A 57,671-nucleotide genomic window follows, 5' to 3' on the forward strand; every position below is an offset into this window, starting at 1 on the left:
TTTTGGCACGCTGTTGAGTTCTCAAGGAACGGACGCTTCCTTTGTACTCACCCGAGAGACTCTCTCAGGCTTTCCTCCGGGCGCTTCCCTTCGGTGTTTCAAACTCTATCAGTGTTTTTCCGTCTCTCTGACCAACGTCCTGCGGACATGCAGAACGAGACCCCGAGATAGGATCTGACAAGTTGAGTGCTGCCAGGCAAGGACGCTTGGTCGCGTCGCTCAGCCTCAAGCAGGAGTACGACTCTACATGGGGCCCGGGAGCGGGCGCAAATCGTTAGCCCTGTGCTCTACGGCCGCCAACCCGGACGTCCCATGCGGAACCGGCAGTTCATATGACATACCCTGCTCAGCAGTGCGCCGTCCGGGACAGGCAGTGACGGCCCATATAAATCTCCACCCCTGGGAGGCTTCCCATGACCACCGTGACGTCCCCTATTGCAGGACGCGCCATCGGACTCGCCGCAGTACCTGATCCCGTGTTCTCCGGGGCGATGGTGGGCCCTGGCACGGCGATCGACCCGGTGCGCGAGCCCTCGGAGGCTGTCGCCCCCGTGGACGGAGTGATCGTCTCGCTTCACCCCCACGCTTTCGTCGTCGTCGACGGCGAGGGGCACGGTGTGCTCACGCACCTGGGCATCGACACCGTACAGCTCAACGGTGAGGGCTTCGAGCTGCTCGTCAACAAGGGTGACACCGTCACGCGGGGCCAGAGCATCGTGCGTTGGAACCCAGTCGTCGTCGAGGAGGCCGGCAAGTCCCCGGTGTGCCCGATCGTGGCACTTGAGGCCACCGCCGACTCCCTCTCCGACCTCCAGGAGGACGGCGACTCGAAGGCCGGCGACGTCCTCTTCACCTGGCGCTGACATCAGGGCCGTCACAGACGGCGACTTGGACAACCACCACCGCGGCGGCGGGACCCGCCGCACTATCGGAGACGGGTGAGATGGAGACAACGCTGCGAGGCGTCGGCGTGAGCCACGGTGTGGCGATCGGCGAGGTTCGGCACATGGGAACGGCGGTTCTTGAGCCGCCTGCCAAGCAGATCCCTGCGGAGGACGCGGAGCGCGAACAGGGGCGTGCCCGCCAGGCCGTGGAGGCAGTGGCAGCCGACCTGATTGCGCGCGGCAATCTGGCGGGGGGCGAAGCCCAGGCGGTGCTCGAGGCCCAGGCCATGATGGCCCAGGACCCCGAGTTGATGGCGGATGTGGAACGGCGCATCGCTGTCGGCAGCACAGCCGAGCGCGCCGTCTACGACGCGTTCGCCGCGTATCGCGCTCTGCTGGCGGGCGCCGGTGAGTACCTCGCCGGCCGCGTGGCCGACCTCGACGACGTGCGGAACCGTATCGTCGCGCGGCTGCTCGGGGTGCCCATGCCGGGCGTCCCGGACAGCGACGAGCCATACGTTCTTATTGCTCGTGACCTCGCGCCTGCGGACACGGCGCTGCTCGACCCGACTCTGGTGCTCGGTTTTGTCACCGAGGAGGGCGGGCCGACCAGCCACAGCGCGATCCTGGCGCGTGCGCTCGGCGTCCCCGCCGTGGTCGCGCTCCCCGGTGCCGGTGAGCTCGCCGAAGGCACGGTGATCGCCGTGGACGGCAGCACCGGCGAGATCTTCGTGGAGCCGAGCGCGGAGAAGAAGGCGCAGATGGAGGCCGCGGCGGCGGAGCGCAGGGCGGCGCTGTCCGCGTCGACGGGTCCGGGTGCCACCTCCGATGGTCACAAGGTGCCGCTGCTGGCGAACGTCGGCGGTCCGGCGGATGTCCCAGCCGCTGTCGAGGCCGGTGCCGAGGGTGTCGGTCTTTTCCGTACCGAGTTTCTCTTCCTGGACGACAGCAAGAACGCGCCGTCCGAGGAGAAGCAGGTCGAGGCGTACCGTCGGGTCCTTGAGGCCTTCCCCGAGGGGCGCGTCGTGGTGCGTGTGCTCGACGCGGGCGCGGACAAGCCGCTCGAATTCCTGACTCCGGCCGACGAGCCGAACCCGGCGCTGGGTGTGCGGGGTCTTCGGTCGCTGCTCGACCACCCCGAGGTGCTGCGTACGCAGCTGGCCGCTCTTGCGAAGGCTTCGGAGGGGCTGCCGGTCTACCTCGAAGTGATGGCTCCGATGGTCGCTGACCGCACCGACGCCAAGGCGTTCGCGGACGCGTGCCGGGCGGCCGGACTGCAGGCAAAATTCGGCGCGATGGTGGAGATCCCGTCGGCCGCGCTGCGGGCGCGGTCGATTCTGCAGGAGGTCGAGTTCCTGTCCCTGGGGACCAACGACCTCGCGCAGTACACCTTCGCCGCCGACCGCCAGGTGGGTGCGGTGTCCCGTCTGCAGGACCCGTGGCAGCCCGCGCTGCTCGACCTGGTCGCGCTGTCCGCCGAGGCGGCGAAGGCCGAGGGCAAGAGCTGTGGTGTCTGCGGTGAGGCCGCATCGGACCCGCTGCTCGCGTGTGTGCTGACCGGTCTGGGCGTCACCTCTCTTTCCATGGGTGCCGCGTCCATTCCCTATGTTCGGGCGACGCTGGCCAAGTACACGCTGGCCCAGTGTGAGCGTGCGGCCGCGGCCGCACGTGCCGCGGACACCGCAGAAGAGGCGCGTACGGCGGCGCAGGCGGTGCTGTCCGGCGAGTAAGCCGGGCCGCGTCGTCACTCGACCGGTGTCCAGGGGCGCTCCACCCGCGGGTGGGGCGCCCCTGCGCGTTCAGTGCGTGTGCCCGGTCCCTTGGCCTTCGTCTCCGAGGTCGGGTGGCACGCAGTAGTCGACTCCCGATTCCGGGGAGACGAGGTCACCGGAATCGGCGTCGGTGCAGTAGGCGTCGAAGACTTCCGCGGCGGTCAGGGGTTCCAGGTCTTCGCCACGCAGGCGCCAGCCATGGACACGGTCGGTGGTGTCGGGGGCGGTGGTACGCATGACGAGTCCGCCGGCACTCCGTGTCGCGATGCCGAGGGCCAGCACGGTGGTGAATTCGAGGGCTTCTGTCTCATCGAGGCGGGTACCGCCCTCTCGGCCACCTTCCGCTCGGAGTACTGCGACGAGTGTCTCTGGGGCTGCCGAGACGCTGCAGACGAGGTGCAGGTCGCCGCGGCCCGCGGTGTCGATGATGCGGGCGAGCAGGTGCGAGGCGCGGGCGAAGGAGGCTCGGCCGATGTCCTCACCGCAGGAAGCGCAGTTGCCGATGCGGGCCAGGAGAGTGGTCGCGTACTCCCAGGTGGCCTTGCGGACGGCCTCGTCGACGAGGTCCGGGACGAGTTCGTCGAGGGGCTGTCCGTCGTACGGAACGGTGGGGCCCGTAGCGGCCAGCTCGGCGGTGAAGCGTGTGCGGCTGGCCGGGGCGTCGGGTTCCAGGCCGCTTTCGGCGCAGAATTCGGCGTACTCCTCGGGGTCGAAGAGTGCCACCGTGGTGTGGCTGCCCTGGGCGGCGAGGGTCCTGAGCAGGGCTTCCACCTGCTGGAGGTAGGTGGTGTGGTCGTCGAAGGCGAAGGTGCGGTAGCGCCGCATCGCCGTGAAGTCCTGTTCGTCGGTCAACAGGCCGATGGTGCCGGCGATTTCGCGACGCAGAACGCGTCGCATGGTCTGGTGCTGGGTGTGCGCCATGTTTCCCCCTGTGCGCAGTCGATCAATGCTCACTCACAGTAACTGGGGGCACTGACAATGCCGGGCGGGCAAGGTGGTCGCGTACCAGACGGTGTTGAAACAGGCAGGTTACGGCTATGGTCCCGCCGAATGCGGTCCAGCCGAGCGGGCCCATGGCGATGGCCGCGGTGACGGCCAGTGGTCCGACGCTGCGTTGGGCGGACTGCGCCAGTCCGTGGACGCCGAGATAGGCGCCTTGGGCCGGATCGGGGGCGAGGACGACGGAGAGTTCCCAGGAGACGGTGGCGTGGAGCATCTCAGCGACGGTGAAGGCGATGGCCGCAGCCGTGAGGAGCAGGGTCTCCGCGACGGCCCCTCCCGTGCCGGAGAGCGCCATGGCGACGCCCCCCAGGGCGAAGACGGCGGAGAGCGGGAGCAGCAAGGCGCGTGCCGCGGCTGCGGTGGCGCCGAACCGGGCGAGGGGCACTTGGAGGGCCACCACCATCACGTTGTTGAGGACCATGAGCAGGGGGGCGAGGCCGTGCGGTGCGTGGTCGGAGTGGGCGATCCACAGCGGCAGTCCGACCTTGAACACGGCGTCGTCGAGGAAAAGGACGGTCTCGGTGGCGACGTATGCGAGGTAGGTGCGGTCGCGCCAGGGGCTGGCCGGCCGCGTAGCGGGGACGGGGTCCGTCGACCTGATGATCGTGCGGGTGGCCGAAGGCGGTTCGCCGCAGCGCGTGGTGACCAGGGCGACGGCTACGAAGGAAAGTGCGTCGCCCACCAGGAGCCACTGGTATGCCGCGGTGGTGCCGATGGCGAGGGCCCCGGCGGCGGCGAGACCGCCCAGGGCCCAGCCGGCGTTGGCGACGGTGCGGTTGACCGCTTGGTAGCGGACTCGGTCCGGTCCGGCGACGCGGGTGGCGTACAGCTTGGTGAGGACGTTGGCGGCGCGGTCGCCGAGGCTGCCGACGGCGGAGAAGGCCAATAGCAAGGTGTAGCTGTCGGTGGTCAGCAGTGCGAAGGCGGCCAGGGCCCGCAGGAGTTGCAGGGTGATCAGGACGTGGGTGAGCGGCAGGCGGTCGGCGATACGTCCGCCGAGCGGTGCGCCGGCGATACCTACGGCTCCGGACACGGCGACAAGGGCCCCGACCTCCGCGACGGAGAGACCGGTGACGTAAGTGAAGTACAGGACGGACACGGATGCCCACAGGCCGCTGCCGATCCGGTCGACGAGGGCGATCCAGAGCATTCTGCGGCCGTCGCGGCCTCCTGGAATGCGTGTCGACCATGCGACTGCGCGGCGCATCGGACTCACTGATCCCCCTTGCCGGAAATTATGTATTGATACATACTTAGCAACGTGGCAACACAATATGGGATCAGTGGCACGACGGCCAAGGGAATTGCCGCGTCCGTCGAACGAGGCGTGTCCGAAGGCGGGTTGGAGCCGGGGACGACACTGCCTCCGGTGCGCGGACTTGCCGATGAGCTCGGCGTGAGTCCGGGGACGGTCGCAACGGCCTACAAGGAGCTGCGGCGGCGCGGGATCGTGGTGACTCGGGGGCGCGGCGGGACCGTGGTCGCCGCCGCGCCCTCGGTCGCGTCGCGGCGGCCGCCGAAAGTGCCGGAAGGGCTGCGCGACTTGGCGGGCGGGCATCCGGACCCAGAGTTGCTGCCCCATCTGGTGCCGCCTTCGCGGCTCTCCCCAGGTGCGCGGTCGCACCGCAGCACGCCACGACTGGCGCGGCTGGAGGACGCGGTGCGGGACTGGCTCGGGCCCGACGGGGTGCCGACGGACCATGTGACGTTCGCGCACGGTGCGCTGGATCTGATCGGGCGGCTGCTCTCAGTGGAGTTGCGTCCGGGAGACGGCGTTGCCATGGAGGACCCCGGATATCACCATCTGCTTGACCTGGTCACGGCATTGGGGCTGCGTACCGTTCCGGTCGCGGTGGACGACGAGGGGATGCTCCCCGAGGCGCTGCGCGGTGCCCTGCGGACGGGTGTACGCGCGGTGGTGTGCAGTCCGCGGGCGCAGAATCCGTACGGCGGCGGTTTCTCGGCGGAGCGCCGGGACGCGCTTGTCGAGGTGCTTCGCGAGGAGCCCGATGTGCTGGTCGTCGAGAACGACCACGCGTCCGCCGTCGCGGATGCGCCTCTCCGCACGTTGACCACGGGCTGTCTGGGTCGCTGGGTACACGTGCGGACCGTGAGCAAGTTCCTGGGGACCGATCTGAGGTGGGCCGCGGCGGCCTGCGATCCGACGACGCTGGCTCGGCACGACGGTCGGCTGCTGTTGACGTCGGGCTGGGTCAGTCATCTGTTGCAGGAGACGGTGTACGGGCTCATGACGGACGACGGCACGCGCGCGTTGGTGGCACGTGCCCAGGAGACGTATCGGCTGCGGCGCCGCGCTCTCGTCCGGGAGCTCGCCGGGCGCGGAATCGAGGCCCACGGTGTCAGTGGGATGAACCTCTGGGTGCCCGTGCGGGACGAGTCGGCCGTCGTGAACGGGCTGAGGTCGTACAGGTGGTGGGTGGCGGCGGGTGCACGCTTCCGGCTCGCGTCCGGACCCGGTGTACGGATCTCGGTCGCTGACCTCGAACCCGCCGACGCGGTGCGGCTGGCCTCGGACTTCGCTGCCGTGCTCGACGAGTCCGAGGCCACCTACGGGGGATGATCAGGCGCGCTTGCGGGCCAGGTCTTCGTAGAAGCGCAGTAGTTCGACGTTGTCCACGGAACCGACGTTGACCGCCTTCTCCAAGGAAGCGCCTTGGAGAAGACGTTTGACCGGGACCTCGATCCGCTTGCCCGTGAGGGTATGGGGCACACCCGGTACCTCGATGACCTCGTCGGGGACGTGGCGCGGGGAGAGCTGTTCGCGGATGGTCTGCTTGATGCGCTTCAGGAGGGCCTCGTCGAGTACAGCCCCGGGAGCGAGGTGCACGAAGAGGGGCATCCAGTAGCCGCCGTCGGGCTGTTCGATGCCGATGACGAGCGACTCCTTGATCTCGGGGAGGCGTTCGACCGCTTCGTAGATGTCGGCCGACCCCATGCGTACGCCCTGACGGTTGAGCGTGGAGTCGGAGCGGCCGTGGATGACGACGGAGCCGCGCGAGGTGACGGTGATCCAGTCGCCGTGACGCCACACTCCGGGATACGTGTCGAAGTAGCTGTCGTGGTAGCGGCTGCCGTCGGGGTCGTTCCAGAAGCGGATGGGCATGGACGGCATCGCTTTGGTGACCACCAGTTCACCGACTTCGTCGGTGAGGGGCTTTCCACTGGGGTCCCAGGACTGGAGGTCGGTGCCGAGGCCGGGGGCCTGGAGTTCGCCGATGTGCACCGGGAGGGTCGGTACGGCTCCTGCGAAGCAGGAGCACACGTCGGTGCCGCCGCTGACGGAGGCGATCCACAGATCCTCCCGTACCTCGTCGTGCAGCCAGCGGAAGCCGTCGGGCGGCAGAGGCGAGCCGGTGGTGGCGACGCACTGCACGCGCGCGAGGTCGAAGTCGCGGGACGGGTGGACGCCCGCCTTGCGGCACGCCATGACGTACGCCGCGGAGGTGCCGAACAGGGTCGCCCCCGTGCGTTCGGCGATGCGCCACTGGGCGCCCGTGTCCGGATAGCCCGGGCTGCCGTCGTACAGGACGATCGTGGTGCCCGTGAGCAGGCCGGAGACGAGGAAGTTCCACATCATCCAGCCCGTGGACGTGTACCAGAAGAAGCGGTCCTCGGGGCCCAGGTCGCAGTGCAGGCCGAGTTGCTTGAGGTGCTCGACGAGGATGCCGCCCTGGGACTGGACGATGGCCTTGGGGAGGCCGGTCGTGCCGGAGGAGTAGAGCACCCACAAGGGGTGGTCGAAGGGCACCTCCTCGAAGACCGGCTGCACGTCGGCTGAGGTCAGGGCGGACCATTCCAGGGCGCCCTCGGGCGCCTGGGCGCCGAGCAGCGGGATGTGCACGACGGCGCGCAGGGTGGGCAGTTCCCGGCGAAGTTCGGCGACGGTGTCGCGGCGGTCGTGCTCCTTGCCGCCGTAGCGGTAGCCGTCGACCGTGAACAGCACGACGGGTTCGACCTGCTGGAAGCGGTCGAGGACGCTGCGGGCCCCGAAGTCGGGGGCACAGGACGTCCAGACGCCCCCCACAGCGGCTGTCGCGAGCAGGGCGACCACGGCCTGCGGAATGTTCGGGAGATAGCCGCTGACACGGTCTCCGGGGCGTACGCCGAGGGCGCGCAGCTCGGCGGACAGGGAGCCGACCTGGCGACGCAGCTCGGACCAGGTCACCGGGGTCGGCTCATGGGTCTCGTCGACATGGAGGAGGGCCGGCTCGTCCGCGCGAGAGTCCGCCGCGCGGAGGGCGTGCTCCGCGTAGTTGAGGGTCGCCCCGGGGAACCATGCGGCGCCGGGCATGGAGCGGTCGCCGAGCACGCGCGCGTAAGGCGTCGAAAACCGTACGTCGAACCACTCGGTCACGGCCTGCCAGAACGTGTCCAGCTCGTCCACCGACCAGCGGTGCAGCGCCGCGTAGCCGCCGTCCGACGGGGCTCCGTGGTGCTCGGCCGCCCAGGCCTGGAACTTGGTGATCTGCGCCTGGGCGATGCGTTCCTCGGTCGGCTGCCAGAGCGGTGAGGGGTTCGCGGTGGACATGGGGCGGCTCCCGGACTGTGCGCGTCGTGTGCGTCTGTCGCGCACGAGCAGGGGTGTGCGCGTCACGCGGCTGACACGGACGATGCCATGTGATCGACTTCTGCACCAGGGTGCGCCACACATAGTCGGCAGAGTGAAGATGTGGCGTCGCCACGGGTGAACGGAAGTTGAACGACTCACCCATTTGGCGCCGGCAATGGCAGGGTGAGCAGCATGGACGGTCGTGACCTGGTGCGTTCGGTGAAGTCGGTCGGTTCGGGGGGTGCCGCTCAAGGGTTGCGCACCATGCGGGCCGCGTGGCGCAGGAGGCGTGCTGACGCCGCTGGGTTGCCGCGGCGGGGCGCCGAGCGCGCGCGGGTGCCGGGGCCGGTACGCGGTGTGGAGCCGGGACCGGGCGGCGGTGTCATCCGGTTCACGCGGTCCGAACTGCGGATCATGGTCGCGGTGAACGGAGCGGTGTTCTGGGGCTGGGACGGGGTCGGCCCCGAGCCGTCGTACGCGCTCGCCGGCCGCTGCCCGGAGCCGGACCCGCGCGCCGTCCTGGAGCCGGACAAGGACGGCGGCTGGCGGGTCGTGGCCGAACGGGCGACCGTCGTCGTGTCGCGGCACGGAGCGGTCGAGGTGCGTACCCCCGGTGGTGTGATCCTGCGCCGCGATCTGCCGCCTCGCTGGTGGGAGCCGGTCGACGGCGGCGGGGCCCGCTGGATGCAACGTTCCGAAGTGGCCGCCGACGCGAGGTTCTTCGGTCTGGGCGGGCGCGCGGCGGGTCCCCGGCTGCGTGACGGGCGGTACCGGCTGTGGAACACGGACCCCGGCCGGCCCTTCGTGCCCGGCGACGATCCGCTGTACATCACCATGCCCGTGCAGATGGTGGTCGCGGACGCTGCCACGCACCTCGTGTTCCACGACACGTCGTGGGACGGCACGGTGACGCTGCGTGAGGGCGAGGAAGGGGCCGGCTCGGGGCACGACCGAGCCGGTACGTGTGAGGTCCGGATGGACGGCGGCCCGCTGCGCTGCTGGGTGATGGTGGGCACCCCCGCGCGCGTGCTGCACGCGTGGGTCTCGCTCACCGGAGCGCCCGTGCTGCCGCCCGCGTGGGCGCTGGGGCACCATCACGCGCGGTGGGGTTTCGGCAGCGAGCAGGAGGTGCGGCGGATCGTCGCGGGTTACCAGGAGCGCGGACTTCCGCTCGACGCGGTCCACCTGGACATCGACCATTACGACGCGCACCAGGTGTTCACGGTCGACCGGGAGCACTTCCCGAAGCTACCCGTGCTCGCCGAGGAGCTGGGCCGCGACGGTATCCGCCTGGTGTCGATCATCGACCCGGCGGTCAAGGCCGAGCCCGGCAACACCGTGTACGACAGTGGGCTCGCCGAGGACGCTTTCGTACGGGATGCCTCGGGGCGGCCCGTGCGGGGTGTCGTATGGCCTGGAGAGTCGGTCTACCCGGACTTCACGCACGCGCGCGTGCGTGATTGGTGGGGTGGGCTGTACGAGGAGCGGCTCGCGCAGGGGTTCGCCGGGTTCTGGCACGACATGAACGAGCCGACATCCTTCACGGCGTTCGGGGAGTCGACGCTGCCCCGCTCGGCCCGGCACTCCCTGGAGGGGCGCGGCGGAGACCATCGCGAGGCGCACAACGTGTACGCGCTGGGGATGGCCCGGGCAGCGTACGAGGGTCTGCGTGAACGGGCACCCCAGGAGCGGCCGTTTCTCTTCTCTCGGTCCGGGTGGGCCGGAATGCAGCGCTACGGGGGGAGCTGGTCCGGGGATGTGGCCACGGGCTGGCCCGGGTTGCGGGCGTCGCTGTCGCTGGTGATGGGGCTCGGGCTGTGCGGGGTGCCCTACTCGGGACCCGATGTGGGCGGCTTCGACGGGAGCCCGTCACCCGAACTGTATCTGCGGTGGTTCCAGCTCGGCGCGTACCTCCCGCTGTTCCGTACGCACTCAAGTCTGCGCGCGGGGCGCAGGGAGCCCTGGGAGTTCGGTGACGAAGTCCTGGAGCACGCGCGCGTGGCGCTCGTCGAACGGCGGCGGCTGCTCCCGTACTTCATGACACTGGCGCATCTGGCACGCCGAACCGGTACGCCGTATGTGCGACCGGTGTGGTGGGGTGCGCCCGAGGACCGGGCGCTGCGCGACTGCGAGGATGCCTTCCTGCTCGGCGACTGTCTCCTGGTGGCGCCGGTACTGGACCACGGGGCGGACCGGCGGGCGGTGCAACTGCCGCGGGGACGCTGGTACGACACCGTCACCGAGGATGCCTACGAGGGACCGGCCCAGGTGCTGATCGACGCACCCTTGTCGCGGATTCCGGTGCTGGCGCGGGCCGGCGCCGTCGTGCCCGTACGGGGATCCGACGGCGGTCTGGAGCTCGAGGCATGGGCTCCCGCGCGCGGACGCAGCGGGGGCGGGCTCGTCGTGCCGGACGTGGGCGACGGGTGGGAGGAGCCCGAGGTCGAGCGTTATGTGACGCGCTGGGAGGGTCGGCATGTGGTCGTGCTGCGGGAGGGTGAGGGCGGCATGAGCGAGCCGCCGTATCCCGTTCGGGTGCGCGGGCTCGGGGCACCCTTGAGGGATCACTGAGCATCCCGAGCGCGCCGTGAGACATGCGGACGCGGCGGGGCTACATCTGGGCGGGGGCCGAGCCTGTCCATGGGTGCGCGGGCCCCTCAGACGTACCGCCCTTCGAACCACGCTCGCACCGCCAAGGTGTGCAGCGGGAAGGCGAGTTCTGCGGGTCTGCGCAGCAGGTGCCAGCCCTCCGTCTCGTCGGTGGCGGCGGATGGCGGCAGTTCGGCGGCCGGGCGCTCCGGGAGGAGCCCGAAGAGGAGCAGATGCCCGGCGGGAGAACTCATCGCGTCGGCGAGCCGCACTTCCCGGCTCGCCGCGTCGATGCCCGTCTCCTCCTTGAGTTCGCGCACGATGGCGTGCCGCCAGTCCTCCCGGTGGTCGATGAACCCTCCGGGCAGGGCGATACCCCCGCGCGCGGGGGCGACGGTCCGGGTGATGACGACCAGGGACGTTCCCCTTGCGTCGTACACGGGCTGCAGGGCCACCGCGACCGGCAGCGGATTGCGGTAGGCCACGGTGCCGCAGGCGGCGCAGGTGCGGGGCCAGCCGGAGACGCCCTCTCCGTAGGGTGCGCCACAGCTCGAACAGTGCGAGTCCGGTGCGAAGTCGGCGGGCGGGTGCGGGGTTGCGGACACGCCGCGGACTGTATCCGATCACCGGACGGACGTCTTTACCAGAGTGCGCCCTGCTGGGTACGGCGGAACGGACGGAACCACCCCCGTGGGCCCCGGCCGTCCCTCCGGTACTCCGACGCCCGAGCGGCGCCTGTGGTTCGTCCCGACGCCCTGCCCAATTCCCGTTGCCCGTGGCACACTTCTGACGTTCCGTCAGATCTACTGCCATGGAGGGGACTTGTCGCGTACACGCACGCCTGTTGTCGCCGGGTGGTTCGCCGGGGAAGGGGCGGACTTCCGCCTCCTCGGTACGCGCTGCTCGGCGTGCTCCTCGGTGTTCTTCCCCCGCGAGGACACCTTCTGCCGCAATCCGGGCTGCCCTGGCGGAGAACTGGCCGAGGTGCCGCTGTCCCGACGCGGCCGCGTCTGGTCGTACACCGACAGCCGGTATCGGCCACCGTCACCCTACGTGACCGATCCGGAACTCTCCTGGGAGCCCTACGCGTTGATCGCCGTGGAGCTGGAATCCGAGCGCATCGTGATACTCGGCCAGGCGGTTCCCGGGATCACCGTCTCAGACCTGACGGTGGGCATGGAGGTGGAGGTCGTCCCCGGCGTGCTGAACGAGGACGCGGAGACGACCTGGACGACGTGGCACTGGCGACCGACAGGGGCGACGGCATGAAGGGCACGGGGCGTACGGGGGTGACGGCATGACCGGCGACGTGGCGGTGCTCGGCGCGGGCATGCATCCGTGGGGCAAGTGGGGGCGCGGGTTCGTCGAGTACGGGGTCGTGGCGGCGCGCGCGGCGCTGACCGACGCGGGAGTCGACTGGCGGGACATCGGCTCGATCGTGGGCGCGGACACCGTGCGTGGCGGCTATCCGGGGTACGTGGCCGGGGCGACCTTCGCCAAGGCACTGGGCTGGCAGGGGGCGCGGGTCGCGAGCGTGTACGCGGCGTGCGCATCGGGGGCGCAGGCACTCAACACGGCTCGGGCGCAGATCCTTTCGGGCCTCGCCGACGTCGTGCTCGTGGTGGGCGCCGACGCGGCGCCCAAGGGGTTCTTCCGACCGGCGGGCGGGGACAGACAGGACGATCCGGACTGGCTGCGGTTCCGCGTTCTGGGGGCGACGAATCCGACCTACTTCGGGCTGTACGCACGGCGGCGGATGGCCCTCCACGGGGACACGCTGGAGGACTTCGCGCAGGTCAAGGTGAAAAACGCCGCCCTAGGGGCACTGAATCCCCATGCGCGCTTCCGAAAGAGGGTCACCGCCGAGGAGGTCGCCGGGTCCGCGGTCGTCTCCGATCCGCTCCGACTGCTCGACATCTGCGCGACCTCGGACGGCGGCGCGGCCCTGGTGCTGTCCAGCATGGAGTTCGCGCGCCGGCACGGGGCGGCCGATCCCGTGCGGATCCGCGGGGTGTCCACGGTGACTCCGCGCTATCCCAACACGGTCCTCGATCTGCCCGACATCGCCACGGACTCCGCCGTCGCGGTGGAGCCTGCGGCCGACACCTTCCGGGCGTCGATCGCGCGCGCGGCGTACGAGGAGGCGGGCATCGGCCCCGAGGATCTCTCGCTGGCCGAGGTGTACGACCTCTCCACGGCCCTGGAGTTGCAGTGGTACGAGGACCTGGGGCTGTGCGGGGAGGGAGAGGCAGCCAAGCTGCTGCGAGAGGGCGCGACGGCACTCGGCGGACGCATACCGGTGAACGTGAGCGGCGGGCTCGCCTCCTTCGGGGAGGCCGTCCCGGCGCAAGCCATCGCCCAGGTGTGCGAGCTGACATGGCAGTTGCGGGGCAGTGCGGGTGACCGGCAGGTCGCCGGGGCACGCGTGGGGGTCACCGCGAACCAGGGGCTCTTCGGACATGGGTCGTCGGTCGTCGCCGTACGCTGAATCGGCAGGCGTTGGCGGGCAGTCGCCCCAGCGCGCGTCATCGTACGCTCGCTCCGGCAACCGTCCTCATACGCTTGCTCCAGCACCTGTCCTCGCGCGCTCGTCGCCGTCTCGGCGACCGGCCGCGTGTGCCCGTCGTGGGCTCGGTGACCCGCCGCACGCCCTCATCCCGGCAGCCGCCGCCACCCAGTGTGACGAGCTCGGAATCCTGCGTGAACAGCTCATGAATCGGGCCCGGACCTGCGCGGGCGGCGCCAAAATGCTGCCGTGCCCTCCTGGACGGATACTGTCCGCTTCGCCTTCCAACCGGTCGTCAATCTGACGACCGGCGGGGTTGCGGCGCTGGAGATACTCGCCCGTCCTGAGGCCGGCGACATCCTGGCACAGGCCCGCCGTGACCCCGAACTCGACGGCCGACTCGCCGCGTTGGCGATCCGTGCTGCGGCACGCCAGGAGACGCTGCTGCCGCTGCACGTCAACGTGTTCGCCGGGACCTTGGCCGATCTCGGCGGCCTCGCGGCGATGCGCGATGCGGTGCGCGAGGCCGGGCGGCTGCCGTGGGAGGTGACCGTCGACGTCGGGCCGCCGTACACCCACGTGCCGCAACACGCCCTGCTGGAGGCGGTGGCCGCACTGCGGGGCGAGGGCTTCCGGATCTGCGCGGACGGGGTGGGCGACGGCGACGTACCCCTGCGGCTGCTCACGGACCTCGCGCCCGACCTGATGAAGCTCGACGTGTCCCTGCTGACGCGGCCGGCGGCGGTGCGGGCGATGCGGACGCTGTGCGAGCAGTTGGGCGCGCTGCTGTCCGTCGAGGGGGTCGAGACCGAGCTGCAGTGCGCGGCCGCGGTGTCGGCGGGCGCGCAGCTGGCACAGGGCGAGCTGTTCGCGCCGCCCGCTCGGCTGCCTGCAGCGGACGTATACGTTCCGGCCCTCTCCCCCGGCGTCGCGTCGACGCCGCGGTCGGGGCCGTCCGTACGGCAGTTCGTGCGGCCGGCGGCGCTGCTGCCCACCACCGCCTCCGCAGGGCAGGTGCGGGCGCTGCTCACCGGCTCGACCGACGTGTCCGGGGTACTGCTCGTGGATTCCTCCGGGATCCCGGTCCGGTCGGTGCACCGGTCGCGGTTCCTGCTGTCGATGTCGGCGCGCTACGGGCATGCGTTGTACGCCGACCGGCCGGCCGCCAAGCTCGGCGATCCGCCGCGCACGGTCGGTGTCGACGCCACCGCGTGGGAGGTACTCGACGTGGTCGCGGACGGGGCACGGGACCGCACATCCGACGACGTGGCGGTCGTCGACCGGTACGGGCGGTGCGTGGGTGTCGTACGGCTGGCCGATCTCGTCCGTGCGCTGGCCGAGAGCCGGGTCGAGGAGGCGGCGGGGCTCAACCCGCTGACGCGGCTGCCCGGTTCGGACGCGATCACGGGCGAGGTGGACCGGCGGATCGCGGACGGCCGGACATTCGCACTGAGCTGGCTGGACGTCGATCACTTCAAGCAGGTCAACGACGGGGCGGGGTTCGCGGCGGGTGACGAGCTGATCCGGGCGGTCGGGCGGGCGTTGCAGTACGCGGCATCCGAGGCGACGCGGGTGGGGCACATCGGCGGGGACGACTTCCTGGTCCTCGCGGACCCGGACAGCCTGGATCCGCTGGCCAACTCGGTGCTCGACACGCCCTGGTCGGCAGGCGGACGCATCGTCACACTGTCGCTGGCCACGGTGCTGTGCGCGCCGGGCAGCGTGACCGATCACCGGCAGGCGGCCGCCTGCCTGGCGCCTCTCAAGCAGGCCGCGAAGGCACTGAACGGGGCAAGTTGGGTGCTGGGGCGCGCGGGTCTGCCTGGCCACGAGATCCGCCGCGGCTCGGGGGCGGCACCGACCCAGCCGTCCGGGCATACGCTGACGGGCTGACGGGCCGACGGGCCGACGGGCCGACGGGCTGTTGGGCCGAGGAGCTGACCGCTCGGCCCAGGGCCCGGCTGACCACCCACCTGCCACCCCGCCGCCCCAGAGGACCGCCGAACCTGCCGACCCCGGGGCCCGCGGAGGCGCCGGCCCGGCCCTTCGCCCCTCCACCCCTCCACCCCTCCACCCCTCCACCCCTCCACCAGCGTTGATGCACGAGCCGGTCGGCCACCGTGCCTCGGCCGTCATCGCCGATCGGGCTCGGCGATTGACGTCGCGGAGTCGAGGCGCCCAGCCGCTTGCCCGTGCCCGGCCCCGGGCCGGCGCTCGGCGGGCCCTCGCCCCACGTCCCCTTTGCGGCCTTCGAACCGTTGCGGTCCGCGACCTTGACGCCTCCTGGGCACCGGTGAACACTTCCGGGTGTCAGTCGGCATCGCCGCATTCGGGCGTCTACAGGCACCGCACCGCTCGGGTTCCCGACCTGTACCCACGGGCCGTCCCCACGGGCGATTCCGCTGCGACGGCACGCTCGTCACGGACGCCGGGCGGGGCGCGGGACCTCCCTGCCTTCGGCTGAAGTAGCCATGGGAAACGCACCCTGCACGGTGGCCCGGGGCCGATCGCCCCGGGCAAGGGCCTAGGAGCCGCCATGAGCAACGGAGACATTTTTGTCGGCGAGTTGATCGGCACAGCAATTCTGATCCTGTTCGGCGCGGGAGTGTGCGCCGCTGTCACGCTCAACAAGTCCAAGGCGCAGGGAGCGGGCTGGGTGGTCATCGCCTTCGGGTGGGGCTTCGGCGTGCTCGCCGGTGCGTACACCTCGGCACCGCTGTCCGGGGGACAGATCAACCCGGCGGTGACCATCGGCTTCGCGATCGAGGGCTCCACGAAGTGGGAGGACGTGCCCTTCTACATTCTCGGGCAGTTCGCCGGAGCCATCATCGGAGCCACCCTCTGCTGGCTGCTCTACCTCGGCCAGTTCAACCTCAACGCCGAAGAGGACAAGGCCATCGAGACGCTGGGGATCTTCTCGACGCGGCCGGAGATCAACAACCCCGTGCAGAACCTGATCACCGAGATCATCGCCACCGCCGCCCTGATGCTGCCCATCCTCGGGCTGGTCGGCGGGAGCAAGCACGTCGCGGGCATCGGCGACGCGGGCCTGCCCGTCCTGCTCATCTCCCTCCTCGTCGTCGGCATCGGCCTCTCACTGGGCGGCCCCACCGGGTACGCCATCAATCCGGCCCGCGACCTGGGGCCGCGCCTCACCCACGCGCTGCTGCCGATTCCCAACAAGGGCACCTCGGAGTGGAGTTACTCCTGGATCCCGGTGGTCGGCCCGATCGCAGGTGCCGCCCTCGGGGCCGCGATCTACAACGCAGCCTTCTGACGAAGGGGACGTCATGACGGACCATGCCGAGAAGTACGTCGCCGCAATCGACCAGGGCACCACCTCAAGCCGCTGCATCATCTTCAACCAGGACGGCGCGATCGTCGCCGTCGACCAGCGCGAGCACCGCCAGATCTTCCCGAAGCCGGGCTGGGTCGAGCACGACGCCACCGAGATCTGGTCCAAGGTGCAGGCGGTGGTCGCCGGGGCGATCGCCAAGGCCGGTCTGCGCGCCGACCAGATCAGCGCGCTCGGCATCACCAACCAGCGCGAGACGACCGTCCTGTGGGACCGCGCCACCGGCAAGCCCGTCCACAACGCGATCGTCTGGCAGGACACCCGTACCTCCGCCCTCTGCAACGAACTGGGCGGCTCGGACGGACAGGACCGTTTCCGCGAGCAGACCGGACTGCCGCTGGCCAGCTACTTCTCCGGGCCCAAGGCGGCCTGGCTGCTCGACAACGTGCCGGGGCTGCGCGCGCGTGCCGAGCGCGGCGAGATCGCCTTCGGCACCATCGACTCCTGGCTGATCTGGAACCTGACCGGCGGCACGGACGGCGGTCGGCACGTCACCGACGTGACCAACGCCGGGCGCACCATGCTGATGAACCTGGAGACGCTCCAGTGGGACCAGTCCATCCTCTCCGCGATGAACGTCCCCGAAGCGGTCCTCCCCGAGATCAGGTCCTCCTCCGAGGTGTACGGCACCGCAGTGGGCCAACTCTCGGGCGTTCCCGTCGCTTCGGCGCTCGGTGACCAGCAGGCGGCGGTGTTCGGGCAGGCCTGCTACGACGTGGGCACGGCGAAGAACACGTACGGCACGGGCAGCTTCCTGCTGCTCAACACCGGTAACCGGCCCGTTCCTTCGAAGAACGGTCTGCTGACGACCATGGGGTACAAGATCGGCACCGAGGCGCCGGTCTACTGTCTCGAAGGGTCGATCGCGATCACCGGGGCGCTGGTGCAGTGGTTCCGCGACCAGCTCGGCATCATCCGCAGCGCCGACGAGATCGAGACACTGGCGGCGAGCGTCGAGGACAACGGCGGCGCGTACATCGTGCCCGCGTTCTCGGGCCTGTTCGCCCCGTACTGGCGCTCCGACGCGCGCGGTGTCGTCACCGGACTCACCCGGTACGTCACGAAGGCGCACCTGGCCCGTGCGGTCCTGGAGGCGACGAGCTGGCAGACACGTGAGGTCGTCGACGCCATGTTCCAGGACTCCGGAGTGCAGATCACCACCCTGAAGGTGGACGGCGGCATGACCAAGAACAATCTGCTGATGCAGCACCAGGCGGATGTCCTCGGGGTGCCGGTGATCCGTCCGAAGGTCTCCGAGACGACCTGCCTGGGCGCCGCATACGCGGCCGGGCTCGCGACCGGTGTGTGGAACGACCTCGACGAGCTGAAGTCGCACTGGCAGAAGGACGTCGAGTGGACACCGGCCATGGAGGCCTCCGTGCGCGACCACGAGTACCACAACTGGCGCAAGGCGGTGGAGAAGAGCTTCGGCTGGCACGAGGACGAGGTCGGCTGAAACAGGGGTCTACGCGTGCGTGCGTCTCGCGTGAGCCACGCGCGCGTGCATGACTACGGCCCGTACCCCGGTCGGCGGGGGTACGGGCCGTACCTGTGCATCGGCGGGCCGTACGGTGCGTCAGGTCATGACATTTGCGGGGCTGAAAAGCCGTGCGTCAGGTCGTGACCGTCTGGCGGCGGTCGGCGGCGTACGCCATCGCGTGCTGGACGACTCCGATGAGGACCTCCTTGACGGATTCCCGGTCCCGCGCGTCACAGAGGACGACCGGCACTCCGGGATCGAGGTCCAGGGCCTGGCGGACGGCATCGGCGGGGTAACGGGCAGCGCCCTCGAAGCAGTTGACGCCGACCACGAAGGGTATGGAACGGCGCTCGAAGTAGTCGACGGCGGCGAAGCAGTCCTCCAGACGGCGGGTGTCGGCGAGTACGACGGCGCCCAGCGAACCGGTGGCGAGCTCGTCCCAGAGGAACCAGAAGCGATCCTGCCCGGGAGTCCCGAAGAGGTAGAGCACCAGGTCCTCGCGGAGCGTGATGCGGCCGAAGTCCATGGCGACGGTGGTGGTGTGCTTGCCCTCCACGCCACTGGTGTCGTCGATCGGCCGGCCCGCCTCGGTGAGCACCTCCTCGGTGCGCAGCGGCTTGATCTCGCTGACCGCGCCGACGAGGGTCGTCTTGCCCACGCCGAAGCCGCCGGCCACGAGGATCTTGAGCGTGACGGGCTCGACCGGGGGCTTGCCGCGCTCAGAACGCCCGAAGATCATCGATCTCTTCTCCTGCTTGATGGGGGTCGTGCGACGGTGGGCCGTAGCCCCCGCCGCCGGGGGTTTCGATGACGAGTACGTCGCCGGGGCCGGCGTCCGTCGAATCACTTCCGCCGAGTTCGGTGACCGTGCCGTCCGCGCGCTCGACACGGTTGGCGCCGAGCGCTCCGGGCGCGCCGCCCGCCATGCCGTAGGGCGGCACCCGGCGGTGCTGGGACAGCGTGGAGACGGTCATCGGCTCGAGGAACCGGACGCGGCGGACCGCACCGTCACCGCCACGCCAGCGCCCGGCGCCACCGCTGCCGCGCCTGACCGCGAACTCCTCGAGCCGGACGGGCAGTCGCCACTCCAGGACCTCGGGGTCGGTGAGCCGCGAGTTGGTCATGTGGGTCTGCACGACGGGCGCGCCGGAAAAGCCGTCGCCCGCGCCAGATCCGGAGGCCACAGTCTCGTAGTACTGGTACCGCTCGTTTCCGAAGGTGACGTTGTTCATGGTGCCCGAGCCCTCGGCCTGCACTCTCAGTGCCGCGTACAGGGCGCCGGTGATCGCCTGTGACGTCTCCACGTTGCCCGCGACCACGGCGGCCGGGGGCTCGGGGGCAAGCATCGAACCCGGCGGCACCACGATGTCGAGAGGCCGCAGACACCCGTCGTTGAGCGGAATGTCGTCGGCGACCAGGGTGCGGAAGACGTACAGGACCGCGGCATTGACCACCGCGAAGGGCGCGTTGAAATTGGTGGTGAGCTGCGGGGACGTACCGGTGAAGTCGATGGTCGCGGAGCGTTGTTCCCGGTCTACGCGGACGCGGACTCGGATGACGGCCCCGGAGTCGGTCTCATAGGCGAACTCACCGTCTTCAAGAGCGTCGATGACGCGGCGCACCGCTTCTTCGGCGTTGTCCTGGACGTGCCTCATGTACGCCTGGACCACGTCGAGCCCGAAGTCCTCGATCATGCGGCCGACTTCGTCCACGCCCTTCTGGTTGGCGGCGATCTGGGCGCGCAGGTCGGCGACGTTGGTCTTCGGGTTGCGCGAGGGGTGAGGCGCCTCGGTGAGCAGGGTCAGGGTCTCGGCCTCGCGGAAGCGGCCGTTTTCGGCGAGCAGCCAGTTGTCGAAGAGGATGCCCTCCTCGTCGATGGTGCGGCTGTTCGCGGGCATGGAGCCCGGTGAGATGCCGCCGATCTCGGCGTGGTGACCGCGCGAGGCCACATAGAAGAGGATCCGGTCACCGTCCGTGTTCTCCGCGCTCCCGGTGTCGAAGACCGGGGTGATCACGGTGACGTCCGGGAGGTGGGTGCCGCCGTGGTAGGGATCGTTGACCGCATACGTGTCACCCGGGCGCATACTGCCGCCGCGGCGACGGATGACTTCCTTCACGCTCGTGCCCATCGAGCCCAGATGGACCGGGATATGAGGGGCGTTGGCGACGAGGTTGCCGTCAGGATCGAAGAGGGCGCAGGAGAAGTCCAATCGCTCCTTGATGTTGACCGACTGGGCGGTGGACTCCAGGCGGGCACCCATCTGTTCGGCGATGGACATGAAGAGGTTGTTGAAGACCTCCAGGAGAACGGGGTCGGCTTCCGTGCCGAGTTCGGAACTCTCCGTGACCGCGACGCGTTCCATGACCAGATGCCCGTCGTCTGTCGCCGCGGCCCGCCAGCCGTCGTCGACGACGGTCGTCGCGCTGGCCTCGGTGATGATCGCGGGGCCGGTGACCGCCTCGCCCGGGGGCAGTTCCTCGCGGCGGTGCAGGGGGACGTCGCGCCAGGCACCGCCGGTGTGCAGGCTGACCGTCTCCGCGGCGGCGGAGCGGCCTTCGAGGGCCGTTTCGTAGGGAGCGAGTGCGGAGAGATCGGGGGGTTCGGTGAGACCGGTGGCTTCTACGGAGAGGGCTTCCACGACGACCGGACGATCGAGGGTGAAGGAGTAGGTGGCTCGATGACGTTCTTCGAAGGCGCGGGTCATGGTGTCGGGCTCTGTGAGCTCGACCGTGAGCGCTGTGTCCGTGCCGTCATAGCGGAGTTGGGCGCGGCGGGTGACCTGAATGCGGCCCTCGGGCACGTCCTCGGCAAGGAGTTCGGCGCGGGCGGCGCTCTCCAAGTCGTCGGACGTCTTGTGGATGCCGGGCATCGAGGAGGCTTCCAGGGGCGCCTCCACGGACTGCTCGCGCATGGCCGTCGTATCGGCGAGTCCGATGCCGAGGGCGGACAGGACGCCGGCCATGGGCGGGACGAGGACGGTACGGATGCCCAGCGAATCGGCGACCATGCACGCGTGCTGGCCGCCCGCGCCCCCGAAGGTGGTCAGCGCGTACCGGGTGACGTCGTGGCCCTTCTGTACCGAGATCCGCTTGACGGCGTTGGCGATGTTGGCCACCGCGATCTGCAGGTAGCCCTCGGCGACCTGCTCCGGGGTGCGGTCGTCGCCGGTCCGCTCACGGATCTCGCGCGCGAGGGCGGCGAACCGGTCGCGGACCAGCGCGTCGTCGAGGGGCTGGTCGCCGTCGGGGCCGAACACCCGTGGGAAGTGGGCGGGTTGGATGCGGCCGAGAGCGACGTTGGCGTCGGTCACGGTGAGTGGGCCGCCGCCGCGGTAGCAGGCGGGCCCGGGGGCGGCGCCCGCCGAGTCGGGGCCCACGCGATAGCGGGAGCCGTCGAAGTGGAGCACCGAGCCGCCGCCCGCGGCGACGGTGTGGATGTCGAGCATCGGCGCGCGCAGCCGGACTCCGGCGATCTGGGTGGTGAAGACCCGCTCGTACTCGCCCGCGAAGTGCGAGACGTCCGTGGACGTACCGCCCATGTCGAAGCCGATGACGCGGTCGAAGCCGGCGAGCTGCGACATCCGGGCCATACCGACGATCCCGCCGGCGGGTCCCGACAGGATGGCGTCCTTGCCGCGGAACTGGCCCGCTTCGGCGAGACCTCCGTTGGACTGCATGAACATCAGCCGCACGCCCTGGAGTTCGTCGGCGACATGCTGGATGTAGCGGCGCAGTACGGGCGACAGATAGGCGTCGACGACGGCCGTGTCACCGCGTGGGACGAGCTTCATCAGCGGGCTGACCTCGCTGGAGAGCGAAATCTGCGGGAAGCCGATGCGGGCTGCCAGCTCGCCGACGGCTTGTTCGTGGGCGGGGTGGAGGTGGCTGTGCATGCAGACGACGGCGACCGCGCGGATCCCGGAGTCGTACGCCTCCTGGAGGGGCCCGGCGAGGGTGTCCAGGTCGGGGGCGCGCAGGACCGTGCCGTCGGCGGCGATCCGTTCGTCGACCTCGATGACACTCTCGTACAGCAGCTCGGGCAGTTCGATCGCGCGGGCGAAGATGCGGGGGCGGTTCTGATAGGCGATGCGCAGGGCGTCGCGGAAGCCGCGGGTGACGACGAGGAGGGAGCGCTCGCCCTTGCGTTCCAGGAGGGCGTTGGTGGCGACGGTGGTGCCCATACGGACGGCTTCGATCTCCCCGCCCTCGTCGAAGAGCTCACGCACACCCGCGACCGCCGCGTCTGCATACCTGGCGGGGTTCTCGGACAGCAGCTTGTGCGTGAGCAGGCGGCCGTCCGGGCGCCGCGCGACGATGTCGGTGAAGGTGCCGCCTCGGTCGACCCAGAACTGCCAGCCTGTCACGTCTGTTCCCCGCTTCCGCCCTGCTCAGAGCGCCCGGAGGCCGTTGATCACGTCGCGCAGAATACTCTCGTCCGGTAGTTCGGCAGGGGGTACGGGGCGTGTCACATGGACCATTTCCTCGTCGACCAGGTCGCCGATGAGGACCCGTACCACTCCGATGGGCAGATCGAGTTCGGTGGCGAGTTCGGCGACCGACTGGGGGGCGTCGCGGCAGAGTCCGACGATGTCCACGTGTTCCGGGGACAGCGTCTGGTCCGCTTCCGGGTCGTCGGCGTGTGGTTCCGTGACGACCACCGCGATCAGGTCGAGGCGGTGCTGGGCCGGACTGGTGGTGCGGCCGCGTGTCATGGCGTACGGACGGACCACCGGTCCGGCCTCGTCGTCGAACCAGTGGCGTTTTCCCTGACCGTCTCCGCTCATGTCATCCCACTACCCGCCCGAAGGCAGATCGGTGCGCGGAGTGGCTGCCAGATGTACGCCGACCCGCTTGACGAGGAGCGTCATTTCGTACGCGACCTGCCCGACGTCGGAGTCGGCATCCGAGAGGACGGCGAGGCAGCTGCCGTCACCGGCGGCCGTGACGAACAGGAAGGCCTCGTCGAGTTCGACGACGGTCTGCCGGACGCTGCCCGCCTCGAAGTGGCGGCCGACGCCCTTGGCGAGGCTGTGGAAGCCGGATGCGACGGCGGCCAGGTGCTCGCTGTCCTCGCGTGTCAGATCCTTGGAGGCCCCGGTGGGAAGGCCGTCGCCGGAGAGCACGATCGCCTTGCGGATGCTGGCGACGCGGTCCACCAGTTCGTCGAGAAGCCAGTTCAGTTCGCCTGACGCCGTGCCGGTCGTGGTGGGTCCTGCGGCCTTCGGTGCGGTCATCGACCGTCCCCCTTTGTCGTTCCTGGTGCTGTGCCGTCCTGGGCCTCGTCGCCCGCGGCGTTCTCCTGGCGGCCGCGCTGCCAGCCCCGCTGGAGCGAGGCCATCCGGTTGCGTACCTCGTCGGCGTCGCGGTCGGCAGAGTCCGCTCCCGTGCCGTTGCGAGCCTTGTCCCGCTCGGTTCGGCGTTCGGGGCCGGCCTTCAACTGCGGGGCCAGATTGGCCTGTCGGACGCGGCGGGGCAGTGGGCCCACACCCGATTCTGCCTCTCCCGTCATGGCGTCGGAGCGCGGGGTGGTCTCGCCCGTAATCGGCGACGCGGAGGTACGACGGGTGCGCTTGGGGAGGGCGGGGGCATCGCGGAGGCCGGGCGCCTCACGCAGACCGGCGGTCTCTCGCGCGCCGGAGGCTTCGCGAAGGCCAGGGGCCTCGGAGCGCTCGCCGCCACGCCGTGCCGGGGTCTCGCGGCGCTCACCGCGGCGGGCCGGCAGCGGCTTCGCGCCGTCGAGCTCGAGCGCGCCGCGCTCCGTCGGCTCCAGGTTCTGCACCGGCTCCAGACTCTGCAGTGGCTCGAAGTCCATGGCGAGTTCCTCGTCCGTCTCGTCGCGCCGCGACCTCGTCTGGGTCACGGGGCGGCCGTGCGAGCTGACGAGCTTGGGGGCCCGACGCCTCGGCAGCGGGACGGGGGCGACATCCGCAAGGTCGTCGTCGCCGGAACGGGCGGGCTCGCCACTGCTGTCGCCCGCCTGCTGGTGCGGCTCGCCAGGGACGCCGACGATGGAGCGGCGCGGCCGGAACAGTCCGCCGCGCTCGCTGTCCTCGTCGTCGAGGGCGCCCGGGAAACCGGTGAGGGTGTCGAGCCCCCGGTCCAGGTCGACCGGAGCCTCCAGTTCGACCGGACCGTCCAGGATCGAGGCGGGCAGGCCCGGGAGCCTCACCGGCGCCTGGGAGAGCGCCGCCGTGCGGCCCTCCTCGCTCTCGCCCTCCTTCGAGGGCAGCGCGCGGTCGAGGCGGAAGCCGATGCCGTTGGTGTCCGGGACGTCGTCCGTGAGCAGCGCGTCGGGCATGAACACGACCGCGGTGGTCCCGCCGTACGGGGACGGCTGGAGGGAGACACGGACGTTCTGCCGCTGGGCGAGCCGGCTGACCACGAAGAGGCCGAGCCGGTCGGTGTCGGAGAGTTCGAACTCGGGGGTCTCGGCGAGGCGCAGGTTGGCGTCGAGGAGCGCCTCGGCGGCCATGCCCAGGCCGCGGTCGTGGATCTCCAGCGTGAAGCCGTTGGCGACACGCTCGCCGTGGACCTGGACGGCGGTGTGCGGGGGTGAGAACACCGTGGCGTTCTCCAGGAGTTCGGCCACCAGGTGGGTGAGGTCGGCGACCGCGGGTCCTGTGACGGCGACGCGCGGAAGACGCCGCACCTCGATGCGTTCGTAGTCCTCGACCTCGGCGACGGCGGCGCGGACGATGTCCATGAGCTGGACCGGCTTGCGCCACTGCCGGGACGGGGCGGCGCCGGAGAGGATCACCAGGCCCTCGGCATGGCGGCGCATGCGCGTGGTCAGGTGGTCGAGGCGGAAGAGGTCGGCGAGTTCGTCGGTGTCCTCGGTCCTGCGCTCCATCGTGTCGAGCAGGGTGAGCTGCTTGTGGAGCAGGACCTGGCTGCGGCGGGCGAGGTTGACGAAGACCTCGGAGACACCGTCGCGCAGTTCGGACTGTTTGACGGCGGCCTCGACGGCGGCGCGCTGAAGGGTGTTGAGTGCCTGGCCGACCTCGCCGATCTCGTTCTTGTCGTACTCCAGGCGCGGCACTTCGGTCTCGACGTCAACCTGTTCACCGGCGGAGAGGCGGCGCATGACACTGGGCAGCCGGACGCCGGACGCCTCGTGGGCCTCCAGGCGCAGTCGGCGCAGATCGCGGATGAGGCTCCGGCCGATGCGTACCGAGAGGAAGAACGAAAAGAGCAGGGCGACCAGGCCGAGGACGCCGACGACGGCCGCCTTGACGATGAGGTCCATCGCTACCGGCTGGACGCGGTCCTGCAGGCGGTCACCGGCCTGGTCGTTGAGGGTGGCGAGCTCGCTCAGCACGCTGCCCGCGGCGGCGTCCCAGCTCTTGGCGCTCACGGAACGGGGCGTACTGGGGTCGGAGTTGATGATGGACTGCTCGGCGGAGTGCAGCGAAGCGGTGGAGGCGTTCTTCCAGAACCTGTCGTAGCGTTCGCGTTCCGCCGCGGGCATCACCGGCAGGCTGATGTCGTACATCAGGGTGCGCTGCGCGATCAGGTCGGAGATGTCGCGGATCTCTTCGCGTGTGAGCTCCCCGACCACAAGGGCGGAGCCGAGCAGGGCGTCCTCGCGGGAGAGGAGTTCGCGGGCGCGGGTGATGTTGACGAGGGCGCGGGCCTGCGTGTCCATCTCCACGTTGTCCACCCCGTCGAGGGAGGCCAGCAGGGCGTAGCAGGGGTCGACCAGGCGGTTGTAGCGGTCGAGGGCCTGGAGGCGGGTGACCGTGCCCTCCTCGACGCTGCGGCGCAAGGAGTCGACGCCGTCGAAAGCGTCCAGGACGGCGGTGAGGCGTTCGCCATCGCCCTGGTCCAGTTCGTCGCGGACGTCGGGGTCCTTCGCGTTCTTGCGGATCTTGACGATGGCGTCGTCGGTGGCGCTGCGGGTGCTGCGGAGCGCGGAGAGTGCGTCCGACGCCCGCGGGTCGGCCAGATAGACGAGAGTTTGGCGGCGTTCCTGCTGCAGGACACGGACGGTGTCCTCGGTGGGGTAACCGATGTCCTCGACAGCGGTCGACACCTGGAACAGCTGAGTGACCGCCCGCCCCGTGAGTACCGTGGCAAAGCCCCAGATCGCTGTCAGGGACACCAGCGGCACGAGAAGCAGCGCCACGATCTTCCGGCGGATCGACTTCCCGCGAAAGCGCATGGCCTCCCCCAGCTCGACCCCCGCCGGCCGGGGGTACACATATGCGTCAACAAACGGCGCGAGCCTACTACCGACCCACAGTTAACTCGAAGACCCGTCCGGAGGGCGAACTTCCGTACCGGCGAAGCGAGATGGTGAGTTGTCCGGGCATTGCGGGAGATTGCCTCCCGCAATCGCGCGACGACCGCTCATACGGATCCGATCGGCACGGCCGGCCAGTTGGCCAGAACTTTTCGATTCCCGGGAATCTTCAGGACACGCCGTTCGTCCTTCTCTTCGGGAAATGGGGGCGGAATCGGCCACACGAGCCGCATCCCGCAACTGGGCGGGTAAAACAGCGCAAGCCGGGCAGCCACTGGGGAGCCGTGTGTTCGGACACGGGGCGAGCGGTCTGCTGGCGGTGGGGAGTGACACGTTGATGGGCACGGCGGAGCAGCGCGAGGCGCCCACGGAGAGCAGTGCGCCGCACCTGGCGGCGCGGCGGAGTGCCGAGGCACTGGATCGCGACATTCCGGCGCACGGAGGCGGGACCGGGCCCGCTGGGCACGCCACGGCTCAAGAACAGCCGTACTACCGGCCATTGTGGATCGAGGAGTCCGCGCGGCGCCGCCGAATGCCCGATCCGGTGCGCACAGCTGCGGTGCGGGCGGTGCTGATCATCGCCATGACGCTGATCCAGGCGATGGTGGCGTTCCTGTGCACTCTGACCGGATCATGGCTGGCGTTCCCGATGGTCCTCAGTAGCGTGGCGAGCACCGTGGTGGCGACGTGGGCCGCCCTCGACGTCTGGGTGACGCGCCAGGTGTGGAACCAGCGCAACGGCGTGGTGTCGGCACCGAGCAGCACCGCCCGATCCCTGCGGCGCGAGCGGCGCAGGGCGCGTGCCGCGGAGCGGGCTCAGGAGAGCATACGCCGACGGGGCGAGGCGGGGCAGTTGTCGCACCCTTGAGGGAGCCGAGGTCGTAGAGGACCAGGCGGTGCAGCTCGGCCCACACCCCGGCCTCGCCCCACTCGGTGAACCGGCGCTGGGCCGCGGCCACCGGCGCAGGGCGACCGCTGACCCGCGAACACGAAAGCGGCGGGCCCGAGGGCCCGCCCGTTTGCCGACTTGTGACGGTCAGGCCCTGGCGTACTCCCAGCCGCCGCAGTCGTACGGGGTGCCGCTGGACGTGTCCTGCAGGCAGGCGCGGATCTGCAGGGTGGTGCCCTCCGCGAAGGACAGGTTCCAGTCGTGGGCGACGGCGTAGCCGTAGCCGTTGTAGTACGAGTGGGTGGCGGAGCTCGAGTTGTAGCGCCACTGGGCGGCGGTGCCGTGGCCGTCCTTCTTCATGTCGAGGGCGGTGAGGATCTCTCCGTCCTGGGCGAACTCGGTCTTCGCGGTCGGCGAGGTGATGGCGTTGTAGGCCTCGTAGATGTACCCGTCAGCCTGTGCCGGGGCCGTGGCCAGGACGAGCGCCGACGCGGAAGCCGCGGCTATCCCGAGGACAGTCGTCAGACGACGATAGGGAGTGCGCAAGGCAGAGTCCCTCTCTTCGGACAACTGGTCGAGCCTGAACTTACCTGAGAGGAAAGGGAGTTCATCGCCGAATTTCTCCGTGTCCGGCAGTGCGCCAGGCAACGGGAGGGGTCGTTGGCGACCGTTACAGGTCATCTCAATTGGCCAGGTGGGCCCTCGGCTGGACCGCCTGATCCTCGACGAACCCGACTCCCGCGGCGAAGAACGCAAGACCGAGCACGTCCTCGCTGTCGCAAAGCACCGCCTGCGCCCACGCCGCGGAGCCGCATGTCAACACAGTCCCGCGCCCCTAGGGGGTTGCAGGTGCCGGGCGTTTGAACATCCGCGTTGCCGTGATCTCGCTGTGCACCGCCTCGTCCTCATGAGGCTGCCGCGGCAGTCCCGGCCGGAGGTGTTCCTCCACGCTGATGTACTTCAGCCCGGCGCGCAGGTCGGCGTCGTTGCGCAATCGGATGACCAGCGGGAACTCGGCGAGCGCGGTCGTGTCGAACAGGCCGGTGGTGTAGAGGAGCTGGACACCGAGCGCGTCCGAGACAGCCCTCTGCAACTCCAGCAGGTACGTCGCGTTGGCGCGCCCGATGGGGTTGTCCAGGAACAGCGTTCCGGCGTGCCGGTGCTTGTCGCGGCCCCGGTCGTTGCTGCGCAGCGCCGCCATCGTGCAGTACAGCGCGATGGCCGCGGTGAGCAGCTGACCGCCGGAGAACACGTCGCCCATCTGTCCGACGGGGACGCGCTCGGCTCGCAGCACGGCGTCCGGCTTGAGGATCTCGACGGCGATGCCCTTGGGCTGGAGCGCGGCGCTGACTCCGCGCAGCAGCAGCGACATGCCGTCGCGGCGCATGTCGGAGTTCTTCTTGACCGCCGCGCGGGTGGCCTCGTCGACGACCTCGCCCAGCCGCTCGGTGAGCGTAGCCTGGTCGGGCTCCTCGAAGCGGATGCGCAGGAACTCCTGCCCGGACCACTCGCCGAGCCCCTCGGGAAGCCGGGAGAGCCGCTGAGCGGACCGCAGGGTCGCCAGCGCGGACTCCACGAGCCCACGCAACCGGTCGACGATCGAGTCCCGGTTGCGTTCCAGTTGCTCCAACTCGTCGGTGAGGACCCGCAGTCGGGGCGCGAACGCGTCCGCCCACTTCTGCGCGTGCTCGGGCAGCGCGGAAGCGGGCAGCTCGCGGATCTGCTGCCGAGCGGGGGTGCGCACCTGCTCGTACCGTGTGGAGTTCGCATGCCGTACGAGGACATCGCTCGCCTCGCGCACGGCGGCCTCGGCGGCCGAGAGGTCGGCGGCGCAGCCGCGCAGGGAGCGGCGGGTCTCGGCGGCGGAGTGCCGTGCCTCTTCGAGGGTGCCGGGGTAGGGCTCGGGTTCCTCGTGCTCCTCCTCGGCATGCTCCCGCAGCAGGTCCCTGAGGAGGGCGGCCGTCTCGTCGAAGCCGCCGGCCGCGTCCTCGGCCGCGCGGTGGGCGTCGAGCAGCTCGGCGTGTGCCTCGCGCGCCTGGCTCAATGCCTCGGTCCGGGAGGCGAGTTCGGTGGTCGCGGTGCGCAGCAGGCTCTGCGCGTGCTCGGCGTCGCGCGGGACCAGCTCCTCGGCCAGCTCGGTGTGGACCTCGCCGTCCTCGGGCGCATGCCGCTCGGCCTCGCCGCGCAGCCGTCCGAGCTGCTCGCTCGCGGTGGACATGCGGGTCTCCAGGAGCTGCACGAGCTCTTCGGCACGCGCGGCGGCGGCCTGCCGGGAGGGCCCGTCGGAACCGTCCGGCGACTCCAGGAGTGTCGCCGCGCGGGTGCGCACCTTGTTGCTGAGCCGGTCCAGCTCCGCGAGCGCCGCGCTCTCATCGCTCTCGGCCCGCGCCTGCTCAGCCCTCAGGTCGGCACCGACACCGACCTTCTCGTACAGCTGGGACGCGGCCCGGTAGGCCTCACGCAGGGCGGGCAGCGACGACTTCGCAGGGCCCGCCTCGTCCTCCGGTACGTCATCGGGGGCGCCGGCGATCTCCGCGCGCTCGGCACGCAGCGCGCGGGCCGTACGGCGGGCGTCGTCGGCGGCGCGCTGGGCGGCGCGGCGGTCCTCGTCCGCGGCGCGGGCACGCTCCAGGCAGACCTGGGCGCGGGCCTCCGATTCCGTTGCCTCGTCGGCGAGTTCGCGCAGCTTGACCTGCCAGCCGGCCCGCTCGCGCAACCGGAAGGCGAGCCCGGCGAGTGCGTCGGCGGCGCGCCGGGCCCGCTGGGCGGCCTCCTGCCGCTCGTCCCGTACGTGGGCCGCCTCGGCCGCCGCCTCGTCGGCCTCCGCCCGGACGGTCCGCGCCTCGGCGAGCTCGGCCTCGGCCTCCTCGGCGAAGGCGCGCGCGTCCCGGGCGGCCGCGGCGAGCTCGACGAGCCGTCCCGCGGGGCAGCCGGTCCGCCAGGATGCCAGCCGCGCGGCCAGCTCGCGGTCCTTGCCGAGCCGGGCCGCGAGCGCCCGGATCTCCTCGTCCCGCTGGGTCGCGCGGGCGCGCAGCGCCTGCCGCTCCTCGTCGGCGGCGTGCTCGTCGTGCATGGCGGGGTTCGGCGGTACGAGGAACACGTCGCCATCGCCCGCGCCGGGGGCCGGAGTCGGAGCGAGCAGTGCGGCGGCCGTACCGACGGCGACGGCGGACCGCGGCAGCAGGGCGGCCTCGCTGAGCGCCTCGCGGGCCCGGGTGTGCGTGTCCGGGTCGGTGATGATCACGCCGTCCACCAGCTCCGGCCTGGCGGCCAGAACGCGCGCGTGGTCGGCGGGGTCGACGGCCTGTGCGAGGTAGCGCCAGCCGGGCAGCGCCGGGATTCCGTGCTCGCCGAGGTACTCGACCGTGGCCAGGACGTCCGGCCCGGGCGGCAGCAGCCCGCCGTCACCGAGTGCCCCCAGGATGCGTGCGTCGTCCGCCGCGGCGGTCCGCAGCTCGAAGAGCTGGCGCTCGGCCGAGGCGACAGAGTCGTCGAGGAGCTCGCGGAGCTCGTCGGCGTAGTGGTCCAACTGCTCGGGGGTGAGGGGGCCTTCGGCCGGGGGCCAGGTATCGGCACGCGCCACGCCGGAACCGCCGCCCGGGCGGCCGGCCACTGCGCCGACGGCCTGCCGGACGCTTCCTGAGCCGGCGCCCACCGCGCCACCGGTCTGCCGACCGGAGGCACCCCGGTCGTCGGCTCCGGTCGCGCCGCCCTCGGTGCCGTCACCGGCGCCGGAACGGTGTCGCGTCGTGCGGGCACCGCCCTGGCTGCCATCACCGTTGTCCTCGGGTGCGGCCCCGCGCCCGCCCGAACCGTCGGCTCCCGCTCGCGGCACCGGCACGCCGCCACGCCCGGCGCCGGAGGCGTCCGGCAGGCTGAGCAGCTCTGCCAGCCGCTCCTCTCCCGCCAGCGCCTCCGCCGTACGCCGCTCCGCGTCGTACGCCCGCTCGGCGGCAGTCGCCGCATCGGCCGCGCGCGCCGCCGTGAGCTCCGCGCGGGACTCGGTGGAGGCCGCCTCCCGCGCATGCTCCGAAGCGCGTCGCGAGGCCTCGCGTGCGGTGTCCCAGGCGGCGACGGCCGACTTCTCGGCGTCGCTGGCGGCGAGGGCAGCGCGGGCCGGGTCGGCGTCGGGGGCGCTGTCGTCGAGCCAGCCCGCGCGGACCGCCTCGGCGGTCTCCTGCTCGACCTCGGTGAGCCGCTGGCGCAGATGCCCGACCTCGCTGCGGGCGCGCTGCGCGGCGGTGGCCGCCGCGGTCGAGTCGGCGTACGCGCTCTCACCGACCTCCTGGAGCCCGGTGGACCGCTCCTCCTCCTCGTTGGCGAGCGCCTCGGCGCCTTCGGCGGCGCGGTGCAGGGCGCGTACGAGGTCGGCGGCGGCCTTGGCGCGCGCGGCGAGCGCGGGCGCGGCGTCCCGCTCGGCCTCGCGGATCGCGGCGGCCACGCGCGCGGAGCGGTCGGCGGCGGCGCGGTGCCGCAGCACGGCCTCGGCGGCCTGCCAGGCGGCGTGCAAGGTGCGCGCGTCGGCCAGCTCACGCTTCTGCGCGGCGGCGGACTTCTCCGCCCCCGCGAGCGCCAACGAGGCGTGCCGGTAGGCGAGTTCGGCGGCGATCAGCGCGCTGCGTTCGCGGGCACCCTCGGCGTGCGTGACGGCGTACGCGGCGGCGGTCACGCGCTGCGCGAGTTCACCGGCGCGCACGCGCTCCTGCACGGCCCTCGCGGACAGCCTCCGCGCGAGCGTCCGGGTACGCCGCTCGGCGCCCGCGTGGATGTCGCGCGCGCGTGCCCGTGCCTCGGCGGCGTCGACGATCCGGCCGAGCAGATCCACGGACCCGGCGGTGAAGTCGCGCTCGGCGATCAGCTCGGCGCGCCGGCCCAGCTTGTTGCCGAAGCCGCCGACCAGGTCGGCGAGCCCGTCCGTGTCCCGGGTGTCGGTGACGGCACGCAGCAGCAGATCCGTGAAGTCGGAGTCCTTCTTGACGGCGAAGAGACCGGCTGCCTCGCCCTCGTCGGCGTTCATCTCCCGCTGGTAGCGGAAGAGTTCGGGGTCAAGGCCCAGGTCGCCGAGGTGCTCGTTCCAGCGGTCGTGGATCTCCTCCCAGTGCACTTCGAGGTGCGGGTACGCCTTGCCCGCCTCGCTGATCGCATCCCGGAAACCCTTCATGGTGCGCCGCCGCCCCTGCGCGCCGGAGGCCCCCTCGACGGGCGTGCGCACGGCGGTGGCCTCGGCCACCGGCAGATTGTCCAGGCTCAGCCCCGGCCCGGGCCGGAACGAGTACCAGGCCTCGGCGAACTTCCTCGGGTCGTTGGAGACCTGCCGCCCCCGCCACTCGCTCACCTTGCCGACCACGACGCACTCGCCGGTCAGTGTGTGCTGCCACTCCAGCGCGACATGCCCGCAGTCGTCGGCGAGCAGGAACTTGCGCAGCACACCGGAGCTGGCACCGCCCAGCGTGTTCCGGTGGCCCGGGAGCATCACCGAGAAGATCAGCTTGAGCAGCACCGACTTGCCGCCGCCGTTCTCCAGGAAGAGCACCCCCGCGGGCGCGGGCCGGCGCGGCGGCCCGATGGGCTCCTCCTCGAAGAACTCCGCCTGGGTGGGCGCGGGATCGGGCACGGGCTCGCCGACACCCCGCAGGTCAAGCACGGTGTCGGCGTAGCGCGCACCGGCAGGCCCGATGGAGTAGAGGCGGACCCGGGACAGCTCGTACATGGCGGCGGACTCTCGTCGTAAGTCTGGGGTGGATCGAGGAAGTTCAGGCTGCGCGGCCTGTTCAGGAGTGGAAGGGCAGTCCGGCTCCGGCCGCCAACTCCAGGTCGTCGCTGTCCTCGGCGGGCAGCAGCGTCGCAGTGCCGTCGGTCACCGGGACTATGCCCAGCTCGAGGAGCTCGGCCATGGCCGCGCTGCCGGCCATGTCGCGGACCTGAAGCTGATAGCGGGCCGTCGTCCGGTACGTCCCTCCGCCGTCGTCCCCGGTGCGCTGCAGGAACCCGGAGTCGGTGAGGAACGCGACGGCCTTGCCGACGATGCCGGTGGTCGAACCGGCCAGTCTTCGCGCGTCCTTGGTGGCACCGGTGGAGCTGCGCCGCGCCCAGATCCGCCAGGCCGCCTCCAGGTCGGGTGCGTCCGTGGCCGGGTCGGTGTTCTCGCCCTGCTCCTCGGCCCGCTCCTCCAGACGACGACAGGCCTGCCGTACGAACGCGTCGACGCCGTTGACCGAGACGCGCCCGATGTACCCGTCGTCCGCGAGGTCCTCGGGGCGCGGGAACGCCATGGCGGCGACGGCGAGATGCGCGAGCCCGTGCAGGAACCGGTCCCCGGAGTCGGCCGACGCGCGACGCGCGTAGTCGCCCATCCGGACGGCGAACACGGAGTCCTCCGCGGCGGTCACGGCCATGCCCGCGCGCGGGGACACCTCCAGGACGACCAGCCCGAGCCCGGCGGCCACGGCGTCGGCGAGCCGCGCGAACGGCGGGTCCTCGCGGTAGCGCCGCAGCAGCTCCGCGTACTCCTGGTCGCGCGCCGGCTGCAGCTTGGGCTGCAGCCCGAAGGCAACGAGCCGCGCCGCGTCGGCGGCGTCGGCGGGTGTGACGGGCGCGTTCGCCGGAGCGGCGACTGCCTCCGGCTCACTCCACTCGACGTGCTCGGTCACGGTTGGGGCTCCTTGATCTGAAGAACGGGGGCGAGGGCAGCCCCGCACGGGGCGTTGGGCGTGACCTCGTGCGGCTCCGCCGCGTGGGCGCGATCAGCCACAGCCGGCCCGCGGCAAGAGGACGACCGGCGGTTCACGCCGCCTCCGTCCGGTCGGCCGCCATCCCGGCCGCGTCCAGCAGGGCCATCCCCACGATGAGATCCGCCCCGCCGAACTCGGGATCGTCCAGCTCGGTCCCGTCGTCCACGGCGAACAGCAGCTTCTCCTCGCCCTGCCGGTACGCGGTACCGACCGGCGGACTGGCCGCGTGGACGGCCAACAGGGCAACGAGGTAGGGCAGTTCAGGGTCGCGGCGGCGGGCCTCGGCCAGCAGCCCGGACAGCCGCCGCGGCGCATCGGCCGGCAGGTCGAGCAACTCCATCGCGCCGGCGAGCTGCTCCTCGCTGAACCGACTGTCGTCGGGGGTGGCGATGAGATCGGGCTCGGGCATCTCCGCCCCGAGGTGCTCCCGCTCCAGCGGCGGCGTCAGCAGAATGTCGACCAGGTCCCCCACCCGTACGGCCACAGGCGTGCGCAAACCCGTCCCGCGCGCGAAGAACGCGTCCGTCACGCGCAGCGCCTGCTCCACGGGCAGCGGCAGCACGGGCGCCACGAGATGACCGTAGAGGTCGATGCCGGAGGTCGTCATGGGGGTGGCGAAGGCCTGCCGGTCCTGCTCGGCGCGGAACAGCGGGCCGGCCTCCAGGAGCCGGGACTGCAGTTGCGTATGCCTGCGGATGCAGTCCTTGACGATGTCGACGAGCTCGGCGGCGCGGCGCTTCTGCTCGGGGTCCTCGGACTCGTCGCGGGCCTTGCGGATGTTGGTGAGGATCGCGTTCTCATGGCGGTAACGGTCGGCGACGTGGTCGAGGGCCTCGACGATCATGTCGGGCACGGCCTGGAGCCAGTCGACGGCGCGCACATTGCGCCGGGTCGCGTCGAGGGCCCTGCGAAGCGTCTCCGAGTACTGCACGGTCCGGTAGCGTGCCTGCTCGGCGGCGAGCTGGGCGTCGGCGAGCCGACCGCGGCTGATCAGCACCTCGAGTTTGACCTCGGCGGCGATCTGCGCACTGGTGACGTCGGTGTCGAGGGCGCCGACGAGGACGTTGACCGCTTCGTCGGTCGTCCGGAGATAGACACTCCCCCCGTATCCGGGCACCTCCTCGATCAGCTTGAAGTCGTAGTCGCGGCGCACATAGGAGCCGTCCGGAGCGAAAGTGCCGTATACGGCGCGGAAGCCGCGGTCGACACTGCCGACGTTGATCAGGTTCTCCAGCACCCAGCGGGCCACGCGCTCGTGCTCGGCGACGGGCCGCCGCGGGGCCTGGGCGGCGATGCGCGGGATGAGCCTGGCCACTATCTGGTCGTGGTCGGCGCCCGTGTCGAAGTCCATGTTCAGTGTGACGAGGTCGATGGCGGCGAGGGCGACCTCGGCCATCCCGTACACCGTGTACTCACCCGCGAGGTTCGCCTTGCGTACGTCGAGGTCGTGCAGTGGCGCGGTGCAGGCGAGCGCGCGCAGCCGCCGCGCCAGGCCCTCGTCGGCGGCCGGGCCCGGAGCGGGGCGCGGCCCCGCGCTGAGCTGGGGCGGAACGCTGTCCGTCGATGCAGGCGAAGTCACGGTGCACAGACTAGGTCCTCGGTCTGACAACGGTCGAAACGACGCAGAAGGCCCTGACTGTACCGCTGCTTCATGATCGCGGCCGATCCCCGGTGACCTGTGCCGCGTGGCCGGGGAACGAGTCGTCGCCCCGTGCCTCGCGCTCGTCGCGTCCCGACTCAGCCGATACCCTGCCCGCCGTCGGCCACCCGCCGCGCGTACACGTCCACGAGCCCCTTGAGCGAGTCGTCGAGATAGACCGCGAGCAGCCGCTCGGCTCCGTCCCGGTCACCCGCCTCGAGGGTCCGGAGGATCTCACGGTTACGTGCGAGATAGGGCTCGTGGAGGCGCTGCGGGTCGTCCACCACGTGGAAGGCAAGGCGCAGTTCGGCGAAGACGCTGCGCATCAGCTCATCGGTGCGGGCGCTCCCGGCGAGCGCGACCAGCTCCCGGTGGAAGTGGATGTTGGCGGTGGAGACACCTTTCCAGTCACCTTCGCGTGCCGCCCGCCGCCCGTCGGCGACGGCCTGGGCGAGGCCGTCCACGGCGTACGGCGGCTCGCCGAGGCCGCGGACCACGGCGCACTCGACGAGACCACGGGTGCGGTAGATGTCCTCGACGTCCTCGACGGTCAGCACCCGGACGAAGACCCCGCGATTGAGTTCGTGCACGAGCAGCCGCTCATGCGTGAGCAGCCGGAACGCCTCGCGCAGGGTGTTGCGCGAGACGCCTAGCGCCCCTCCGATGCTGTCCTCGGACAGCCGCGTGCCGGGCGGGAAGAAGCCCTCGGCGATGCGACTCCTGAGGATGTCGGAGACCCGCTCGGCGGTGCTGGTGCGGCCCAGCAGGGCGCGATCGTCGGCCAGTCCCGTCAGCTCTGCCATGCCCGGAATTCAATCGCAGATACAAGAACGAAACAACATGGGTATTGAGGGATCGTTCAACGATCCTCTACCTTGGCGGTCAGGCGCCGACCGCTCGACCGCACCGCATCCCTCTGCACCGCTGCGGCGCCCACCGCTTCCGCACGGCACGGCCCCGTTCTCGACTCCCGCACGGCACGGCTCAATCCCCAGCACCCTCCGTCCCTCACTGTGAGGTGCCCATGAGCACGACCCCTCCGCCCCAGGCCCTGACAGCCGACACCCGGCCCGGCACCGGTGAACTCGCCGTTCAGGAAGGCGCGTTCGCCTGGCTGCGCGCGCTCGGTCCGCGCGGCCGCCGCGCCTTCGCCGGCGCGTTCGGCGGCTACGCCCTCGACTCCTACGACTACTTCACACTGCCGCTCAGCATGGTCGCGCTGGCGGCCTACTTCGGCCTGGACAGCGGCCAGACCGGCCTGTTCACCACGGTCACGCTGGTCGTCTCGGCGGTCGGCGGCGCCGTCGCCGGTGTGGTCGCGGACCGGATCGGACGTGTCAAAGCGCTGATGATCACCGTGGCCACCTACGCGGTGTTCACCGTGGCCTGCGGTTTCGCGCCCAACTACGAGACTCTGCTGGTGTTCCGCGCCCTCCAGGGCCTCGGTTTCGGCGGCGAGTGGGCGGTCGGCGCAATCCTGGTCGCCGAGTACGCGAGCCCCAAACACCGGGGCCGTACGCTCGGCGCGATCCAGAGCTCCTGGGCCGTCGGCTGGGGGCTCGCCGTGCTCGTCAACACCCTTGTCTTCCAGTTCCTGGACGCGGATCTGGCCTGGCGCGTGATGTTCTGGACCGGCGCGCTGCCCGCGTTGCTCGTCCTTTGGGTGCGGCGCCAGGTGCATGACGCCCCGGAGTCGGCCGAGCGCCGCGCGGACAGCGCCGAGAAGGGCTCGTTCACCGCGATCTTCAAGCCGGGCAGGGACGGCGCGCCCGGGCTGCTGCGGACGACGGTCTTCGCGGGCCTGCTCTCCACGGGAGTCCAGGGCGGCTACTACACGCTGGCCACCTGGGTGCCCACGTACCTCAAGACGGAGCGCGGACTGTCGGTCGTCGGCACCGGCACGTACCTCACGTTCCTGATCTCCGGAGCCTTCATCGGCTACCTCACGGGCGGCTATCTCACCGACAAACTGGGCCGCAAGCGCAACATCCTGCTCTTCGCGATCCTCTCCGCGGCATGCATCCTCGCGTACGCGAACATCCCCAGCGGCGCCAACACCCTTCTCCTTGTGCTCGGTTTCCCGCTCGGCTTCTGCATGTCGGCGATCTTCAGCGGCTTCGGCTCGTACCTCAGTGAGCTGTACCCGACGGCGGTGCGCGGCACGGGGCAGGGCTTCACGTACAACACGGGACGGGCCGTGGGCGCCGTCTTCCCCACCACCGTCGGCTTCCTTGCCGACAGCTGGGGCGTGGGCGGCGCGCTGGTCTTCGGCGCCATCGGCTACGCGCTCGCCGCACTGGCCCTGATCGGACTCCCCGAGACCCGTGGGAAGGAACTCCTGTGAACGACACAGTCCAGGACCGCCCGGTGAGCCTGCTGGAAATCGACGGCCACGCGCACGCGTGGACACCCAACGAGGCGCGCGCCCAGTTCCGTTCGGGCGTGTCGGGCCCCACCGCCGGAGTCGCCGCGGGCCACACCCAGGCGAACCTGATCTCGGTGCCCGCCGACTGGGCCTACGACATGCTGCTGTTCTGTCAGCGCAACCCGAAGCCCTGTCCGGTCCTCGACGTCACCGACGCCGGTTCCTGGAGCACTCCGCTCGCTCCGGGCGCCGACCTGCGCACCGATCTGCCGCGCTACCGGGTGTGGGAACACGGCGAGTTGGTCGACGAGCCCACCGACGTGGTCGACCGCTGGCGCGACGACCTGGTCTCGTTCCTCATCGGGTGCAGCTTCACCTTCGAGTGGGCGCTGAGCGAGGCGGGCGTGCCGATGCGCCACATCGAGCAGGGCCGCAACGTGTCCATGTATGTGACGGGGCGCCAGTGCCGTCCGGCCGGGCGGCTGCACGGCCCGATGGTGGTGTCGATGCGCCCTGTCCCGCCGGAGCATCTGGCCGCGGCGATCAGGGAGAGCAGCCTGCTGCCCGCCGTGCACGGCAGCCCGGTGCACTGCGGGGAGCCGTCGGGGCTGGGCATCGAGGACCTCTCGCGCCCCGACTTCGGCGATCCGGTGGACGCCGCACCGGACGACATCCCGGTGTTCTGGGCCTGCGGAGTGACACCGCAGGCGGCCGTGATGGCGTCCCGCCCGCCCTTCGCGATCACCCACGCGCCCGGCCAGATGTTCCTCACGGACACCCGCGACGAGCAGTACCGCGTGGTCTGAGAACAGCCGACGACATCACGGCCCGACGAAGGAGAAGACCCACCTCATGACCCCGATCGATCTCAACGCCGACCTCGGCGAGGGCTTCGGCCGCTGGCGCCTCACCGACGACGAGCAGCTGCTGTCCGTCGTCACCAGCGCCAATGTGGCCTGCGGTTTCCACGCCGGCGACGCGTCCACCATGCGGCGGGTGTGCGAGCTGGCGGCCGAGCGCGGTGTGCGGATCGGCGCCCAGGTCTCCTACCGGGACCTGGCGGGGTTCGGGCGGCGAGCGATGGACGTGCCGCCCGACGAGCTGGCCGCCGAAGTGGCGTACCAGATCGGCGCCTTGGAGGTGTTCGCGCGCGCGGCGGGCACGCGCGTGTCCTACGTGAAGCCACACGGCGCGCTCTACAACCGCGTCGTGCACGACGAGGAACAGGCGGGGGCGGTCGTCGACGGCGTCGTGCTCGCGGACGCCGGCCTGCCCGTCCTCGGCCTGCCCTCCTCCCGCCTCCTGAAACTGGCCGAGCAGGCGGGACTGCCCACCGCCACCGAGGCGTTCGCGGACCGCGCGTACACCGAGGAGGGCACCTTGGTGCCGCGCGCCCAGGACGGCGCGGTGATCACGGACGCGGACACAGTGGTCGAACGCTCGGTGGGCCTGGCCCACTTCGGAACGGTGACCTCCCGCTCCGGGGAGCGCATCCCGGTCCGCGCCCGCTCCCTGTGCCTGCACGGAGACACGCCGGGCGCGGTGGAGCTGGCCCGCCGGGTGCGCGCCCGGTTGGAATCGTCCGGCGTCCGCGTGGAGGCCTTCGTATGAGCGCACTGTCTGCCGGGGACGGGAGGAGGACTCCGTCCGCCGGCGACGGCATGAGGGCGCTGCCCGTCGGCGACCGCGCCCTGCTCGTCGAGGTCTCCTCGGGTGACGCGGCCCAGGCCCTGCACGCCGAACTGCTGCGCCGCCGCGCGGAGGGCTCCCTCTCGGTGCGGGAGATCGTCCCCGCGGCCCGCACGGTCCTCCTGGACGGCCTGGACGACCCCGCGCGCCTGGCGGAGCGGCTCCCGACATGGGACATCCCACCGCTGCCCGCGCGCGCGAACGAGGCGATCGAGATCCCCGTACGGTACGACGGTCCCGACCTGGCGGATGTCGCGGCTCTGTGGGGTGTGCCCGAGCAGCTGGTGCCCGAGATCCACGCGGCGGCCGAATTCCGGGTCGCCTTCTGCGGGTTCGCTCCCGGCTTCGGCTACCTCACGGGCCTGCCGGCGCGCTACGACGTCCCGCGCCGGGCGACTCCGCGTACGACGGTTCCGGCGGGTTCCGTTGCGCTGGCGGGCTCGTACACGGGCGTGTACCCGCGCTCGTCGCCGGGCGGCTGGCAGCTGATCGGGACGACGGACGCCGTGTTGTGGGACCACGCGCGCGTGCCGGCCGCGCTGCTCGCTCCGGGCTCCCGGGTCCGCTTCGTACCGGCGAGGTGCCCGTGACCGACCCGGCCCTCTTGTCAGCGCCGAGGCGCTCATGACCGACCGTGCCCTCTCCGTCGTCCGGGCCGGGGCCCTGACCACCGTCCAGGACCAGGGCCGGCCCGGCCACGCGCACCTCGGCGTGCCGCGCTCCGGCGCCCTCGACGGGCCCGCGGCGGCGCTTGCCAACCGGCTCGTGGGCAACCCCTGCGAAGCGGCCGTTCTGGAGACGACACTCAACGGGTGTGCCCTGCGGCCGCGTTCTGCGGTCACCGTGGCGGTGGCGGGAGCGCCCTGCCCGGTCACCATGGACGGGCGACCGGCCGCCTGGGGAGCGCCCGTACACGTCCCCGCCGGAGCACTGCTGGACGTCGGCCAGGCACGGGCCGGATTGCGCGGCTATGTGGCCGTCTCCGGTGGAGTGGCCGTGGACCCGGTCCTCGGCAGCCGCTCCACGGACCTCCTCTCGGGCCTCGGCCCCCCGCCGCTCTCGGACGGCATGGTGCTCCCCCTGGGCCGCCCGGACACGCTCCACACGCGCGTGGACGTCGTCCCGCATGTCGCTCCGCCCGCCGAACTCGTCCTGCGCGTGACGACGGGCCCGCGCGACGACTGGTTCACGGAGTCGGCCGTGCGCACCCTCCTCACCGGCGCCTACCGGGTGTCGTCCGCGAGCAACCGCATCGGCCTGCGGACGGAAGGGCCCTCACTGAAGAGGGCCGTTTCCGGCGAACTCCCCAGTGAGGGCATGGTTCTGGGCGCCGTCCAGGTGCCACCCGACGGCCGCCCGGTCGTCTTCCTCGCCGACCACCCGACCACCGGGGGTTACCCGGTGATCGCGGTCGTCCGTTCCACCGACCTCGCCGCGGCCGCTCAGGCGGTCCCGGGCACGCCGGTCCGCTTCGTGGCCGTACGCCGCCGCTGAGTGCCCCCGCGCAGCCGCTGAACCGTCATGCCGCGTCCGGCTGTTCGGCCACCGACAGCGCGGCCAGCGCGGACGCGACGGCGTGCGAGGCACTCAGGTCGAGCCGCGCGCTGGTGCCGCGCGCCCGGTGGCGCACCTCGGCGGCGGCGAGGGTGAGCAGCTGCGGCAGCAGGTCCGTACACCGCCGGGCCACCCACCCTGTCCCGGCGGTGGCCAGCCACAACAGACTCGCCGACCGCGTGGGCGCGGGAAATTCGGGCTCGGCCGAGGGCGCGGCCCCCGTGGCGATGCCCTGCTCGGTCAGCAGCGCATGGAACCGCAGGGCGAGTTGCCGGTGCCCCTGTTCCCCCGGGTGGAGCCGGTCCGCGCTCCACATCGCCCGGTCCGTCAGCCACTCCTCCTCCGCGGCATGCAGATGCACCGCCCCGTACCGCTCGGACAGCGCGTGCACGACCGTGTTGACGGCCCGCTGCCGCCGGGCCAGCGGGCGGGCCAGCGCGCCAGGCAGACCCAGCATGGAGCCGGGATCCGGCAGGCAGGCCGTCATCACCACCGCATCCCGAGCCCGGAAGGCCGCGTACACCTTGTCGAGCCGCGCTGCCACGGAGTGAATGTCGAAGGTGCAGCGCAGGGTGTCGTTGACACCGATCACGACAGAGACGACGTCGGGCTCCAAGGCCAGCGCCGCCGGTGTCTGCCGGTCCAGCACATCCCGCGTCTGCGCCCCGCTGACGGCGAGGTTGGTGAACTCCACGGGCGTGTCCGCGGGGGCCAGCCCCTGCGCGAGCAGTGCGGCCCACCCCCGCCAGGCTTCCCCGACCGGGTCGCCGACGCCTTCGGTCAGCGAGTCCCCGAGGGCCACGAACCGCAGCGGTCTCATCCGACGCCCTCCTGCGCGCGCGGGCGCACCGGAACCGTCGCGTCGTGCGCGGCGAGGAAACCCTCCACCGCGGCGTCCCAGCCGAAGCACTCGGCACGCGCGCGTGCGGCCTGCCTGCGCTCACCCTCGGGACGCCCGAGCAGCAGCCGTACCGCGTCCGCGAAGGAGTCCCCGCTGTCCCCCGCGGTGGCCCCGGCGGACCCGACGACCTCCGGCAGGGCGGACAGGGCGCTGGCCACCACGGGCGTGCCGCAGGCCATCGCCTCCAGGGCGGCGAGCCCGAACGTCTCGGCGGGCCCGGGGGCCAGGCACACGTCGGCGGAGGCCTGCAGCGCACCGAGCACGGCGCGGTCGGAGACGTGCCCGAGGAAGGTGACGGGCAGACTCCGCTCCCGGGCGCGCTGTTCGAGCCGGGTCCTGAGCGGTCCGTCCCCGGCCACGACGAGCACGGCCCGCTGTCCGCGCCGCAGCAGCGCCTCCAGCGCGTCGAGTGCCGTGCCCGGCCGCTTCTCGACGGACAACCGGGAGCACATCACGAGCAACGCCTCGTCCGCGCGCGCGTGGTGGGCGCGCAGCCCGGGGTCCCGCAGCGCGGGGTGCCGACCCACCAGATCGACGCCCAGCGGGGCACGTACGACATTGCGGGCGCCGATGCGGACGAACTCGCGCTCGGCGAACTCCGTGGTGCATACGACCCGCGCATAGGTGTGCGCCGTACGGACGTTGAGGGCGTCGGCGGTCCGCCGGGCCATCCCCTCGGGAAGGCCCCAGGTCCGCAGCACTCCGTCGGCGGTCTCGTGGGAGACCATCACGGCGGGCACCCGGGCCCGCCGTGCCCACACTCCGGTCCAGCGCAGGGTGGTCCGGTCGGAGACTTCGAGGCGGTCGGGTGCGAGCGACTCCAGGAGCCGGGCCACGCGCCGCTTGTCCGTGAGCACGCGATAGCCGCCGGTCCCGGGCAGAAGCGGCCCGGGGAGCGTGATCACCCGACCCTGCTCGGTGTCGCGGTCGCTCGCGCGCTCACCGGGGATGATGAGCACAGGTTCGTGCCCGGCCGCCCGGTAGCCGGCGCCCAACTCCCGCAGCGCGGTGCGCAGGCCGCCGGACGCGGGGGCGACGAAGTTGGCGAGCCGTACGATGCGCAGGCTCATGCCGCCACCAGCTTCCGAGCCGAGAGCACATCGGCGTAGTGCCCGATGAGCTGGTCGCCCACGGCGGCCCAGGTGCGGCCCTCGACCATGGCACGCCCGGCGGCCCCGTAGGCGGTACGGACGGCCGGATCAGAGGTCAGGGCCCACACCGCGTCGCGCACGGCGGCCGCGTCGCGCGGCGGCACCAGCAGTCCCGTACGCCCGTGGGCCACCAGGTCGAGCGGCCCGCCCGCCGCGGGCGCGACGACGGGCACCCCGCTCGCCATGGCCTCCTGCACGGTCTGGCAGAAGGTCTCGAAGGGGCCCGTGTGCACGAAGACGTCCAAGGAGGCGAAGATCCGGGCGAGTTCGTCACCGGTGCGACGTCCGAGGAAGACCGCGCCGGGAAGCGCGCCCTGCAAGGTGGTTTCGCTCGGCCCGTCGCCGACCACGACGACGCGTACGCCGTCCAGTCCGCACGCCCCGGCGAGCAGTTCCACCTGCTTCTCGGGGGCGAGCCTGCCGACGTAGCCGACGATCAGCTCGCCGTTCGGCGCCAGTTCACGACGGAGTGCCTCGTCCCGGCGGTCGGGACGGAAGCGGACCGTGTCCACGCCGCGCGGCCACAGCCGTACCCGCGGCACACCGTGTGCCTCCAGGTCGTGCAGGGCCGCGCTGGACGGGGCGAGCGTCCGGTCGGCGGCGGCGTGCACGGAGCGTATGCGCCGCCACGCGGTGGCCTCACCCGCGCTGATGTATGTGCGGGCGTAGCCGGCGAGGTCGGTCTGGTAGACGGCCACGGCGGGAATGCCGAGGCGGGCGGCGGCCGCCATGCCGCGGACGCCGAGGATGAAGGGGCTGGCCAGGTGGACGATGTCGGCGCGGTGTTCGGTGATCGCCGCGGCGACGCGCCGGCTGGGGAGGGCGACGCGGACCTGGGGGTAGCCCGGGAGCGGTAGGGAGGGGACACGGATGACGGGGCACGGCGCGAGAGCGTCGGGCCCGCTCCCGGCCGCGGTGGCCGGGGCGACGACGAGGGGAGCGTGACCGCGATCGACGAGGTGCCGGGCGGTCTGGAGCGCGCAGTGGGCCACGCCGTTCACATCGGGGGGAAAGGATTCGGTCACGATGACGACACGCATACCCGTGTTGTCGCCGCACCGGACGTGGCCGCGTCAACGTGGATCTTTGCGAACGGTGAACGTCCCATGAGCGTTGCGCTGCACACCCGAGCAGGTCGGCCCCCGTCCATGCCCTCCTGACTCCGGGGTCACCGAACGTTCATACGGCCGGCATGTCGGGGCCGATCCGGCTCCGTACCGCTGTCTGGACGTCCGCCTCCTCGGCCGGATCCGCCGCCAGCCGGCGCAGCTGATCCACCACACGGGCATCACCGGTCTCGGCGTGCCGGGCAGCCACCTCGCGCGTGGTCTCCTCGCAGTCCCACAGGCATTCGACGGCGAAGCCCGCGGCGAACGAGGGGTCGGTGGTGGCCAGGGCACGGGCGGCGCGCCCGCGCAGATGGGATGACGCGGTCTCGCGATAGATGTGCCGCAGCACGGGTGCGGCACAGGCGATGCCGAGCCGTCCGGTGCCGTCGACGAGGGTCCACAGGGTCGGTGCGTCGGGGCCTTCGCCGCGTACCGCTTCCCGCAGTGCGCCCAGGACCAGTTCGCTGTCCTGCGCTCCGCCCCGGCAGGCGAGCATCCGTCCCGCGGCGGCGCCCAGAGCATCGGGCCGGTGCGCCCAGCCTCGTGCCCGGTCGACGGCGGCGACACTGCGCATCCGCTCGAAGGCGTCGACGGCGGCCTCGGCCACGGTCGTCGATCCGTCGGCCACGGCTGTCTCGATCAGGTCGAGGGCGTCCGGATCATTGCTGTCGGCGAGATAGCGCAAGGCGGTGCAGCGCGCTCCGTCGCCGCCGCCGCGGGCGGCGGCGACGATCTCGGGCCGGTCTTCGGGGCCGGCGACGGCGGTGAGGCAACGGGCGGCCGGGACATGGAGCGCGGCGCCGCGGTCGATGCCCTGCTGCGCCCAGTCGAAGACGGCCTGGACACTCCACCCCGGGCGGGGCCCGGACGGTCGCATCTGCCGCTGCCAGCGGTCGAAGGAACCCTGTTCCTGAGCGGCACGCACACGCGTGCCGATGGATTCGCGCGGATCGTCGGCCCACAGCCGCCAGGGCCGTGGCTCGAAGGCGTCGCGCACGGCGGCGGCCAGTTCGGCCTCGCCCTCCGCGTCGGCCGGGAAGCGGGCGAGTACGGGCGCGGCCAGGGCACGCAGACCCGCGTCGTCGTCGCGCAGGGCCAGCTCGTCGAGGGCCCAGGCCCAGTTGGTGCCGAAGGCGGCGTACCTGCGCAGCAGTTCGAGCGCGTCGCGCCTGCCGTACGAGGCGAGGTGCCCGAGGACCGCCAGGGCGAGCCCCGTGCGTGACTCGCACGTGTCGAGGACGTCCTCGGCGTCGAAGAGGTGCCGCTCGATCTCGTCGAGCTCACCGCTCAGATCGAGGTAGAGACGGGCGTAGTACAGGGAGCGGTTCTCCACCTGCCAGTCGTGGCGGGGATCGCGCAGCACACAGTGGTTCAGTGCCGCGAGCGCTTCGGCCCGCGGTGCGGTGAGCGCGTGCAGCGTGCCGTCGCCGCGGCCCCTCTGGAGCAGGCCGAGCAGCGTTCCGCTGGGCGCTATGACCGGATCGAACATGGGAAACAGCCTCACATCAAGCGTCGACGCAACCGGGATCCTGCATTACCTGGCCGCGTGACAACACGTCGGAGCGCCCGCCGTTTCTTGCTTGCTGTAGACCATCTTCCTCTGCCTCTCGTCGGTGGCCCATGCGGGCCGCATCACGGCCCGCGCGGTGCGGCAACACCTGCCCAGCCATCGCGTCCGTGAATCACGACGTCATGATGACCCAGCGGTTCTTCCTGCCGCGACCGCATTTCCGGCGGCCCCGTTCCGCCTCCCTTATTTCTTGCGTTTCGCCTGGTCAGGGCGTTCGAGTCAGTGTGCGCCGAACAATTCGAGCAGTTCCGTCTTGCCGAACATGCGCGCCGTGTCGACGGCCGAGGGCGTACCCGCGGCCGGATCCGCGCCGCCGTCCAGGAGCACCCGGATCACGGCCTCCTCGCCCTTGAAGACGGCCCCGGCGAGCGGTGTCTGACCCCGGTCGTTGATGCGGTCGGCCTCGGCGCCGCGCTCCAGCAGGGCGCGTACCGCCTCGGCGTGGCCGTGGTACGCGGCGAGCATCACGAGCGAGTCGCCGCGGTCGTTGGTGAGATTGGCCGGAACGCCCGCGTCCACGTACGCGACGAGCGCCTCGGTCTCGCCGCGACGCGCCAGATCGAAGATCTTGGTCGCCAGCTCCACGACCTCGGGGTCGGGGGCTTCACTCATCGGCGGACCGCCTCTCACAACGACTACAACGGGGACTGCGGGAGCTTACGACAGCGAGCGGAGCTGTCATGCCCGGGCCGGTACGGCGGCGAGCGGCGCCCCCGTACGGGTGAATCGCCAGCGTACTGGGTCCGAGAGCACATGACCGGCACCGTCACCGGCAAAGATCACAGCAGGCGCCGTCGGGCGCAACAGACCTGCTTGGGCGGCCCAAACGACTCCGCCACCCTGGTGAAATCCGGCGAAATTCACCCAGTTGCACCTTTTATCGTATGGATACATCCTGTGATCCTGGAAGAACTCATGGTGACTGTCCCCACGACCCAGGAGAACTCAAATGATTCTGTCCATGTCAGGCGTCGTCCTGCTCGGCATCATCGTCTTCCTCTTCTTCCGCAAGGACGGACTCAAGGGCTCGCACGCCTCCGTCTCCGTACTCTTCGGCTTCTACCTCGCGAGCACGGCGATCGCTCCGAGCATCAAGGCCGGCGGAGAAAGCCTGGCGAGCCTCCTTGGCGGGATCAAGTTCTGACGCCCTCCCCCACACACGCACCATCAGGAGACAGCAGTGGCTCGGCGCCCTCTCCCCCGCATTCTGAGCAACGGCAGCGCGCAGATCGCCCGAAGCCGGGAGCTGGCCCGGACGGCAGCCGACGGCGCCACCGACGTTCTCCACCCGCTGATCACGGTCACCCGTGGACTGCGCCGACTGGCAGGGGCCGGGCGGCGCAAGTGGGCCGCCACTCCCAAGGACCGGCGCGGGCCGCTGCTGTTCCTGGTGGCCTCGGTCATCCTGGTTGTGGCGCTGGTGCCGTACGGACCGCTGCTCGCCGTCATCAGCCTGATGGCGGCGGCAGCTTGGACCGGCCGCGACCGCACCTCGTCGAAGCCCACAGGCCCCGATGAGGCGCAGACCGGGCGGCTCAAGTCGCTGTACGAGGCCTTGGTCCCGTACTTCTCGGCGGCCGAGGATCCCGATCCCCTCTACGCCCACGGCGGCGACTGGGAGAAGGCCTTCTCCTCGTACGACTTCGACGACGACGGACGCGTGTCCCGACTCCTCATCCGCTACCCCGCCTACTTCACGGACGGCGAAGCGGAGTCCCGCGCCCGCATCGAGCACCTCCTGCACGCCAAGTCGGGGCGTGGCCGCGAGTACCACTTCGACTGGGACGAGGAGGGCAACGAACTCACCGTCAGCGTCCTCCCGCCCCTGCCCACCGACATCTCCGCCCAGCGCTTCGTCACCACCCCGGGCGAGACCGTCCTCGGCTTCACCGACCCGGCCGACGTCCAGCGCACACTCCCTCTCACCTACGGTGAGGAGCAGCGCGACGTTCCCCCGGTCGTCTGGCGCACGGGGATCCGCTCCACGGAGCCGCACCTGCTGGTGGTCGGCGAGCCCGGCAGCGGCACGACGACCCTCCTCCGCTCCATCGCCCTGCAGGCCCTTCAGTTCGGCGATGTCGTCGTCATCGAGGGGGGCGGCACCGGCGAGTACGCCTGTATGACCGGGCGGCAGGGTGTGCTGGCCGTCGAGTGCGGTCTGGCGGGGGCGCTCGCCAGTCTGGAATGGGCCGCGCATGAGACGGAGCGGCGGCTGATCGCCGCCAACCGTGCCCGTCAGGCGGGTCATCCCCCACCGGACGACATCAAGAACCCTCTGTGGATCCTCCTGGACCGGCCCAGCGCGCTCGGCCACCTGGCCGCCGCCGACGGGCGCAAGGATCCGTTGGCCCTCCTTCAGGTCCCCTTCCGGCACGGGCGCGCGGCGGGCGTCACGGTGGTCGTCGCCGAGCACTTCGACGGTCTGGAGTTTCTCAGCGACGCGATTCGCCAGCACACCCGCGCGCGCGTGGTGCTCGGTCCTGCCTCCTCCGCCCAGCTGGAGTCGATCCTGGGCGCGCCGCCGCACACGACCCCCACCCGGGACGTGCCGCCCGGCCGCGGGTACGCCCGCCTCGGCACCGGTGCCGTTCTGCGCCTCCAGGTCCCGGCCACGCCGGACCCGTACGACGACGCGACGAGCGAGTCCCATCGGCGGGCGGTTCTCGATCTCCTTCCGGAGCCGACGACTCCCGCCGCTGCGGAGCCGGTGCCGGCGGATGCGGAGCCGCTGCGCGCGGAGGCGGAGCCCGTTCCCGCGGAGGCGGCGGTGGCGGAGGGCTGAGGTCCGCAGCTGGATATGCCTTTCGCCCTCTCCGCCCCCTGCCCTTCCCGTCCTTGGGGCTCCGCCCCGACGCCCGCTCCTCAAGCGCGTCATCGCGACACGGGGGGTCTGAGGGCGGCCCCCAGGTAAGGGACGGGGTAGGGGCGGAGGGGGCGAAACCCCTACGCCACGAACGTCCGCGGCGTCTCGTTCCCCCCGTTCGCCCCCGTCTCCACCAACCGCGCCGCCGCGGCCAACCGCACCGCCGCCTCCTCGGCCACCGCGCCCCCCACGGTGAACGGCAACCGCACATACCCCTCGAAGGCCCCGTCCACGCCGAACCGAGGACCGGACGGCACCCGCACCCCCACCCGCTCCCCCACCTCGGCGAGCCGTGACCCCGACAGTCCCCCGGTCCGCACCCACAGCGTGAGCCCGCCCTTCGGTACCGAGAAATCCCATTCAGGCAACTCCCGCCGCACGGCGGCGACGAGGGCGTCCCGGTTCTCCCGGGCCTGGCCCCGGCGAATGTCCACGGCCTGCTCCCAGCCCCCGGTGCTGAGCAGCCAGTTCACGGCCAGCTGCTCCAGCACGGGGGTGCCGAGGTCGGCGTACGCGCGCGCGGCGACGAGACTGCGGATCACATCGGGCGCGGCCCGCACCCAGCCGATCCGCATGCCGGCCCAGAAGGCCTTGCTGGCGGAGCCGACGGTGATCACGGTCGAGCCGGCCGGGTCGAAGCCGCACACGGGGCGCGGCATGTCCAACCCCTCGTCCAGGTGCAGCTCACTCATGGTCTCGTCGACGACGAGCACGCTGCCCGCGGAACGCGCGGCGTCCACGAGTCCGCGCCGCTGGTGCTCGTCGGCAAGGGCTCCCGTGGGGTTGTGGAAGTCGGCCACCACGTACGCGAGACGGGGTGCCGCGTCCCGCAGGACCTGGCGCCAGCGGTCCATGTCCCATCCGGCGAGGCCCTCGGCCATGGCGACGGGCACCAGCCGGGCCCCGGCCTCGCGCATCAGCTGAAGGATGTTGGCGTAGGAGGGCGACTCGACGGCGATGCGCTCGCCGCGCCCGGCGAAGAGGTGGCAGATCGCGTCCATCGCGCCCATCGCCCCGGTGGTCACCATGATCTGCTCGGGCATGGTCGCAATGCCGCGGGCGGTGTACCGCTCGGCGATCATCGAGCGCAGCGCGGGCAACCCGGCGGGATAGTCGCCGTGCGTGTGCGCGTACGGCGGCAGCTCCTCCAGGGCGCCCTGCACGGCGCGGGTGAGCCATGGCTCGGGTGCGGGCAGCGCCGCGCAGCCGAGGTCGATCATGGATCCGAGTGCCTCGGGTGGCAGGGGTTCCAGGCCACGCGCGGGCAGCGGGTTCCCGGCCGGCACGGCGGTCCAGCTGCCCGCGCCGCGGCGGGACTCCAGGAACCCCTCGGCCCGCAGCGCCTCGTAGGCCGCGGCGACCGTCGTACGGCTGACCGACAGGGACAGCGCGAGCTCCCGCTCGGCGGGCAGCCGCGTGGCGACCGGCACCCGGCCCTCGAGCACCAGCAGCCGGATGCCGTCGGCGAGCGCGCGATAGGCGGGCGGACGACGGGTGCCCGGCCCGGCGGGGCGCTCCTGCTGGGAGTTGAGGAGCCGGGCCAGCTGTGCGGCACCCACCGCCGAAGTCCACTGCGCCATGATTCCCAGTCCACCTTCCCCGAATTGGCCATGGATGACGTTTCTTCTCAAGCCACAGAGTGTCATGCGTCAGGCCACTACCACCACTGGGGGGACTTTCATGTCCACACGCTCGCAGTCCAGGCGGCTCCCCCGCCGCCTCGTCCAGCTGTACGTCGGCCTGGCTCTGTACGGCGCGAGTTCGGCCCTGCTCGTGGAGTCGGGCCTCGGGCTGGAGCCCTGGAACGTGTTGCACCAGGGCCTCGCCGAGCTGACCGGCCTCACGATCGGCGTGGTGTCGATCATCGTGGGCGCGGCGGTGCTGCTCCTGTGGATCCCGCTGCGCCAGCGCCCCGGCCTCGGCACGGTCTCGAACGTCTTCGTGGTCGGCATCGCCATGGACGGCACGCTCGCCGTGTTGCCCGACGCGCACACCTTGCCCGTACGGATCGCGCTGCTCGTGGCGGGCATCGTGCTGAACGGGGTGGCGACGGGCCTGTACATCTCGGCCGGCTTCGGTCCCGGCCCGCGCGACGGCCTGATGACCGGTCTGCACAAGCGCACGGGCCACTCCATCCGTCTGGTCCGCACCGTCCTCGAAGTGACCGTCGTCGCGACGGGCTTCGCGCTCGGCGGCACGGTCGGCATCGGCACGGTGCTGTACGCCGTCGCCATCGGCCCCCTCGCCCAGCTCTTCCTGCGCGTGTTCGCCGTCCGCCGGGCACCGGGCGGCAGCACCGTCGTTGCCGCCGGTCAACCGGAGCGCGCGATACTGCCCGGGTGAGCACCCGCATACGCCATCCGTACCTCGACCACCCCGGCCCGATCGCCTTCGCACACCGGGGCGGGGCGGCGGACGGTCTGGAGAACACCCTGACCCAGTTCCGGCGCGCGGTGGCAGCGGGCTACCGCTACATCGAGACGGACGTGCACGCGACTGCGGACGGCAGGCTCGTCGCCTTCCACGACGCGACTCTCGACCGGGTGACGGACGGGGCGGGCCGGATAGCGGACCTCCCCTGGGAAGACGTGCGCCACGCGCGCGTGGCGGGCAAGGAACCGGTCCCCCTCTTCGAAGAACTGCTCGACACCCTCCCGGAGGTGCGCTGGAACGTCGACATCAAGGCCGAACCCGCCCTCCAGCCGCTGCTCGACCTGATCGACCGCACCGATGCCTGGGACCGCGTCTGCGTCGGCTCCTTCTCCGAGGCGCGCGTCGCCCGCGCCCAGCACCTGGCCGGGCCGCGCCTGGCGACGTCGTACGGCACCCGCGGTGTGCTCAATCTGCGCCTGCGCGCCTGGGGCATACCGGCCGCGGTGCGCCGCTCGGCGATCGCCGCCCAGGTCCCCGAGTCCCAGTCCGGTGTGCTGGTGGTCGACCGCCGCTTCGTACGGACCGCTCATGCGCGCGGGCTGCAGGTGCACGTGTGGACCGTGAACGAACCGGAACGTATGCACCGGCTCCTGGACCTGGGAGTCGATGGCATCATGACCGATCACATCGACACACTGCGCAAGGTCCTGGAAGATCGGGGCACCTGGTTCTGAGCCTCCTCGCGCGGTCCGTTCACGGGGAAGCGAGGGGCACGGGTGGGCACTGACACCGTGCGGGCACAGCCGGCCGACGAGGCCGCCGAGCGGCGGCGCGAGCAACACGGCTGGTACTTCTACGACTGGGCGTGCTCCGTCTACTCGACGAGCGTGCTGACCGTCTTCCTGGGCCCCTATCTGACGTCTGTCGCCAAGCACGCGGCGGACGCGGATGGTTTCGTGCACCCCCTGGGCATCCCGGTTCGCGCCGGATCCTTCTTCGCGTACGCGGTCTCCGCCTCCGTCATCCTGTCGATCTTCGTGATGCCGATGGCGGGCGCGGCCGCCGACCGCACGGGCCGCAAGAAGCCACTGCTCGCGGCCGCCGCCTACCTGGGCGCCGCGGCCACCACGGGCATGTTCTTCCTCGACGGCGACCGCTATCTGCTGGGCGGCCTGCTGCTGATCGTCGCCAATGCCTCGGTCGCGGTGTCGATGGTCCTCTACAACTCCTATCTGCCCCAGATCGCCCCGCCCGAGGAGCGCGACGCCGTCTCGTCCCGGGGCTGGGCCTTCGGCTACGCGGCGGGCTCGCTGGTGCTGGTCGCGAACCTGATCCTGTTCACGGCCCATGGCAGCTTCGGTGTCTCCGAGTCGACGGCCGTCCGCATCTGTCTCGCCTCGGCCGGCATCTGGTGGGGCGCCTTCACCCTCGTCCCCCTCAAGCGGCTGCGCGATCGCCCTGCGGCCGCTGCCGGGACGGCGTCCGTGCACGGATGGCGGCAGCTGGCGGCCACGGTCCGGGACATGCGCGGCAAGCCGCTCACGCTCGCCTTCCTGCTCGCGTACCTCGTCTACAACGACGGCATCCAGACGGTCATCTCGCAGGCTTCCGTCTACGGATCGGAGGAGCTGGGTCTCAGCCAGTCGACCCTGATCGTCGCCGTGCTGCTGGTCCAGGTGCTCGCGGTCGGGGGCGCCCTCGGGATGGGACGGCTGGCGCAGACGTACGGCGCGAAACGGACGATCCTCGGCTCGCTCGTCGCCTGGACCGTGACGCTCGGCGCCGGGTATTTCCTGCCCGCCGGCGCGCCCGTCTGGTTCTTCGTCCTGGCCGCCGGCATCGGCCTCGTCCTGGGCGGCAGCCAGGCACTGTCGCGCTCTTTGTTCTCGCATCTCGTGCCGAGTGGCAAGGAGGCCGAGTACTTCTCGGCGTACGAAATGAGCGACCGCGGCATGAGCTGGCTGGGTCCGCTTCTTTTCGGGTTGACCTACCAGCTGACGGGAAGTTATCGGGACGCGATCATCTCGCTCGTGGCCTTCTTCGTCATCGGATTCGTGCTGCTCGCGCGGGTTCCGGTGCGCCAGGCGGTGCGCGACGCGGGCAATCCCGTACCGGACAGGATTTAGCACCCGAGGCCAAAGGCCGGTAGTGTACGCGTTTGGCCTGCCAGGCGTACCGTTACTGCGCGTCAAAGATACTGAAACGCTGGGTGACATCTGCTGCCAGATGTGACAAACCGGGCGCCGGTGGGTACAACAAGGGGCGGCTACGACGGCGACGCATGACCCGGAACGGGAATCTTTACCGCCGACCGGACGTTGACCGGATGACGACGACAGCGACACCTGTCCTGTGGGCGACAAGCCCGGGAGGCACGATTCATGAGTGAGCGAGCTCTTCGCGGCACACGCCTCGTAGTGACCAGCTATGAGACGGACCGCGGCATCGACTTGGCCCCGCGCCAGGCCGTGGAGTACGCATGCGAGAAGGGGCACCGTTTTGAGATGCCCTTCTCGGTGGAGGCCGAAATTCCGCCGGAGTGGGAGTGCAAGGTCTGCGGGGCCCAGGCACTTCTCGTGGACGGCGACGGCCCTGAGGAGAAGAAGGCGAAGCCCGCGCGCACGCACTGGGACATGCTGATGGAGCGACGCACTCGCGAGGAGCTCGAAGAGGTCCTGGAGGAGCGCCTGGCCGTTCTCCGCTCCGGTGCGATGAACATCGCGGTACACCCGCGAGACAGCCGCAAGTCCGCGTAGTCCCTCCGGGGGCTGGGCGGCATACAACGCACGCACGTGACCGCGGGCGCCGTACACCTTGTGTACCGGTGCTCGCGGTTTCGCGCGTTCCGTGCGGCGTCCGCGTTGAGCCCGGCGTCATGGCATGGCCCGTCTCCGGGGGCTTCACCCCCGGAGACGGGCTGAGAAGAAGCAGGGTCGGGCTGAGGACTAGTGCCGCGTCAGAAGTTCGTCGGTAGATTCGCGCCTTGCCCGGCCGGCTTGGTCGGCCGCCCATCCAACCCCGGCCTGCGAGTATTCGGCCAAGTCGGCGACACTGGGGCGCCAAGAACTAACGACGAATTAATGGCGTAGGACACTAGCGGTTCAGCGGCGGGTGCGTGCCGGGCTCCGAAGCCGGGCCCCGCAGGTCCTCGTCCCTGATGACCTCGCCCTGGACGACCTTGCCGTCGGGGCGGTGGATGCGGGCCTGCTGGAAGGCGTCGCCGAAGGTGCCGGGGGCGGCCTCGCGCATCTTGCGGTCGAGGGTGCGCTCCGCGTAGCGGCTGAGGACCTTCTGGACCGGCGGGATCAGCAGGAGCAGGCCCACGGCGTCCGAGATGAGGCCGGGGATCATCAGAAGGAGACCGCCGAGCATCATCAGGCCGTTGCCGTCGCCGCGCCCGGTCGTGGGGGCGGTGCCGCTCTGCTGCTGTTGCAGCGTCTCGCTGAGGTTGCGGAAGGCCCGGCGTCCGGCCCGCTTGATGACCACACCACCGAGGACGAACCCGGCGACCAGCAGCAGGAAGACCGTGAAGCCGCTCGCCGCGCCCGCGACCACGGTCAGCAGCCAGATCTCCAGCACCAGCCACGCGGCGATGCCGAGCGGCAGGAAGGTGCGCAGCCGCGAGCGCCGCGGGCGGGCGGGGTACGTGGGAGTCGGAGCGCCAGTCGTCATGCTCCCAGTGTGCCTGGGCGCGCCTCAGTACGGGATAAGCGGATGATCAACACCTGCTGTGGGAACGCCGACGGCAGCTGTGGATCGAGACCGGGCGTCACAAGGACTCGCCGCTGGTAGGACGCCAGGACCGCCTGAGGCCCGCGCGACATGCGGGACAGCCTGCGGCCCGCGCGACGTGCAGAACAGCCTGCGGCCAACGCGACGTCAGGACCGCTTGCGCCCCGTGATCCGCGCGACCCGCTCCCCCACGCCCCACGTGGTGACCCGCCACAGAGCCTCCACGAGGATGTCGCGGCTCATCTTGGAGTCGCCGAGTTCCCGCTCGACGAAGGTGATGGGGACCTCGACGACATGGAAGCCGGCCTTGACGGCGCGGCGGGCCAGGTCGACCTGGAAGCAGTACCCCTGGGAGGCGACCTCGCCGAGGCCGAGTCCTTCGAGGGTCTCGCGGCGGAAGGCCCGGTAGCCGCCGGTGACGTCCCGGATCGGCACGTCGAGCAGGACGCGGGAGTACAGGCTGCCGCCACGGGAGATGAACTCGCGGGACTTGGGCCAGTTCACGACCCGCCCGCCCGGCACCCAGCGCGAGCCGAGCACGAGGTCGGCGCCCTTGAGTGCGGTCAGCAGGCGGGGCAGCTCCTCGGGCTGGTGCGAGCCGTCGGCGTCCATTTCGACGAGTACGCCGTAGCCGTGCTCCATGCCCCAGCGGAAGCCCGCGAGGTAGGCGGCGCCCAGGCCTTCCTTGCCCTTGCGGTGCAGCACCTGGACGTGATCGTCCTCGGCGGCCAGCTCGTCGGCCAGCTTGCCCGTGCCGTCGGGGCTGTTGTCGTCGGCCACCAGGACGTGCGCCTCGGGCACGGCGGCGCGCACCCGGCCGACGATCTTCTTGATGTTCTCCGCCTCGTTGTAGGTCGGAATGATCACCAAGGCCGTGCCGAGCGGGCCGAACTGCCTCCCCTGGGCTCCTGCCGCGAGGGTCCCGTCGCCGTCGTTCACTGCTGCCCCTTCGTGTCCATACGCAGGGGTCCACCATAGTGCGCTCAACCTGCGCTGTTGCGTCGCCGTGTTAGTACGGAGGTGTCGATTCGACAAGAGCCGGGTAAGACGGGGCACCCGGTGGCGAAATCGAGTGCTGCGGATCGGGGCCCGGCGCCCTTCGGGCCGACCAGGGACCCGCTGGCTGCGGATCGACCGAAAGCCGTTGTCTACTGAACGTCCGGGCCCCACCCGGGTCACACCTGCCGACTTGTCGGAAACGTTCCCTCGCCTCGTTGCACGGGCGCTGGGCCTGGCTCCCAGTGGTGGTGCGCCGGTGCGGCACACCACCCCTGACCCAGCGGCACTTCGAGGCCGCGCGGAAAATTCCCCGGTCGGACGTCCGGTGGTGGACCCGGCCGAACCTACCGGCCACCTGAGGCCAGCTGTCAACAGTCGCTTGAGCTGCTGTTTTCCCCCCAATGACCTGGTCAGTGCGGAGGATACGCAGGTCGCGCGACGCGGCGGCGGGCGATGAAGGGGACGGCGCCACCCCAGGACATCACTCGTTGGGCCGTACGAACACCGTCCGTCCGCCGACCACCGTGCGCAGACAGACGGGCAGGTCATTCCCCGGGGTCAGATCCGGCAGCCCGGGTGTGCCGGAGCGGGGATCGGTGGACCAGCGCGCGACCCGGTCGTCGGGGGCCTGCACGACGAGCTCAGCGGTGCGCCACACGGCGTAGTCGGCGGGCGCGCCGGGCACCAGGACACCCGCGTCGTCCCGTCCGATCGCCCGCCAGCCACCACGCGTATGCGCCGTGAACGCGGCGCGTACGGACACCCGGTGCTCGGGCGTGCGATGGAAGGCGGCGGCACGGACCGTGCCCCACGGGTCGAGGGGCGTGACCGGGCTGTCGGAGCCGAAGGCGAGCGGCACGCCGGTACGCAGCAAGGCCGCGAACGGGTTGAGCGTGCGGGCCCGCTCGGCGCCCAGGCGCTGGGAGTACATGCCGCCCTCGCCGCCCCACAGCGCGTCGAAGGCGGGCTGCACGGAGGCGGTGAGACCGAGCTCCGCGAATCCGGCGATCGTTTCCGGGGTGAGCATCTCGGCGTGCTCGACGCGGTGCCGAGCGGCTCGGACGCGGGCGAGGCCGACCTTCTCGGCGGCGGCGCGCACACCCTCGACCACGGACGTCACCGCGGCGTCCCCGATGGCGTGGAAGCCCGCCTGGAGGCCCGCCTCGGTGCAGGCCACCACGTGCGCGGCGACTGCCGCGGTGTCGAGGTAGGACGTGCCGGTGTGCTCGGCATCGGCGTACGGCTGGTGCAGGCAGGCGGTGTGCGAACCGAGGGAGCCGTCGACGAAGAGGTCGCCCGCGGCGCCGATCGCGCCGAGGGCCCGGGCCTTGTCGACGTCCTGCTCAGCCCAGTAGCCGACCACGCGGGGGCCCGGCTCCTCGGCGGCGAGCCGCAGCAGCCCGGTGAAGTCGTCCTCGGCGGAGATCTCGGGACCGGCGCACTCGTGCAGGGAGCCGATGCCGAGCGAGGCGGCGTGGGCAAGCGCGGCACGCTGGGCCCTGGTGCGCTGCTCACCGCTGACGGCGCCCAGGGCCGCGGCACGGACCGCGTGGTGGGCGTCGCGGGTCAGCGGTCCGTCGGGCGCGTATCCGGCGCGTGCGGTGACCCCGGGGACCAGGTCGAGGAGCGCGGTGGTGACCACGGCGGAGTGCACGTCGATACGGGAGAGGTAGAGCGGGCGCCCGCCGGTCGCCTCGTCGAGCTCG

General features: G+C 71.3%; 44 protein-coding genes (1 of these 44 running past the window's edge). 21 read left to right on the plus strand and 23 right to left on the minus strand.

Annotated features, from left to right (window positions below):
* Nucleotides 1-413: 413 nt before the first annotated feature.
* A complete protein-coding gene (locus ACIBK0_RS05890) occupies nucleotides 414-863 on the plus strand; it encodes a PTS glucose transporter subunit IIA (protein WP_399076075.1) in 450 nt (149 codons plus the stop codon).
* Between the two features lie 80 nt (nucleotides 864-943).
* Nucleotides 944-2,614 (plus strand): phosphoenolpyruvate--protein phosphotransferase, encoded by a 1,671-nt coding sequence (gene ptsP / locus ACIBK0_RS05895; RefSeq protein ID WP_399076077.1) that lies wholly within the window; start codon nucleotides 944-946, stop codon nucleotides 2,612-2,614.
* Between the two features lie 69 nt (nucleotides 2,615-2,683).
* Here the strand turns inward: ptsP and ACIBK0_RS05900 are convergent, their stop codons facing one another.
* Together ACIBK0_RS05900 and ACIBK0_RS05905 are read right to left on the minus strand one after the other, a co-directional pair.
* The gene (locus ACIBK0_RS05900; RefSeq protein ID WP_399076079.1) at nucleotides 2,684-3,577 is read right to left on the minus strand and encodes a hypothetical protein; all 894 of its coding nucleotides are present in this window, start codon (nucleotides 3,575-3,577) and stop codon (nucleotides 2,684-2,686) included.
* A 22-nt stretch (nucleotides 3,578-3,599) separates the two neighbouring features.
* The gene (locus ACIBK0_RS05905) at nucleotides 3,600-4,808 is read right to left on the minus strand and encodes an MFS transporter (protein ID WP_399076081.1); all 1,209 of its coding nucleotides are present in this window, start codon (nucleotides 4,806-4,808) and stop codon (nucleotides 3,600-3,602) included.
* 111 nt (nucleotides 4,809-4,919) lie between these two features.
* On the opposite strand from ACIBK0_RS05905, the gene ACIBK0_RS05910 reads away from it, so the two are divergent.
* Nucleotides 4,920-6,239, plus strand: a complete 1,320-nt coding sequence (locus ACIBK0_RS05910) for an aminotransferase class I/II-fold pyridoxal phosphate-dependent enzyme (protein WP_399076083.1) — start codon at nucleotides 4,920-4,922, stop codon at nucleotides 6,237-6,239.
* On the opposite strand, the gene ACIBK0_RS05915 is transcribed toward ACIBK0_RS05910, so the two are convergent.
* Nucleotides 6,240-8,207, minus strand: coding sequence for an acetoacetate--CoA ligase (locus ACIBK0_RS05915; protein WP_399076085.1), 1,968 nt, complete (start codon nucleotides 8,205-8,207; stop codon nucleotides 6,240-6,242).
* Between the two features lie 213 nt (nucleotides 8,208-8,420).
* On the opposite strand from ACIBK0_RS05915, the gene ACIBK0_RS05920 reads away from it, so the two are divergent.
* Nucleotides 8,421-10,799 (plus strand): TIM-barrel domain-containing protein, encoded by a 2,379-nt coding sequence (locus ACIBK0_RS05920; RefSeq protein WP_399076087.1) that lies wholly within the window; start codon nucleotides 8,421-8,423, stop codon nucleotides 10,797-10,799.
* An 86-nt stretch (nucleotides 10,800-10,885) separates the two neighbouring features.
* Here the strand turns inward: ACIBK0_RS05920 and ACIBK0_RS05925 are convergent, their stop codons facing one another.
* Nucleotides 10,886-11,422: an NUDIX domain-containing protein gene (locus tag ACIBK0_RS05925; protein WP_399076089.1), complete on the minus strand. Its 537-nt coding sequence runs from the start codon at nucleotides 11,420-11,422 to the stop codon at nucleotides 10,886-10,888.
* A gap of 217 nt (nucleotides 11,423-11,639) precedes the next feature.
* Here ACIBK0_RS05925 and ACIBK0_RS05930 point away from each other — a divergent pair, with 217 nt between their 5' ends.
* The 5 genes from ACIBK0_RS05930 (at nucleotide 11,640) to glpK (ending at nucleotide 18,134) form a co-directional block, all read left to right on the plus strand.
* The gene (locus ACIBK0_RS05930) at nucleotides 11,640-12,086 is read left to right on the plus strand and encodes a Zn-ribbon domain-containing OB-fold protein (protein WP_399076091.1); all 447 of its coding nucleotides are present in this window, start codon (nucleotides 11,640-11,642) and stop codon (nucleotides 12,084-12,086) included.
* 28 nt (nucleotides 12,087-12,114) lie between these two features.
* Complete coding sequence (locus tag ACIBK0_RS05935) at nucleotides 12,115-13,305, plus strand: lipid-transfer protein (protein WP_399076093.1); 1,191 nt, start codon at nucleotides 12,115-12,117, stop codon at nucleotides 13,303-13,305.
* Nucleotides 13,306-13,572: 267 nt separating this feature from the next.
* On the plus strand, nucleotides 13,573-15,216 hold the full coding sequence (locus tag ACIBK0_RS05940) for an EAL domain-containing protein (protein WP_399076095.1): 1,644 nt from the start codon (nucleotides 13,573-13,575) through the stop codon (nucleotides 15,214-15,216).
* A 643-nt stretch (nucleotides 15,217-15,859) separates the two neighbouring features.
* Entirely contained in the window at nucleotides 15,860-16,600 is a 741-nt protein-coding gene (locus ACIBK0_RS05945) for an MIP/aquaporin family protein (protein WP_399076097.1), read from the plus strand.
* Between the two features lie 13 nt (nucleotides 16,601-16,613).
* Nucleotides 16,614-18,134 (plus strand): glycerol kinase GlpK, encoded by a 1,521-nt coding sequence (glpK, locus tag ACIBK0_RS05950; RefSeq protein WP_399076099.1) that lies wholly within the window; start codon nucleotides 16,614-16,616, stop codon nucleotides 18,132-18,134.
* Between the two features lie 157 nt (nucleotides 18,135-18,291).
* On the opposite strand, the gene ACIBK0_RS05955 is transcribed toward glpK, so the two are convergent.
* Genes ACIBK0_RS05955 through ACIBK0_RS05975 form a run of 5 tightly spaced genes read right to left on the minus strand, consistent with a single transcriptional unit; the run spans nucleotide 18,292 to nucleotide 26,319 of the window.
* Entirely contained in the window at nucleotides 18,292-18,897 is a 606-nt protein-coding gene (locus ACIBK0_RS05955) for a GTP-binding protein (protein WP_399076101.1), read from the minus strand.
* On the minus strand, nucleotides 18,878-22,522 hold the full coding sequence (locus tag ACIBK0_RS05960; RefSeq protein ID WP_399076103.1) for a hydantoinase B/oxoprolinase family protein: 3,645 nt from the start codon (nucleotides 22,520-22,522) through the stop codon (nucleotides 18,878-18,880). Before ACIBK0_RS05960 ends, ACIBK0_RS05955 begins: the two co-directional genes overlap by 20 nt.
* A gap of 24 nt (nucleotides 22,523-22,546) precedes the next feature.
* The gene (locus ACIBK0_RS05965; protein WP_369245123.1) at nucleotides 22,547-22,942 is read right to left on the minus strand and encodes a DUF742 domain-containing protein; all 396 of its coding nucleotides are present in this window, start codon (nucleotides 22,940-22,942) and stop codon (nucleotides 22,547-22,549) included.
* Nucleotides 22,943-22,951: 9 nt separating this feature from the next.
* On the minus strand, nucleotides 22,952-23,392 hold the full coding sequence (locus ACIBK0_RS05970; protein WP_399076105.1) for a roadblock/LC7 domain-containing protein: 441 nt from the start codon (nucleotides 23,390-23,392) through the stop codon (nucleotides 22,952-22,954).
* Nucleotides 23,389-26,319 carry a nitrate- and nitrite sensing domain-containing protein gene (locus ACIBK0_RS05975; protein ID WP_399076107.1) on the minus strand — a complete coding sequence of 977 codons (2,931 nt, stop codon included), beginning with the start codon at nucleotides 26,317-26,319 and terminating at the stop codon, nucleotides 23,389-23,391. The genes ACIBK0_RS05970 and ACIBK0_RS05975 overlap by 4 nt, the downstream gene beginning before the upstream one ends.
* A gap of 418 nt (nucleotides 26,320-26,737) precedes the next feature.
* Between ACIBK0_RS05975 and ACIBK0_RS05980 the strand changes: the two genes are divergently transcribed.
* A complete protein-coding gene (locus ACIBK0_RS05980) occupies nucleotides 26,738-27,268 on the plus strand; it encodes a hypothetical protein (protein ID WP_399076721.1) in 531 nt (176 codons plus the stop codon).
* 168 nt (nucleotides 27,269-27,436) lie between these two features.
* On the opposite strand, the gene ACIBK0_RS05985 is transcribed toward ACIBK0_RS05980, so the two are convergent.
* From ACIBK0_RS05985 to ACIBK0_RS06005, 5 genes are all read right to left on the minus strand, one after another.
* Complete coding sequence (locus tag ACIBK0_RS05985) at nucleotides 27,437-27,835, minus strand: hypothetical protein (protein WP_399076109.1); 399 nt, start codon at nucleotides 27,833-27,835, stop codon at nucleotides 27,437-27,439.
* A gap of 289 nt (nucleotides 27,836-28,124) precedes the next feature.
* On the minus strand, nucleotides 28,125-32,999 hold the full coding sequence (locus ACIBK0_RS05990) for a hypothetical protein (protein ID WP_399076111.1): 4,875 nt from the start codon (nucleotides 32,997-32,999) through the stop codon (nucleotides 28,125-28,127).
* 61 nt (nucleotides 33,000-33,060) lie between these two features.
* The gene (locus tag ACIBK0_RS05995; RefSeq protein WP_399076114.1) at nucleotides 33,061-33,939 is read right to left on the minus strand and encodes a hypothetical protein; all 879 of its coding nucleotides are present in this window, start codon (nucleotides 33,937-33,939) and stop codon (nucleotides 33,061-33,063) included.
* 133 nt (nucleotides 33,940-34,072) lie between these two features.
* Nucleotides 34,073-35,599 (minus strand): hypothetical protein, encoded by a 1,527-nt coding sequence (locus tag ACIBK0_RS06000; RefSeq protein WP_399076116.1) that lies wholly within the window; start codon nucleotides 35,597-35,599, stop codon nucleotides 34,073-34,075.
* Nucleotides 35,600-35,757: 158 nt separating this feature from the next.
* Complete coding sequence (locus tag ACIBK0_RS06005; protein WP_399076118.1) at nucleotides 35,758-36,462, minus strand: GntR family transcriptional regulator; 705 nt, start codon at nucleotides 36,460-36,462, stop codon at nucleotides 35,758-35,760.
* Between the two features lie 221 nt (nucleotides 36,463-36,683).
* On the opposite strand from ACIBK0_RS06005, the gene ACIBK0_RS06010 reads away from it, so the two are divergent.
* From ACIBK0_RS06010 to ACIBK0_RS06030, 5 genes are read left to right on the plus strand one after another with little or no spacing between them, the layout of a single operon-like run.
* Entirely contained in the window at nucleotides 36,684-38,003 is a 1,320-nt protein-coding gene (locus ACIBK0_RS06010) for an MFS transporter (RefSeq protein WP_399076120.1), read from the plus strand.
* Nucleotides 38,000-38,830, plus strand: coding sequence for a putative hydro-lyase (locus tag ACIBK0_RS06015; RefSeq protein WP_399076122.1), 831 nt, complete (start codon nucleotides 38,000-38,002; stop codon nucleotides 38,828-38,830). The genes ACIBK0_RS06010 and ACIBK0_RS06015 overlap by 4 nt, the downstream gene beginning before the upstream one ends.
* 46 nt (nucleotides 38,831-38,876) lie before the next feature.
* On the plus strand, nucleotides 38,877-39,635 hold the full coding sequence (locus ACIBK0_RS06020; protein WP_399076124.1) for a LamB/YcsF family protein: 759 nt from the start codon (nucleotides 38,877-38,879) through the stop codon (nucleotides 39,633-39,635).
* Between the two features lie 50 nt (nucleotides 39,636-39,685).
* A complete protein-coding gene (locus ACIBK0_RS06025; RefSeq protein ID WP_399076723.1) occupies nucleotides 39,686-40,303 on the plus strand; it encodes an allophanate hydrolase subunit 1 in 618 nt (205 codons plus the stop codon).
* A gap of 34 nt (nucleotides 40,304-40,337) precedes the next feature.
* Nucleotides 40,338-41,207, plus strand: coding sequence for a biotin-dependent carboxyltransferase family protein (locus ACIBK0_RS06030; RefSeq protein WP_399076126.1), 870 nt, complete (start codon nucleotides 40,338-40,340; stop codon nucleotides 41,205-41,207).
* A gap of 25 nt (nucleotides 41,208-41,232) precedes the next feature.
* On the opposite strand, the gene ACIBK0_RS06035 is transcribed toward ACIBK0_RS06030, so the two are convergent.
* The 5 genes from ACIBK0_RS06035 to ACIBK0_RS06055 all read right to left on the minus strand — a co-directional run bounded on the left by ACIBK0_RS06035 (nucleotide 41,233) and on the right by ACIBK0_RS06055 (nucleotide 46,610).
* The gene (locus tag ACIBK0_RS06035; protein ID WP_399076128.1) at nucleotides 41,233-42,087 is read right to left on the minus strand and encodes an SGNH/GDSL hydrolase family protein; all 855 of its coding nucleotides are present in this window, start codon (nucleotides 42,085-42,087) and stop codon (nucleotides 41,233-41,235) included.
* Entirely contained in the window at nucleotides 42,084-43,238 is a 1,155-nt protein-coding gene (locus tag ACIBK0_RS06040; RefSeq protein ID WP_399076130.1) for a glycosyltransferase, read from the minus strand. The genes ACIBK0_RS06035 and ACIBK0_RS06040 overlap by 4 nt, the downstream gene beginning before the upstream one ends.
* Nucleotides 43,235-44,359, minus strand: coding sequence for a glycosyltransferase family 4 protein (locus tag ACIBK0_RS06045; protein ID WP_399076132.1), 1,125 nt, complete (start codon nucleotides 44,357-44,359; stop codon nucleotides 43,235-43,237). Before ACIBK0_RS06045 ends, ACIBK0_RS06040 begins: the two co-directional genes overlap by 4 nt.
* A gap of 139 nt (nucleotides 44,360-44,498) precedes the next feature.
* Nucleotides 44,499-45,917 (minus strand): HEAT repeat domain-containing protein, encoded by a 1,419-nt coding sequence (locus tag ACIBK0_RS06050; protein ID WP_399076135.1) that lies wholly within the window; start codon nucleotides 45,915-45,917, stop codon nucleotides 44,499-44,501.
* A 300-nt stretch (nucleotides 45,918-46,217) separates the two neighbouring features.
* On the minus strand, nucleotides 46,218-46,610 hold the full coding sequence (locus ACIBK0_RS06055; protein ID WP_362517465.1) for an ankyrin repeat domain-containing protein: 393 nt from the start codon (nucleotides 46,608-46,610) through the stop codon (nucleotides 46,218-46,220).
* Between the two features lie 337 nt (nucleotides 46,611-46,947).
* Between ACIBK0_RS06055 and ACIBK0_RS06060 the strand changes: the two genes are divergently transcribed.
* On the plus strand, nucleotides 46,948-47,142 hold the full coding sequence (locus tag ACIBK0_RS06060; protein WP_399076138.1) for a hypothetical protein: 195 nt from the start codon (nucleotides 46,948-46,950) through the stop codon (nucleotides 47,140-47,142).
* 36 nt (nucleotides 47,143-47,178) lie between these two features.
* Complete coding sequence (locus ACIBK0_RS06065; protein ID WP_399076140.1) at nucleotides 47,179-48,780, plus strand: ATP-binding protein; 1,602 nt, start codon at nucleotides 47,179-47,181, stop codon at nucleotides 48,778-48,780.
* 161 nt (nucleotides 48,781-48,941) lie between these two features.
* On the opposite strand, the gene ACIBK0_RS06070 is transcribed toward ACIBK0_RS06065, so the two are convergent.
* The gene (locus tag ACIBK0_RS06070) at nucleotides 48,942-50,441 is read right to left on the minus strand and encodes a PLP-dependent aminotransferase family protein (RefSeq protein WP_399076142.1); all 1,500 of its coding nucleotides are present in this window, start codon (nucleotides 50,439-50,441) and stop codon (nucleotides 48,942-48,944) included.
* Nucleotides 50,442-50,505: 64 nt separating this feature from the next.
* On the opposite strand from ACIBK0_RS06070, the gene ACIBK0_RS06075 reads away from it, so the two are divergent.
* The 4 genes from ACIBK0_RS06075 (at nucleotide 50,506) to ACIBK0_RS06090 (ending at nucleotide 53,990) form a co-directional block, all read left to right on the plus strand.
* Complete coding sequence (locus tag ACIBK0_RS06075) at nucleotides 50,506-51,204, plus strand: YitT family protein (RefSeq protein ID WP_399076144.1); 699 nt, start codon at nucleotides 50,506-50,508, stop codon at nucleotides 51,202-51,204.
* On the plus strand, nucleotides 51,201-51,968 hold the full coding sequence (locus ACIBK0_RS06080; RefSeq protein ID WP_399076146.1) for a glycerophosphodiester phosphodiesterase: 768 nt from the start codon (nucleotides 51,201-51,203) through the stop codon (nucleotides 51,966-51,968). Before ACIBK0_RS06075 ends, ACIBK0_RS06080 begins: the two co-directional genes overlap by 4 nt.
* A 42-nt stretch (nucleotides 51,969-52,010) precedes the next feature.
* Nucleotides 52,011-53,360 carry an MFS transporter gene (locus tag ACIBK0_RS06085; protein WP_399076148.1) on the plus strand — a complete coding sequence of 450 codons (1,350 nt, stop codon included), beginning with the start codon at nucleotides 52,011-52,013 and terminating at the stop codon, nucleotides 53,358-53,360.
* A 255-nt stretch (nucleotides 53,361-53,615) separates the two neighbouring features.
* On the plus strand, nucleotides 53,616-53,990 hold the full coding sequence (locus ACIBK0_RS06090; protein ID WP_003977404.1) for an RNA polymerase-binding protein RbpA: 375 nt from the start codon (nucleotides 53,616-53,618) through the stop codon (nucleotides 53,988-53,990).
* 337 nt (nucleotides 53,991-54,327) lie between these two features.
* Here the strand turns inward: ACIBK0_RS06090 and fxsA are convergent, their stop codons facing one another.
* From fxsA to ACIBK0_RS06105, 3 genes are all read right to left on the minus strand, one after another.
* Entirely contained in the window at nucleotides 54,328-54,906 is a 579-nt protein-coding gene (fxsA, locus tag ACIBK0_RS06095; RefSeq protein WP_399076151.1) for an FxsA family membrane protein, read from the minus strand.
* A gap of 207 nt (nucleotides 54,907-55,113) precedes the next feature.
* A complete protein-coding gene (locus tag ACIBK0_RS06100) occupies nucleotides 55,114-55,905 on the minus strand; it encodes a polyprenol monophosphomannose synthase (protein ID WP_399076153.1) in 792 nt (263 codons plus the stop codon).
* A gap of 541 nt (nucleotides 55,906-56,446) precedes the next feature.
* On the minus strand, nucleotides 56,447-57,671 hold the 3' portion of the coding sequence (locus ACIBK0_RS06105) for an amidohydrolase (protein ID WP_399076155.1). The gene runs 392 nt beyond the window's last position; only the last 1,225 of its 1,617 coding nucleotides appear in the window; the start codon falls outside the window, past its right edge; it ends in the stop codon at nucleotides 56,447-56,449.

This window comes from Streptomyces sp. NPDC050564, from assembly GCF_044457265.1.
Taxonomy (GTDB): Bacteria; Actinomycetota; Actinomycetes; order Streptomycetales; family Streptomycetaceae; genus Streptomyces.

What these genes read in the sequence shown, in the direction of transcription:
- ACIBK0_RS06045 (WP_399076132.1), bottom strand. Translation starts at nt 44,359, where the DNA reads ATGCGTGTCGTCATCGTGACCGAATCCTTTCCCCCCGATGTGAACGGC.
- glpK (WP_399076099.1), top strand. Translation starts at nt 16,614, where the DNA reads ATGACGGACCATGCCGAGAAGTACGTCGCCGCAATCGACCAGGGCACC.
- ACIBK0_RS05890 (WP_399076075.1), top strand. Translation starts at nt 414, where the DNA reads ATGACCACCGTGACGTCCCCTATTGCAGGACGCGCCATCGGACTCGCC.
- ACIBK0_RS06090 (WP_003977404.1), top strand. Translation starts at nt 53,616, where the DNA reads ATGAGTGAGCGAGCTCTTCGCGGCACACGCCTCGTAGTGACCAGCTAT.
- ACIBK0_RS06005 (WP_399076118.1), bottom strand. Translation starts at nt 36,462, where the DNA reads ATGGCAGAGCTGACGGGACTGGCCGACGATCGCGCCCTGCTGGGCCGC.
- ACIBK0_RS06050 (WP_399076135.1), bottom strand. Translation starts at nt 45,917, where the DNA reads ATGTTCGATCCGGTCATAGCGCCCAGCGGAACGCTGCTCGGCCTGCTC.
- ACIBK0_RS06070 (WP_399076142.1), bottom strand. Translation starts at nt 50,441, where the DNA reads ATGGCGCAGTGGACTTCGGCGGTGGGTGCCGCACAGCTGGCCCGGCTC.
- ACIBK0_RS05935 (WP_399076093.1), top strand. Translation starts at nt 12,115, where the DNA reads ATGACCGGCGACGTGGCGGTGCTCGGCGCGGGCATGCATCCGTGGGGC.
- ACIBK0_RS05975 (WP_399076107.1), bottom strand. Translation starts at nt 26,319, where the DNA reads ATGCGCTTTCGCGGGAAGTCGATCCGCCGGAAGATCGTGGCGCTGCTT.
- ACIBK0_RS05915 (WP_399076085.1), bottom strand. Translation starts at nt 8,207, where the DNA reads ATGTCCACCGCGAACCCCTCACCGCTCTGGCAGCCGACCGAGGAACGC.
- ACIBK0_RS06020 (WP_399076124.1), top strand. Translation starts at nt 38,877, where the DNA reads ATGACCCCGATCGATCTCAACGCCGACCTCGGCGAGGGCTTCGGCCGC.
- ACIBK0_RS06060 (WP_399076138.1), top strand. Translation starts at nt 46,948, where the DNA reads ATGATTCTGTCCATGTCAGGCGTCGTCCTGCTCGGCATCATCGTCTTC.
- ACIBK0_RS05945 (WP_399076097.1), top strand. Translation starts at nt 15,860, where the DNA reads ATGAGCAACGGAGACATTTTTGTCGGCGAGTTGATCGGCACAGCAATT.
- ACIBK0_RS06030 (WP_399076126.1), top strand. Translation starts at nt 40,338, where the DNA reads ATGACCGACCGTGCCCTCTCCGTCGTCCGGGCCGGGGCCCTGACCACC.
- ACIBK0_RS05900 (WP_399076079.1), bottom strand. Translation starts at nt 3,577, where the DNA reads ATGGCGCACACCCAGCACCAGACCATGCGACGCGTTCTGCGTCGCGAA.
- ACIBK0_RS06010 (WP_399076120.1), top strand. Translation starts at nt 36,684, where the DNA reads ATGAGCACGACCCCTCCGCCCCAGGCCCTGACAGCCGACACCCGGCCC.
- ACIBK0_RS06035 (WP_399076128.1), bottom strand. Translation starts at nt 42,087, where the DNA reads ATGAGACCGCTGCGGTTCGTGGCCCTCGGGGACTCGCTGACCGAAGGC.
- ACIBK0_RS06055 (WP_362517465.1), bottom strand. Translation starts at nt 46,610, where the DNA reads ATGAGTGAAGCCCCCGACCCCGAGGTCGTGGAGCTGGCGACCAAGATC.
- ACIBK0_RS05965 (WP_369245123.1), bottom strand. Translation starts at nt 22,942, where the DNA reads ATGAGCGGAGACGGTCAGGGAAAACGCCACTGGTTCGACGACGAGGCC.
- ACIBK0_RS06040 (WP_399076130.1), bottom strand. Translation starts at nt 43,238, where the DNA reads ATGAGCCTGCGCATCGTACGGCTCGCCAACTTCGTCGCCCCCGCGTCC.
- ACIBK0_RS05980 (WP_399076721.1), top strand. Translation starts at nt 26,738, where the DNA reads ATGGGCACGGCGGAGCAGCGCGAGGCGCCCACGGAGAGCAGTGCGCCG.
- ACIBK0_RS05990 (WP_399076111.1), bottom strand. Translation starts at nt 32,999, where the DNA reads ATGTACGAGCTGTCCCGGGTCCGCCTCTACTCCATCGGGCCTGCCGGT.
- ACIBK0_RS06075 (WP_399076144.1), top strand. Translation starts at nt 50,506, where the DNA reads ATGCGTCAGGCCACTACCACCACTGGGGGGACTTTCATGTCCACACGC.
- ACIBK0_RS05920 (WP_399076087.1), top strand. Translation starts at nt 8,421, where the DNA reads ATGGACGGTCGTGACCTGGTGCGTTCGGTGAAGTCGGTCGGTTCGGGG.
- ACIBK0_RS05905 (WP_399076081.1), bottom strand. Translation starts at nt 4,808, where the DNA reads ATGCTCTGGATCGCCCTCGTCGACCGGATCGGCAGCGGCCTGTGGGCA.
- ptsP (WP_399076077.1), top strand. Translation starts at nt 944, where the DNA reads ATGGAGACAACGCTGCGAGGCGTCGGCGTGAGCCACGGTGTGGCGATC.
- ACIBK0_RS05955 (WP_399076101.1), bottom strand. Translation starts at nt 18,897, where the DNA reads ATGATCTTCGGGCGTTCTGAGCGCGGCAAGCCCCCGGTCGAGCCCGTC.
- ACIBK0_RS05970 (WP_399076105.1), bottom strand. Translation starts at nt 23,392, where the DNA reads ATGACCGCACCGAAGGCCGCAGGACCCACCACGACCGGCACGGCGTCA.
- fxsA (WP_399076151.1), bottom strand. Translation starts at nt 54,906, where the DNA reads ATGACGACTGGCGCTCCGACTCCCACGTACCCCGCCCGCCCGCGGCGC.
- ACIBK0_RS06025 (WP_399076723.1), top strand. Translation starts at nt 39,686, where the DNA reads ATGAGGGCGCTGCCCGTCGGCGACCGCGCCCTGCTCGTCGAGGTCTCC.